Genomic DNA, 55,719 nt, shown 5'->3' with positions numbered 1-55,719 from the left:
ACGACGGCTTGATCGGAGGAAGTGCAGGCCGGCAGGTTACGATGACGGCGGTATAGCGCCCCTACAGCCAAATCAGAAGCCGTTCTTTGCCTTGCCATTTACGAGAACTGCTTGTTGCCATGGGCTCGGCGCCTTGTCAGTTCGGTGAATGCAGCCCACCCAGCAGCAGGGTCGCTTCATCCCTTCAAGAAGCTCCTAACAGGTTCGCACAATGCGGCGTTGCCTGTTTTGCGCTTTGGACCCAACAAATGAACTCATTTCGACCGAGGGGCGTCAGACTTCCCCATAAGCCCGGGACGATCGGATCCATGCGCACGGCTGCTTCAAGATCCTCACCGGCCTGGTGAACCGAGCCTTGGGGAAAGTCGTTCATGATACCTCCAGGCAATGCCATCCAATGCCCAGGTCCAATCGGCGACGGATCGGGCGGGTCTTTCGACGCTGGCCGCTTTTTTAAGGATTGTCCACCAATGGGCCAATTTTCGCTACTCGACGACAGAAACCGCCCGGCACGAAGGGGGTGGGGGGAGCAGATAGGCATCTCCAGCAATGCAGAAGAGCAAAGCTGCCATCACGGCATGGCCACGGCGTTAGGCAGACCCTGTGAGAGACTGGACTACCGGCCTGCCAACCATCGCGCTAAGCTACCGATATCAGGGAGGAGCTCATGGCTGATGCGATGAGGTTTAGCGACGGCGAAGGCTACGAGGCCATGATGGGCGTGTGGAGCGCGCTGATCGGAGCGGACTTCCTTGATTGGCTGGATGTCCCGGACGGTTCCAGGTGGGCGGACGTCGGATGCGGAAACGGTGCCTCCACCGAGTTAATTGTTCGGCGGACGAAGCCGACTTCAGTCGAAGCGATAGATCCATCACCGGCGCAGCTGGAGTTTGCCCGAAACCGCCACCACTCGGGTGTGGCCAACTTCACCTTGGGTTCCGCGATGCAACTCCCGTATCCCGCCGCCGCCTTCGACGCGGCCATTATGGCGCTTGTCATTTTCTTCGTTCTAGACCCTGCCAAAGGGGTCGCGGAACTGCGGCGAGTCGTTCGCCCAGGAGGCACCGTCGCCGCATATGCATGGGATATTGAGAAAGGCGGTTTCCCGTATGAGGATGTCCATGTTGTCATGCGCAGCGTGGGGGCAGAGCCCATCTTGCCGCCTCACTCCGAAGTTGCGCGCCTCGAGGCACTTGACCGCCTTTGGACCGATGCGGGTTTGATTGCCGTCGAAACCCGTGAAATCGTAGCGCACCGCATCTTCCCAAGTTTCGATGACTATTGGGCCATGGCCGTTTCGGCACCAGGCATCGGGCAGGTTCTTGCCAAGCTCAGTGCCCAGCAACTGGATCACATTCACAGTTCTGTCCGCGGCTCTCGCGGTCCGGGCGGGTTTATCGTCCAGGGTCGTGCTCACGCTGTTCGGGGACGCGTGGCTACCTAGGTAATTGACTGCAGCAAACGGCAGTCAACCAACAAAGAGCACTGCGCACCGGGCGCAGCAAACTACATGTCAAACGGCAGCTTTCGGGAATTCTCCTGACCTGTATCGATGGCCGATTTGGGATCGGTTTCCGACCGGCAGGATTGGGGTGGGAAGTTGTCGGTCCGTTTTTGACAGTCCCACAGGAATAGCAGACGTTGTTGGACTCACACTCACTACCGCTGTTTGGCTGCGCACGTCACCGCGCAGGACTGCTGGGCCCTGTCTCAAACAACCCCACCACGACCCTGGCCAGCCTCTGGGAACTTAGGGTTGATCTAGGCCCCCAATGATTTCTATTGCTGACCCGGTCTCAGCCAGGAGAGGATAAATGTTAGCCTGCGAACAAGATTTTGCGGCCGGATTGAAATCCGAGACAGCATCGAGCGCGATGGTGACATTTAGGCCCAGATCGTAGGCCTGACGCGCCGTCGACTCGACACCCACGCTTGCAGCCGTGCCGCAAAGCACGACCTGGGTAACGCCTTTGCCGAGCAACAGCGTTTGTAAATCTGACCCGCTGAAAGCTCCCCAAGCTCCACGCCGGATTACTATGTCTGAGTCGGCCTGTTCGATTTCGGGAACCGGCTGCTGGGCCTCTGGAGGAAACACGAAGTCGCTGCCTTCAGGCGAGCTGTCGGTGCGACCCATTCTACCGCCTTCTGTTATGATCAGCACGACCGGTAGGCCACGCTTACGAAAGGCCCGCGCGAGTAAAGCTGCCGCGCTGTACACCTGCGGCCCGACCATGCCAACGAAGCGTCGTGTTCCCTCCTGGAAGTCGATCACGAGTAGCGCCGTGGCAGGGTCAATTTTACGGATAGGCATGTGAACTTACCTGAAGGGATTACTGTAGACCATGTATCCCGTCGGAGCGGGGCCAGTCCATTGCGGCACATCAAGTTAGAATGATGAACTTGCTGACCTGTTATGTCATTCAGTACGGCAGCTGGTACGCGCGCCTCTCGCCATTGATGAGATACAACGTGCTTTGGAGTAACAATAAATGATCAATGCATAGCCACGCCTTGACCTGATCGAACAGCCAGTCCCTGGCGGCTTTGATGTAGAAAAATTTTCGTGCCGAACCCATGTGGTCGACGCCGTCAAAGGTCAGGAAGGTGATGTGGCTGCCCTCGGCAAGATAGCCATTCACCTGTTCGGTCAGCTGCTGCTGATCGCTGATCGGGAATATGAGATCAGGGTCCAAAAACTCAGCGGGACGGGTTACCGTGCCCCCCGCTTGCCCAGGGGCTCCTGGCCACGGGATCCATGCTCGATCGACATTGTCCGCCGTCAGCACCCATGGCACAGATTCAGGGTTGAGCTTTAAGGAGTGTTTTGGTCTCGTCGGATGACGAAGGAACCAGGATGACTGCCAAATCCTCGAACACCAAAAAGCCCGCCGAGCAGGTGGTGAAGGACATTCGCCGGGCGACCCGGCGGCACTTTTCAGCCGAAGACAAGATCCGGATCATGCTGGACGGCCTGCGTGGCGAAGATAGCATTGCCGAGCTGTGCCGCGAGGAAGGTATCGCGCAGAGCCTGTATTACACCTGGTCCAAGGAGTTCATGGAGGCCAGCAAGCGCCGCCTGGCGGGTGATACGGCGCGCGCTGCTACCAGTGATGAAGTCAAGGATCTGCGCCGTGAGGCTGGTGCGCTCAAGGAATGCGTCGCCGACCTGACGCTAGAAAACCGTCTGCTTAAAAAAAAGCATGATCGCGGATGGGGACGACCAGCAATGAGATATCCCGCATCCGAAAAGCTCGAGATCATCAGAATGGTCGAGCAGTCGCACCTGCCAACCCGCAAAACGCTGGACCGGCGTGGGAATCCCACGCCGGACCTTTTATCGCTGGTATGACCGTTATCTCGGTGGTGGTCCTGAGGCACTGCAAGATCGGCCATCGGCGCCGAACCGGGTGTGGAACCGGATCCCGGCTGCCATCCATGACCAGATCATCGAGTTGGCACTGGAGCAGTCCGAACGCTCGCCTCGGGAACTGGCGGTACAGTTCACCGACGAGAAGAGCTACTTCGTCTCCGAGGCCAGCGTTTACCGGCTTCTCAAAGCCCACGACCTCATCACCAGCCCGGCCTATGTGGTGATCAAGGCGGTAAACCAGTTCCACACGAGGACGGCGCGGCCGAACCAGATGTGGCAGACCGACTTCACTTGACTTCAAGATCATCGGCTGGGGCTGGATCTATCTGTCCACCGAAGCTCGCCGCATAACATCAACCCCAAGACCAGGCCGACACTCCGCTAATCGGCGACCCAAGCTGAGCCAAATGATCTGACGACGGGACACTGGATATCCTCAACCGGCCGTTTGGCAGCGACTGGGACTTTGAAGAGGGTCTTGTTGCTGAGGAGATCGAGACATCAGATACGCCAAGCTTTATGTAACGGCCCATTTGCCAAGGCCCTGAGACATCCAATCTAAGCCGCCTGAACAGTTTCGGTATCACTCAGCGACTGATGCCACAGGTTCCCTCTGATCAAACATCGGCGCCAACTCGACGACTATCAGCACAGCCATGGCATCTCAAGTTTTACAGTTCGAAGGCCAAGAACTCATTCCTTGCTGCGACCTCTGCATAGGATTGAGCAAAACACGGCGCGATGAGGTCGACCTGTTCTTTAGGCAACCCAACCTTCCTCATCTGGCTAACCCAGGCAAATGGCGAATGGCCATGTTTGGACCAGCAGAAAATTATGAGTTGGTCAGAACAGGTTTTATGGCCATCTTCTGAAAAAATGTCCGTTAGATATCAGCGCGTCTGAAGAAAATTATGTTAGCCGAACCACAAGATGTTGGCCCCGCCTGCATGGCGAGGCCGGGTGCGTCATAGCGGCATGACGTCGTTGATGAAGGTGACGATGCGAGCCTGCACCGCCGGTCCTTCCTTGCGGGCGAACATAGACATGGCGTGGGCGCTGCCAGGATATACCTCCAGCGTCTTCGGCTCGGATGCGACATCGAACATGTGCTGGGTGTCGGGCAGGTATTGATCGCCTTCGCTGTTGATGAACAGCTTGGCAGCGGGCGAGGTCAGCAGCGATGCGTCGTCCGCAGCAAGACCGGCAAAGCCAAGGGGGGCCGAAAGGGTAATATAGCCCACGGGCTTGGCAGTGACGGCGGCGGGTACGGTGACGATTCCGCCCATGCTGGCGCCCGCAAGGATCAACTGCGTGGCGCCCTGTGCTTGCGCAAAGGCGATGGCGCCCGCCAGGTCATGGCCGATCTCGCCAATGTCGTGCTTGCCGCCCGAGGGCGGATAGCCGCGGAAATTATAGGTCAAGACACCATAGCCCTGCCCGGCCAGCGTATCGGCCACCTTGGCCCAGGCCGACTGATCGAGATCATATTGGTGCGACAGGATCACCACCTCATCGCCCTCGCCATACCAGAGGCCTGACAGGGCAACGCCGTCGTCGCTGTTGAAGCTGACGATCCTGGCTTCGGCGGCACCGGCGGGCAGCGTCAGCAGCGCCACGCCGATAGCGGTCGCCAGGGTCATGATTTGCTTGTTCATCGTATCCTCCATGGCGACCATTATCGCCAGACCCAAATTCGCTGACGCTAGGCTTCGCAACCATGCCGGGATGGCGTAGAGATCATGCGTAATGGAAATCATGTCAGCTTTGGCGCAGGCTCCGATCCGTTCGAATTTTATTGGACGGCAGTTCTTTGCCGGCTATCAATTGCCTATCGTCATGCTGCGCTTCGACAGCGCAGGCCCGATCCGCGGTCCGGACGGCTATTTCGGCCTGTTGCATGTGACCATGGGCACGGCTTTGCTCGACGGTGCTGCCGGCCCGATCATGGTGTCGGCGCCCAGCGTTATCTTGCTCGATGAGAACAGCGCACCAACGATCCTGCGCACCCAAAATCTTTGCATCGAATCTGTGTATTTTGATCCAATCATGATCAACTCGGTTTTCACCCCGGCGCTGTTGCGCGCTGTGCCAGTGCTTGAGGGAACCGTCGAGCAGGATGCTTACCTGTTGCGCCGCTTCATCGACCTAGGCGTAACCGCACAACCGCTGCTGATCTCTGCGACGATGCATCGGCGCATCGGCGAGGCGATACAGCGGGTGCGCGACGAGGCCAGCGTGCAAGGTGACGAACACTGGCCCTGCCGCACCCGGTCATGGCTGATCGAAATGCTGTTTCAACTGCGCGTCGCCAACCCGCAAGTCGAGCATCTGGCAGCGCCTGAAACGGCGCTGGATCGGCTCGATCAAGTGCTGCTTTACGTGCACGAGCGGTTCAATACGGAATTCACTCTCGACGACGTCGCGCGCTGGTGCGCCAGCAATCGAACACAGGTCAATCGCCGGTTTCGGGAGCTGACCGGACAAAGCCTGCGCCAATATGTGATCAACCTGCGCATGCGCGTGGCCTCGTCGCTACTCCGCGATACGGGGCTGCCGATCACGGAAATCATGACGCGAGTGGGCTATGAGAATGGCTCCAACTTCACCCGCACCTTCCGCGCTGCCTTTGCGCAGACGCCACGCGAACATCGGCGCGGCATCTAGCTGATCTGGCCGCCCAGTTCATCCTCGATATAGATGCGAATGATCTCATCGAAACTGCTCTCACCGACAAAACCCAGCGACTTGGCCAGGGTTGCTTCGAAGGCCTGTGGCCAGCCGGCGACAATTCCCGCGATGGTCTCGTCGGGATGGCGGCGGATCAAGGCGACGGCTTTTGGCCCTGCCACCCGCTCCAGCGCTGCGATCTGCTCGCCCACGGTGGCGGCCAGCCCCGGCATGGTGAGGTTGCGCTGATTGCCCAACTGGCCCGTGTCCAGTGCCGCTGCATGCAGCAGGAAGCCGACGGCGGCGCGGGGGCTGGCGAACCAGTGGCGGACGGCGTCCGCAACCGGCAGCAGGGCTTCCTGTCCGGCCAGCGGTTCGCGGATAATGCCGGAGAAAAAACCCGACGCGGCCTTGTTCGGCCCGCCCGGCCGTACGGCAATAGTGGGCAGACGAATACCGATGCCATCGACGAAACCTCGGCGTGAATAGTCGGCCAGCAGCAGTTCGCAGATCGCCTTCTGCGTGCCGTAGCTGGTCAGCGGCGTATGTTCATGCGTATCGCCAATCACCGCCGGCAGCGGCTCGCCGAACACCGCGATGGACGAGGTGAAGACCAGCCTCGGGCAATAGGACGAGGCTCGCCCGGCCAGGCGACATGCCTCCAGCAGGTGTCGGGTGCCGTCGAGATTGATGGAATAGCCCTTCTCGAAATCGGCTTCGGCCTCTCCGGAAACGATGGCGGCCAAATGGAAGATGAGATCGGGCCGATCCGCCACTAATTGCGCCGCCACTTCGGGCACTGACAGATCCACGGCGAGGCTGGCGACGGGAATCGATGTCTCCGGCGCGACGGGAATAACCACATCGGCAAGTGCCAGGCTGGTTATCGTCTGTTCGCCGACCCGTCCCGTCGCCAACAGCTCCGCGACGAGTTTGCGGCCCACCATCCCGGCTGCGCCGATCACCAGAACCTTCATCCGAACTTTCCTCCACACTTTTCGATCAGCTTAGCGGGAATGAAGAGCGGGGAAATAGAAATCGGCGCCCTTTTCGGAGCGCCGATGAAATTGAGGGTCGCGGCAGGCATGACCCGCTGGCCGCAGATTAGTTGAAGCGGTAGCGCAGGCTGCCGCGCACTTCATGCAGGAAGGCGTGATCGGCATAGATCAATTCAGTGCCGGGCTGGCTGTTGCTCAGCTTGTTGATGTAGACGCCGCGATAGCCGACATCGGCAACAACTGCACCGAAGTCATAGCCAACACCGACCATGCCGGCAGCGGCGAAGCTGGTGTTATTGCCCGACAGCGCAGGAGCCGTGCTACCGACTGGCGATGTGATATCGGAGCGGTTGAAAGCCGCACCCGCACCGGCGCCGACATAGGCGAACGCGCCGCCAGCAGCACCGTATTGCTGGTTGCCGAACGAGAAGTCATAATAGACGTTGGCGAGCGCCAGGGTCGAACGTAGACGAGTGGTGTAAGTGCCGGCGCGGGTGCCGAAGGTCGATCCCTTGACCAGGGCAAGGCCGTCGTTGTCGATATAATCGAGGGTGGCATCGAAGCGCAGGCCGGTGCCCGTTTCGTAGCCGAAGCCGGCGCCGACGCTATAGCCGTAACCCATTGCAGTGAACGGGAAGGCAGTCAAAACTGGCGGCGCGCCACAAGCGGGAGGGCACTCGTAAGCGTAAGCTTCCTTGCTCCACAGCGCGTTACCTGCAGCGCTGCCGCGCAGGTAGAACGAGCCTTGCACGCCGTAATCGACGTCCGGAATTTCGATAACTGGAGGATAGTAGGGAAAATCAGCGGCTAGTGCCGAGCCGGCGACCAGCGTGGCTCCTGCCACCATAATCGCTGCGATGAGCTTGCGCATGAAAAAAGTCCTTGGGATTGCCACGACACTAGTCGATTGAGCCCAATATCGAACATTTTCCTTAAATCTCACTTAACCTAACGACTTAACCCTATCAATATCTCGAAGCCGCTTGATCAGTTAATACTTGGTAAACCCCAAGCTGACACCAGTGTACCTAGGCGACGTCTCGAATGGCAGCTTCGACTTGCGATACAACTGTGGCGACCAGCGCTGCATCGTCGGCTTCGCCCATGACGCGGATCACCGGCTCGGTGCCCGAAGCGCGCACCACAAGCCGTCCGCCAATGCCCAGCATTGCCTCGCCATCGGCAATTGCCTGGATGACCTGCTTGTGTTCCAGCGGCTTGCCCGACTTGAACTTGACGCTGCGCAACAGCTGAGGAACCTTTGTGAAACGCGCGCAGATTTCAGAGACGGTGCGCTCTTCATTCTTCAGCACGGCCAGCAATTGCAGGGCGGCCACCAGGCCATCGCCCGTAGTCGTGAAATCCGAGAGAATGATGTGGCCCGACTGCTCGCCGCCAACGTTGAAGCCCTTGGCGCGCATCGCCTCGAGCACATAGCGATCGCCTACCTTGGTCCGCTCAAGCGTCAGCCCAAGCGATGCCAGATAGCGCTCAAGTCCGAGATTGGACATGACGGTCGCGACGATACCGCCGCCCAGCAGCATCTCGCGTTTGAGCCAGCTCTGGGCGATGACCGCCATGAACTGATCCCCATCGATCACTTCGCCCTTTTCATCGACGATGATCACGCGGTCGGCGTCGCCATCCAGGGCAATGCCGATATCGGCGCGCACTTCCTTGACCTTTGCCGACACGGCTTCCGGCGCCGTGGAGCCGACTTTGTCGTTGATATTGAAGCCGTCCGGCTTGTCGCCGATGGTGAACACCTCGGCGCCGAGTTCCCACAGCGCAATCGGGGCGACCTTGTAGGCCGCGCCATTGGCGCAATCGAGCACAACGCGCAGGCCAGCTAAATCCGTGCCGCGCGGCAGCGTGCGCTTGGCATATTCGATATAGCGCGTGCGGGCTTCCTCGTCGCGATAGGCACGGCCAATCTCGCGACCATGCGCCAGCGAGCTGGACATATCGCTGTCGATCAGCGCCTCGATCTCCTTTTCCAACTCGTCGCTGAGCTTGTAGCCATCAGGGCGGAACAGCTTGATGCCATTGTCCTCGAAGGGATTGTGCGACGCCGATATCATAACGCCCAGATCAGCCCGCAGTGAGCGGGTCAGCATGGCAACGGCGGGCGTGGGCATCGGGCCGAGGAAATATACGTCCATGCCAACCGCGGTGAAGCCGGCGCCCAGCGCGCTCTCGATCATGTAGCCGGAGCGTCGGGTATCCTTGCCGATCACCACGCGATTGCGATGGTCGCCGCGCACGAACTTTTGTCCGGCAGCCATGCCGATCTTGAGCGCCAGTTCGGGGGTCAGCTTGTCGCCATTGGCGAGACCACGAATACCATCCGTGCCGAAATACTTGCGTACCATTTGGTCCCGTCCCTCGCCGTGCCGGCTTTGCCGGATAATACCACTTCTGCGCGGCATAACGGAAATTACCGATAGGCAAAAGGGCCGCCTCGCGGCGGCCCTTCAATTCTTGTGCCGGCTTCAGCTATTGGGCTGCGGCTCGAGGCCAGCCTCGGGCGGCGCATCGGGCCGTTTCTTGCCGGATTTGCCGGCAGAGGGCACACCGGTCGCCTTGTTGGACGGCCCGCTCTCATCGGGACGGGTCGGCTGGATACCATCCATCAAGGCGCGAAGTTCATCGCCGGTCAGCGTCTCGAATTCGAGCAGTGCCTGGGCAATCGACTCCCACTGGTCGTGGTAGGTGGTGAGGATTTCCTTGGCCGAAGCCTCGCCATCCTCGATCAGCTTGCGCACTTCCTGGTCGATTATACGGGCCGTATCATCGCTCATATTGGTCGACTGCGTCACCGAATGACCGAGGAACACTTCCTGGTCGCTCGACTTGTAGCGAACCCGACCCAGCTTTTCGCTCATGCCCCATTCCATCACCATCGAGCGGGCAAGGCTGGTTGCCATCTGAATGTCGCCGGAAGCACCGCTCGTTACCTTTTCAGGGCCGAACTTGATGATCTCGGCTTCGCGACCACCGAACAGCATGGTCAGGCGAGCAAGTGCCTTCTCACGGCTGAACGAATAGGTGTCGTTTTCAGGCAGGGTCATCACCATGCCCAGGGCACGGCCGCGCGGAATGATCGTCGCCTTGTGGATCGGGTCGATACCGGCAACCTTGAGCGCGATGATGGCATGGCCAGCTTCGTGATAGGCGGTCAGCTTCTTTTCGTCTTGCGACATGGCCATGGTGCGGCGCTCGGCGCCCATCATGATCTTGTCCTTGGCGTCTTCGAACTCGGCATGAGTGACGAAACGCTTGTTGCGTCGTGCCGCCATCAGGGCCGCTTCGTTGACGAGGTTCATCAAGTCGGCGCCGGAGAAACCGGGCGTACCGCGAGCCAGAACCTTCAAATCCACATCAGGTGCCAAAGGCACCTTGCGAACGTGAACCTTGAGAACCTTCTCGCGGCCCGAAACGTCGGGGTTGGGCACCACGACCTGGCGGTCAAAACGGCCAGGACGCAGCAGCGCAGGATCGAGAACGTCAGGACGGTTGGTCGCGGCTATCAGAATGATGCCTTCATTGGCTTCAAAGCCATCCATCTCGACGAGGAGCTGGTTAAGGGTCTGTTCGCGCTCGTCGTTACCGCCGCCCAGACCGGCGCCACGCTGGCGACCGACGGCGTCGATTTCGTCGATGAAGATAATGCAGGGCGCGTTCTTCTTGGCCTGCTCGAACATGTCGCGAACGCGCGATGCGCCCACGCCGACGAACATTTCAACGAAGTCCGAACCCGAAATGGTGAAGAACGGCACACTGGCTTCGCCGGCAACCGAACGGGCGAGCAGCGTCTTACCGGTGCCCGGAGGACCGACGAGCAGAACGCCGCGCGGGATACGACCGCCGAGGCGCTGGAACTTTCCCGGGTCGCGCAGGAATTCGACGATTTCCTCGAGATCCTGCTTGGCTTCATCCACGCCGGCCACGTCCTCGAACGTTACCTTGCCATGCGACTCGGTCAGCAGCTTGGCTCGCGATTTGCCAAAGCCCATTGCGCCGCCACGGCCGCCGCCCTGCATCTGGCGGATGAAGAAGAACCATACGCCGATGATGACGATGAAGGGCAGCCAGGAGCTCAGCAGCACCGACCAGAACGGGCTGGTTTCCGGCGCCTGGGCCGTGATCGACACGCCCTTGTCTTCAAGGCGCGAAATGATATCGGCATTGGCTGGCAGCACGGTTTCAAACCGAGTGCTGTCGCGCATCGTGCCCGAAACGACATCGTCGGTAATGATCACGCTGGTGACACTGCCGGCTTCGACATCACTGACGAACTGGCTGTAGCTCTTTTCGGCTACTGAAATCGAACGGGTCGATGACTGGAAGACCTGGAACAGGCCCATCAGCATAAATAGTATGACCAGCCAAATGGCGAAGTTGCGGAAATTTCCGTTCATCAATCCTGTCCCGGAGAAGGCGGCGCAAGCAGGCGCGGCGCGTGTGCCGAATGTATGTCCGGCATTGGGGCGTTACAAGGGCATGACCTGCGGTGGTTCGGCCGCCCCGTAAAGTCATATTGTCGCGATTGGGTTAATACGCCGTAGCGAGTCGGAAGGTTCCGTGCCCACTCAATCGATCAGCAATTGCACCGTGATGCGTTCGTCGAACGACCAGCCGCCGAGCGACAGCACACCGCCCGCCGCGTCGCGGACGATGGGGGCTGTGCGGATGGCTTCGGCCGGTGCGGTGACCTTGAAGCCGAGGAATTCTTCGAGCCGGTGGCGCGGCAGATAGTCAGCGACGCTGGCGGTCAGGTCGGCCTGGTCCGAGCCATTGACGATGCGGAAGCGCTCGTCCCAGACCAGTTCGCCATGCGGCAGCAGCATCGCATCGGGCGGCAGGGCCCTACCCGGCTCCCGCGCTACGGCCACGGCGCCATCCTTGAGACGGATGACGCAGCCCAGCACGGTCGTCGCCTTGGCGAGAGAATTATCGGCGATGGACTGGCGCAGTCGCTCGACCTGACCCAGCGCACGCGGCTTTTGTCGTCCGCCCACAATTTTGAGCACCCGCCCCAGCACTCGCGTAGAAATGGCGGGACTGAGCCCGACGAAGGGCACCAGCTCGATCCGCGCCGCACCAAAGCCATCGAGCCGTACGATCTCGGCAAAACAACCGTCGGCCATCTGCGCAATGGCGGCATCGGCATCGGCCGCGCGCTCGGCAAATTGCGCAATTGCCGCAGCATCGAGACCCAACACCGCCAGCATTGGCATAGTTTGACGCCAGCGCACGCGCTCGTAATGGGTATCGTGGTTGGAAGGGTCTTCGGCCGGGACAAGACCTGCGGCCAGTACGAACTCGCGCAGGGTTGCCGGATCGGTACCAAGTAGCGGGCGGTGCACCATTGCCCCCTCGATTTCCGTCATTGCCGTCATTCCCTTGAGGCCTTCCAGGCCGCTGCCATGCGCCATGCGCATCAGCACAGTCTCGGCCTGATCTTGCCGGTGGTGCGCCGTCAGCAAAACGCTGGCTCCGTCATCGCCCATGGCGGCTGCCATCAGACGATAGCGGGCAATTCGCGCCGCCTCCTGAAGACCGCTGACGGGCTTTGGTCCGCTCCAGGCAAGGCCGCGCGCCGGCAGGCCTAGTGCGGCTGCGGCCTCAAGCACCATTGCAACCTCGTCGGCAGCCTCAGGCCGCAACCCGTGATCGACCGAATAGACGTGGATTGTGGGAGGATTGGCGAGGCCGGCCGCCCAGCGCTGCGCCAACAGCATTAGCGCCAGGCTATCTGCGCCACCGGAGATGGCGAGGGCGATGGCGGGTTGATCCGCCACCGCGGCGAACAGAGCTTGCAGCTCTGCCGGCGTTTCAAGACCAGGCGTCATGCCGGCGGGCACTCGGCCTTGATCTTTTCGGCCGCCAGACGCGCCGCCACTTCCGGAGTAAGGTTAGGATAGTTGGTCGCGACCTGATCGAAGGTGCGACAAGCCACTTCCCGCTCGCCGGCACCGGAAATCGACGCCCCGAGCTTGACCAGGAATTCTGGCGCACGTGGCCCCTGCGGTGCCTTCTGATAGGCATCCAGCAAAACATCCGCCGCCTCGTTATAGGCGCCGCGCTGCAACAGCGCATCGCCGAGGAAATTGGCAGCGTCGGTCGCCTGCGGATTGTCGGGGTAAAGCTCGATGAACTGGCTGAACTGATCTTCGGCAAAGCCGTAGTCGCCCGAAGCCAAGGCATCGTAGCCCGCCTTGAACTGCGCGTCGGCATCCGGATTGCCGGTATCGGCATTCGCGGGATCATAGGCGAGGTTGAGCGGCTGGCCGGTGGTGAGATCGACGCCACCAGTCGCGCCGGTGCCCAATAGCGGATCGGCAGAACTGCCCACACCTTCCATCGGCCCGGCACTACCGTCATCGAAGGTTGGATCGAACTCCACCTCGCCGGGCAAAGGCTGCACGCCCTGCGCGGGAATATCGGTCATCGGGGCCGCGCCGGCACTGGGGTCCTGCGGCAACGCCTCGGGCTGCGTCACGCCGCCAGGTTGGGTTGCCGCATCAGTTTTTCCCGCGGCACCGCCTTCGAGCGCCTTGAACCGAAGCTCATTGTCTTCGGTCAATCGAGTGAGGATTTCCTGCATCTGGGTGAGCTGGAACACTAGGCCTTCGATCTGGCCATTCTGCGAGCGCAGCTGTTCCTCGAGCTGCTGGATGCGAACCATCAGCTGGGCCGAATCCTGCGCCTGGGCGACATGGATACGCACAGGCTGAGTATTGGTGAAGGTCAGCCCGCCAAGCTCGGCGGGCGGCAGCACGCTCTGGGCCGCCATGCTTGGAACAGTGATCCCGAGTGCAACGGCAAAAGTGCATAAAGCAACCCTTCCCCCTCGTGCAATGGACGATAGTTTCAAAACCCGGCCTCCGGTGCGCATGCCTGCATCGCCCCAACATGGTGCCGATAACGCTGCCGATAAAGGGCAATTCAGTCAAAAAGAAAGCGCCCGGGCCAAATAATGGCTCCGGGCGCTCTTGCCTCCAGTTTGCACTGGATCGCTTCGGTGCCGCCGCCAGGGCGAAACCGGTTTTTCTTTACTGAACGACCGTGACAGCGCGGCGGTTCTGGCTCCAGCAGGAAATGTCGTTGCAGATCGCCACCGGGCGTTCCTTGCCGAACGACTGGCTGGTGATGCGCTGCTGGTTGACGCCCTTGGAGACGAGGTAGTTGACCACGATCGAGGAGCGCCGTGCGCCCAGCGCGATATTATATTCGCGGGTACCGCGCTCGTCAGCATGGCCTTCGACCATGATGCGATAGTTCTGGTACTGGTTCAGCCATGCGGCCTGCTTATCGAGAGTAGCCGAGGCTTCGGAGGTTAGCGAGCTGGAGTCGGTCTCAAAGAACACACGGTCACCGACCGAAACCAGGAATTCCTGCTGGCTGCCCGGCGAGCCGCCACCAGGGCCGACATTGCCAACGCCGGTCAGGCCGACATTGTCATTTGGGTTGCGAGCACAGGCCGCAATGACCACGACGAAGAACAGCATGGCAGCAGCGCGCAATGCGGTGTTGAGGGGTGCGGTAATGACCACGGGGAGCTCCTGAAAGGCATCAATCTTAAGCACGGCATTTACCGCGCTTAGTCTTAAGGCCGGGTTTGCCAGGATGGTTAATGTTGTTCTATCACGGCGCCAATGTGGCGGAAATCCGGGCTTTTTCATGATGATGCAGATTGGCCACAGAATGCGCTGCGATCACGTTAAGGTTAAGTGCGGTCGCCCGGAAAGTGGAATTTGCCACACCCACCGCTTTTCCCTCGGGCTTGACCCGAGGGTCACTCACCATACGGCACAGGCGGCCTGAGGCCCTCGGGTCAAGCCCGAGGGAAACAAGTATAGGTGTGGATGCGCGACGGTGAAATGCCCGAGCTGATTACGCCCGCAGGCCCGACCAGGCCGGATCGGACGCATAGCTCTCGGTCGGGATGGTCAGCAGGTTGCGGCCCCAGATATCGACGCTCATCAGCTTGGGACCGTCATTGCCGCCGGGATCCTGGAAGAACATGATGACACGGCCATTCGGCGCCCAGGTCGGGCCCTCGGCGTGGAAGCTGGTGTAGAGCATGCGCTCGCCGGTGCCGTCGGGGTTCATGATGCCGATGTTGAACTGGCCGCCAGACGCGCGCGTGAAGGCGATGAGGTCGCCCTTGGGTGACCAGACCGGCGTTGAATAGCTACCCTGGCCGAAGCTGATGCGCTGGGCGTTGCCGCCGCCTGAACCCATCATATAGATCTGCGGCGAGCCGCCACGATCGCTTTCGAACACGATGCGGCTGCCATCGGGCGAGAAGGACGGGCCGGTGTCGATGGCCGCGCCAGAGGTCAGTTGGGCCGGGGTGCCGCCATTGGTGCCCACCGAATAGATATTGGTCGCGCCGCTCTGCTCGACCGAGAACACCACCGTGCCGCCATCCGGCGAGAACCGCGGGGCGAAGGTCATGGCGCCCACATTGGCCAGGCGTTGCTGCTGACCGGTCGAGAGCTGCAGCAGGTAAACCTGTGGATTGCCGTCGGCAAAGTTCATGTAGACCACCATGTCGCCGTTGGGCGAGAATCGCGGCGTCAACGCCATGGTCGAACCATCGGTCAGGTACTGCGCATTGGCGCCGTCCTGGTCCATGATGGCGAGACGGCGCACGCGGTTGGCCTTGGGACCGCTTTCGGCGGTGTAGATGACACGGGTATCGAAATAACCCGTGCCGCCGGCCAGTGACGCATAAATGGCGTCCGAAATGATGTGGCCAACGCGGCGCGAAGAGCCTGGATCGGTGTTATAGCTCTGCCCGACCACCTGCGCTGCCTGGCGGGTATCCCAGACGCGGACCGACGAAGAAATGGTGCCGCCGCGCTCGACGCCGCCCATCACCAGCGCATCGACATTAGCGGTGCGCCAGACGTTGAAATCGGGCGTATTGTTGACGTCACCGACCTGGATCGGCAGCGACGCAGGATCGAGCGGCAGGAACAGACCAGACCGGCGCAGGTTGTTGCGCACGATATCGGCGATTTCCTTTCCGAAAGCCGGATCGGACGAGGCAAAATCTGGAATGGCGATCGGCAATGGCTGGAAGTTGGCGCCTTCCACCGTGATATTGAGCTGGGCGCTGGCCCGCGATGCGGCGGCAAGGGCCAGCCCACCGGCAAGGCCGAGCTTGAGGGCGTTGCGCCGGGTGACAAAAGTCATTTCAATCTCCATTCTGCCATTCGCTCGCCATTCTGGCTGAGGAAGGCGCTTTCAATAAGTCACGGACGCAACGTGACGTTGATATTTTGCCATTGATCATAGCTGGCCGCCGACAACATACTATAGGGACCACAGCCCGCGACGGCGCTGACCGCCTTTTGGGCCACAGTGATAGCTTCAACTTGCTGGCTGACCGAAACGATCCGTGGCACGTCGGCCAAACTGCCATCCTGGTTGAGACGCATGTTGACGACCACCTCTACGCCGCTGGTCTGCTCGTTGGGCAGCAGGTTCCAGCATTGCTTTATCTTGGCTACCAGAGCGCCGATTTCCGTCGTGCTGAGGGTAGCCGAGGTGCCGGCAGTGTCACCCAATGTGGGGGAGCCGCCCTGCCCTGTCGTCGCGCCCGTAGTGCTGTCGCGGTTGATGATCGCATTGATATCGTCAGCCAGCGACGCATCGAGTTGCGGCGTTGGCTGGGGCCGCGTCGTGGGCGTCGGTGTCGGCGTTGTCTGCTGGGCGGCAGCCGCCTGACGCTCGCGCTCTTCTTCCTCACGCTTCTTGCGCTCGGCTTCCGCAGCGGCGAACTGCTGTCGCAGCTGTGTCAGATTGCTCGGACGAGACGCCGGCACTGGCGCTGCGACCGTGGGTTCAGCCGGCTCTGGCGTCGGCGTTGGAGTTGGCACAGGCGGAGGTGTCGGCGTGGGCTCGGGGACCGGCTCAGGTTCGGGGGCAGGTTCAGGCTCGGGTGTCGGAACAAGCGTCGGGCGAGCAACGGGCGTCGGGGCGACAACGGGCTCTGGCGCTGGGGCCGGCTCGGGTGCAGGCTCGGGTTCCGGCTCTACCACCGGCTCGGGCTGCGGCTCTGGAATGGCTTCCGGCTCAGGCGCCGCATTGGTGACCGGCGCTGGCGTTACAATATCGGCCGGCGACGGTGTCGGCTGATCCGTTTCGGTATTGCCGGTCGGCTGCGCGATCTCGGCAGGCTGTTCGTCCTCGACGATCGAGGGCGTTTCGGTCTCCACAATCTCACTGTCAAGCTGGCCGGCCCGCAAGCTGGCAAGGTCACTGATGGGCACGAGATCAACCGAGATGGACTCAACGACAGGCGCCAGCGGCTCGGCAAACCCCAGATTAATGAGGCCGATGGTCAAAATCGCGATGTGGGCAACGATCGAGACGGCTAAGCCGGTACGCATCGGTTTGGACTACTGTTCCGGCTGCGTTATGAGGCCGATCTTGGTATAGCCTCCGGCCGACAGCAGCCCCATGACGCGCATCACCGCACCGTAATTGGCGCTGGTATCGCCGCGCAGGAAAATGCGGTCTTCGGCACCATTGACGCCGCGTGCGGTCAATTCAGCAGTTAGTTGGGCCTCGGTCACCGGGTCTTCATCAATAAAGATCGCGCCGTCAGGCGTGACACCAACGGTGATAGGATCAGCCTGGTTGGGCAACGCCGCAGCTGCCGAGCTTGGCAGATCGAGCGGTATGCCGGCCGTCATCATCGGCGCGGCGACCATGAAAATGATCAGCAGCACCAGCATCACGTCCACCATCGGCGTGATGTTGATTTCGCTCATCACCGCTTTCTTGCGGCCACGGCGGCGACGTCCGCCGCCGCCGCCCGATGCGACACCCATGCCCATATCAGTGGCTCCGGGCTTCGAGCTGGCGGCTCAAGATGGTCGAAAACTCGTCGGCAAAGCCTTCGAGACGCCCGGTTAGCTTGCCAGCATCGGCGCTCAGCTTGTTATAGGCGATAACCGCCGGAATAGCGGCCACAAGGCCAATAGCCGTAGCAAACAGCGCCTCGGCGATTGGGCCGGCCACCACCGCAAGGCTGGTATTGGACGAGGCGGCAATGGCGGTAAAGGCGTTCATGATGCCCCACACCGTACCAAACAACCCGATGAACGGACCCGCTGAGCCGACGGTGGCCAGGAAGCCCAGTCGCTTTTCAAGCTGTTCGCTTTCGCGCGAAATCGCCACATCCAGCACCTTGTCGAGGCGTTGCTGCATGCCGGCAAAGCTGGAGGCGTTCTGCTCGTGGCTGCGCTTCCATTCCTTCATGGCGGCGACGAACACGGCGCCGAGGCCACCCGACGGTTTTTCCGCCTGCTGCTGATACAGCTCTTCCAGCGACTGACCGGACCAGAAGGTGCGCTCGAACTTGTTCATCTCGCTGGTGGCCCGGCGATAGGTGATGGACTTGTCGATGATGATGGCCCAGCACCAGATCGAGGCGCCCAACAGGCCCAGCATGACCGTCTTGACGATCCAGTCGGCGGCCCAGAACAGGCCCCAGATGGACAAGTCGGCATGAGGGGCGGCTGCCACCGCAGCATCCATGGCTTCCATGTAATGATCCTTTTCGGCCCGGTTCCTGTACCCGACCCCAAGATCAGGCGATGGGGTCGAAATCTGTCAAAATTAAGAGAAATGCCCGGCTTACCGGCCCATTGAGGACTGACTGACAGACACGTGTTCGCTTTGCCGCAATTATGGTCAAGGAGAGGTTAACAAAGAGAGTCGGCGGCGAGAGGCGAGTGAGAACCAGCCATGCGTCGCAGGGACTATTTCACACGCACTGGCGTTGGGCGGACAGCACCGTGGTCAATCCAGCTTGAACCGATCCACGATAGTCTTGGGCATCCGCGCAGGCCCGCCGCTGGTCTTGATCGCTACCACGATAACCGTTGCACGCGTCAGCACGGCTTCGCCACGCAGTATGGTCTGATCCAGCGTCAGCCGGGCGCCACTTATCGCTGCAACGACCGTCCTGACAGTCAGCAGATCGTCGATATGCGCCGCTCTGTCGTAAGCAATTTCCATTGAGCGTACGGCGAAGGCAATGCCCTGTTCGGCCAGCTCGGAATGATGGATGCCCTCTTCGCGCAGGAATTCGGTACGGCCACGCTCGAAGAATTTCAGATAGGCCGCGTGATAGACGTTCCCCGAAAAATCGGTGTCCTCGTAATAGATACGGATAGGGAAATGGTGCCCGGTCATGCCCGGCCTCCAAGCTCGAGCAAAACGATCTCGGGTTTCGTGGCAAACCGGATCGGCAGGCCGGAATACCCCAGGCCCGCGCTGACCAGCAGGTGACGGCCATCCTCGACGATGTGGCCGTAGACATAGCGGCTGCGGAATTTTGACGGCACCACAGGCGTCCGGCCGAATAGTTTGATCTGCCCACCATGAGTATGGCCAGACAGCGTCAGCGCCACCCGCGCCGGCACGTCCGGAAAGATATCGGGTTCATGCGCCATCAACAGGATCGGCTCATCGTTGGTCACCTGCCCAAGCGTCGCGGCAATATCCTCAAGGCCCAGATCGGGCTCGTCATAGGACTGACCATGGTGGAAAGCCCGCTGCGAACCGAGGCCCGCCAGCCAGAAACCCCGGCCTTCAAAAGTTATCCGCACGGCGCTGTTGATATAGACGGCAACGCCCGCGTCGCGCAGTGCACGTTCGGCCGGAACAGCCCCCCGGCTCACATCAGCGCGAGAATAATTGTCATAATCGTGATTGCCGAGCACGGCATGGACCCCCAGCGGCGCGGAAAGGGTGGCAAGGGCGCCGGCCCATTCAGCCGGTGCCAGTTCGCGGCTGAAGCGCGGCCCGCTGGCGTAGTCGCCGAGCAGCAGCACGATATCGGGCTGCAGCGCATTGGCCCGGGCGCAGATGGCGCGGATGGCCGCCGCGTCCATGAACGGGTGGCAGGCGTGGAAATCGCTGAGCACGACGACGCGCAAAACCATATCGCCGGGCCATCCCGGCAGCTCTGGCGCGTAGCGCGTGAAAGCGATCATGGATTGCGGCCCAAGCGATCCTCACGGAAGATCACATGGGCCGAAATACCGGAAAGCGTCCGCAAGCGATCGGGGAGCCAGGGCGGCAGCAGACGCGCCTTGGTCAACGCCGATCCTTCGACCGGCAGCCAGGAGAACTGCAACAGGTGCCCCTCATCCTCGCGCACGAGAAATGGCTGGGTGCCGCCGGGTCGCACATTTTCCGGCAGTTCGATGGCGTAAATGAACCCCATCTCGTGAAAGCGGTCACCTGCGCGGCCATAAAAGCTTTCCGAAGTGAAAAGCAGCGGCCCGACCGCCACATCCATCACCAGTTCTTCGGCCATTTCGCGGACCAGCGCCACATCGCTGGGCTCGCCCATCTCGACGCGTCCGCCCGGCAGCATGCAATAATCGTCGTCGTCCTCGCGGCAGACCAGCAAATTCCCGTCGCGAATAGCCGCGCCGGCAACGCGATAGTTGAAGCGGGTGCCACCAACGGGAAAGCTCAGGATGATGCGCTCAGTCACTCTCGGGCTCCTCGAACAGGCTGGCCTGCAAGCCAACAAACCCCTGCGGCACGACGCGGCCCAGATGCTGGAAGGCTCCGCCGGTCAGCATGCGCCCGCGCGGCGTCCTTTGGATAAAGCCCTGCTGGATAAGATACGGCTCGACGATTTCCTCGATGGCGTCGCGTGGCTCGCTCAGCGCTGCGGCAATAGTTTCGATGCCCACCGGTCCGCCATTGTAGAAATCGGCAATCGTGGTGAGATAGCGCCGATCCAGTTGATCGAGCCCGCGCGCATCGACATCGAGCCGTAGCAGGGCTTTATCGGCGATGGCGCGAGTGATCTCGCCTGCGTTTTCCACCAGCGCAAAATCGGTGACCCGGCGCAATAGCCGTCCCGCAATACGCGGCGTGCCGCGTGAACGACGAGCAATCTCCATTGCCCCATCGGGTGCCATCGGCATGCCCAGCAGCCGCGCGCCGCGCTGCACGATCAGCACCAGCTCTTCAGGAGTATAGAAATTGAGCCGCACCGGAATGCCGAAACGATCGCGCAATGGCGTGGTTAGCAGGCCCGCGCGCGTGGTGGCACCAACCAGCGTGAACCGCGCCAGGTCGATCCGCACCGAACGCGCGGCCGGGCCTTCGCCGATGATCAGGTCGAGCTGGAAATCCTCCATCGCAGGATAGAGCACTTCTTCGATCGCCGGATTGAGTCGATGAATTTCGTCGATGAACAGCACGTCGCGGTCTTCGAGATTGGTCAGCAGCGCGGCCAGATCGCCCGCCTTGGCGATCACCGGGCCGGATGTTGCCCGAAAGCCGACCCCCAGCTCGCGCGAAATGATCTGCGCCAAGGTGGTCTTGCCCAAACCCGGCGGGCCGACGAACAGCACGTGGTCGAGCGCCGCGCCACGCTGCTTGGCGGCCTTGATGAAGACTTCAAGATTGGCGCGCGCTGCAGCCTGCCCGACGAATTCTGAGAACCCGGAAGGCCGCATCGAAACATCAAGCGGCTCATTGCGTCCGGCAACGGGGGATGTCAGGTCAGTCACGCGAAACTCTCCGCCGCGGTCATGTAGCTCAGCTTCTGCGCTTCACGGTCAAAAGTTACGGTCGTTGTGCAGCCAGCACGGGCGTTCATAACCCCGATCAGTGCATCTGCTAAGTCGCAGCCAGCAAGTTGTGCATCGCTTAAACACTCTTCGACCGTTTCTCCTTGTTCCACGAAAAAATCGCTGCTTCGAAGCAGCCCGCGACAGGCTTCAAAAACATCTTTTGACGGCCAGCGCTTCACCTTCGTCAGAACCCAGACAAGTTCAACAAGGACTACCAGGGACACGCGAATGGGCTGGTTCTGCGGGGTAGTGATGATCCGAAGAGCGTGTTCCGCTTGCGTTTCATCGTCCCGCGTCAGAAAGCGGACGAGCACATTGGTATCAACCCCCAGCACGAATGCGCTCATCATCAGCAGCTAATGTCGCGGCAAAAGCGTCTGCTTCTTCTTCCGCCGTCAACTTGCGGTCATCGGCCCGGTGCAGGATTCCATACAAAGCACCTGCCCGTATATTGCGCGGTCGCAGCACGTATCGATCGCCTTCCTTTAAAATGTCGATTTTGTCGCCCGGCTTAAGACCGAGCTCATCTCGGATATCCTTCGGCAAGGTCATCTGGCCCTTGCTAGTCAACGTCGCTGTCGACATTTCAAATCCTCTTTCCTTACCCGATGAACATAGTAAGGAAGAGCAGAAAAACAAGGAGTTCTTTACTGACTCAACTCACGCAGTCCCAACCGGATCAGTTTCTCCGTCGGCACGCCGTCACCTTCCCGCGCGACGATGCGGGCCAGGGCAGACGAAGCCTGGACGCTGGAATAGCCGAGATTGGTGAGAGCGGAGACGGCGTCGGTAATAGCGGTTGGGGCGAGGCCGTCGCCCAATGCCGCTTGTAGGCCTAACGCGCCAGCGTCGATGCCCGGGCCAGCCGGCACCTTGCCCTTGAGTTCGGTAACGAGGCGAACCGCCAGCTTGGGTCCGACGCCGTTGGCGCGACCGAGCATCGCCTTGTCTTGCAGCGCAATGGCGCTCGAAAGTTCGGCTGGCGACAGCACCGACAGGATCGACAGTGCCACACGCGCCCCGACGCCCTGCACGGTCGACAGCAGGTTGAACCAACCCTTTTCGCCCTCGTTGGAAAAGCCGTACAGCCGGATCATGTCCTCGCGAACGATGGTCTCGATGAATACGACCGCTGACTCTCCGACGCGCGGCAAGGCCTGCAGCGTACGACTGGAGCAAAACGCCTCGTAGCAGACGCCACCGCAGTCGATCAGCACGAAATCGTCGCCGAAGCTGTCCACCAGCCCCCTGAGTTTGCCGATCATGCCAAGGCTTTCAAACGTTGACTAGCGACTCGGTGGTGGGCGTGGCAAATGGCGATAGCCAGCGCATCGGCCGCATCTGGACCCTTGAAATCGGCTGCCGGCATCAATGTCTTGACCATCAAGGCGACCTGTCCCTTATCTGCGTGGCCGGTTCCGACCAAGGATTTCTTGACCAGATTGGCCGCGTATTCCGCCACCGGCAAGCCACGTGCCGCCGGGGTTAGCAACGCGACACCGCGCGCCTGCCCCAGGATCAGCGCTGAGCGCACGCCGGCATTGACGAAAGTTTCCTCCACCGCCGCCTCATGCGGCGCAAAGCGATCGAGCACTTCGCCGAGCCCTGCGAACAGGATCGCCAGCCGTTCAGCCAGCGAGCCGTCGGTTGACGGTGTCACGGTCCCGGACGCCACGAATGTCAGCCGACTGCCCTGGGTCTCGATAACGCCCCAGCCGCAGCGACGCAGGCCTGGATCGATGCCAATGATTCTCGTTGCAGCATTCATGGGATCATCCTTACCGAATCGCGGCCACACTACCAAGTCCGATGTGAACAAACAGGCAACAACGACCTAGGATAAACGCCTGTCGATAAATTTTTAGCCGCTCCGGAAACACCTTCTTCAGGCCCTGACCCCTACGTTGAGCGCCGGGAATGCAGGGGCGATCATGACATCTAAATGCCGGGAATCTGGGTTTGCCGCTGCTGGTTCCTGCGTCGGCGAAAGGCCTGCATGGCCACCGCTATCTCGTTCGTATCGATCAATAAACCATAGTTTGGCGCGACCCGCTCGCCGACCGCAACTGCACCACGCCCCTACGGGTTTATCCATGGTCTGCAGCGCCGCGGGCCGGAAAAGTCGCGTCGTGCCAGCAGCATGGTTGCGACTGACAGGACCAGCCACGCGGCATGTTCGATCCGAACCGCGCGTTTCCTGCACTTGGGATACGCAAGACATGCCACGCGTGAGAACCGCCCGATGATGCCGTCCAAGACGATGACCGCCCTGCAAAGCTGGTCCAGCGTTGGTCGCTGGACAGTGTTCGGGACCTTGGCCTGTGTCCTCGTGTCAGTGGCGTTCAATGCGGTGTTCTTTGGCGATCTTGGAGGCCAGCCTCTGCGACGTTCCCTGATTAGCGCCACTGTGCTGCCTATTCTGCTGGGCGTGCCCTTCTTTGTGTATACCGGCCTGCGGGTGCGTGGCCTGACCATCACCAACCTGCGCCTCGGCCTCGTGGCTCGCACCGACAGCCTGACCGCCTGCCTCAACCGCGGCGCTTTTACCGCCAGGGTGACGACCCAACTGGCTCGTCGCCCGCGCGGTGCCCTGCTCATGATCGACGCCGACAATTTCAAGTCGATCAACGACGTCTATGGCCATGATGCCGGCGACGAGGCGCTGACCATCATTGCCCGCGCTATTCGAACCATCCTGCGGGCCGGCGATCTGGTCGGTCGCATGGGCGGCGAGGAATTCGGTGTTTATCTACCCGAGGTGGATCAGAAATCCGCCGAAGCCATAGCCGAACGCATCCGCCGTTCGGTCAACCTTGCTGGCTTCTCGCCCGATGGTGTGCTGCGTCCCCTGGCTGTGAGCATTGGCGGCGTCGCCTTCGATAGTCCCGCCAGCTTTTCCGAACTGTTCCGCATTGCCGACCAGCGCCTCTATGGCGCCAAGCAAAACGGCCGCAATCGCGTCACCGTCGTGCATCGCGACGATCACCCCAACCTGGCGTTGAAACGCAGCGCATAAAAAAAGGCGGTGCCGCAGCACCGCCCTGATCAATTCGGTTCGCTTGACCTCAGGCGTCGAGCTTGGCCGCGTCTTCGTCGCTCATCTCGAAGTTCGTATAAACGTTCTGCACGTCATCATCTTCTTCGAGCGTCGCGATCAGCTTCATCAGCGAAGCGCCCTTCTCGGCGTCGATCGGCGTATTGGTCTGCGGCCGCCAAATTGCCTTGACCGATTCGGCTTCGCCCAGCACCTTTTCTAGCGCCGCTGCGACCTCAACCATCGCCTCGAAGCTGGTGGTTATGTAGTGACCTTCTTCGTCGCTCTCAACGTCGTCGGCACCAGCTTCGATCGCTGCTTCCATCACCTTGTCTTCGGTGCCGGCCTTGGCCGGATAGGTAATCTCGCCGACCTTGTCGAACATGAAGCCGACCGAGTTGGTTTCGCCCATGGCGCCACCGCTCTTGGAGAAATGCGACCGCACGTTGGACGCAGTGCGATTGCGATTGTCGGTCAGCGTCTCGACGATGATGGCGACGCCGCCCGGGCCGTAGCCTTCGTAACGGATTTCGTCATAATTCTCGCCGTCAGAGCCCATGGCCTTCTTGATAGCGCGCTCGATATTGTCGCGCGGCATCGAAAGTGCACGGGCGTTGGTCACCGCGAGGCGCAGCCGCGAGTTGAATGCCGGATCGGGCATCCCGAGCTTGGCAGCGACGGTAATTTCGCGCGCCAGCTTGGAGAAAACCTTGGAACGCACCGCGTCGGACTTACCCTTGCGGTGCATGATGTTTTTGGCATGTGAATGGCCGGCCATTGGTCACTCCCCCTGATCTAAGAACGCTGCTTTGGTGGCGCGTTATAGGCAAGCCCGCGGCAATTGTGAAGCGGGACTGGTGAGCCAGTCGTCACCATGCCACAACGGCGTCATTATCGGAGGCTGCCGTGCTCGAACTCAGACCCAATTGCGAATGCTGTGACATGGACTTGGGCCCGGCCGCCACCAATACCCGCATCTGTAGCTATGAATGCACCTTCTGCGCCGATTGCGTGGACAATGTGCTGCACAATGTCTGCCCCAATTGCGGCGGCGGCTTCGTGCCGCGCCCGGTTCGTCCCGTTGGTGAATATCGCCCAGGCGACAGCCTGGCCATCAGCCCGGCCAGCACCAGGCGGCGCCACCTCCGCTTCACCCTCGACGAGGTCGCAGCCTTTAGCGCCACGCTATGCAATACGCTGCCGGAAAACCGCTAGTCGAAAATCGGCTCGGCCTGGGCCAGCGAACCACCGATGCGCAGCGGCAGCACCCTGACCGCGAGCCCCGTGCGCGGATCTGTTTCGACCGCAACGCCGCATAGCGTCGCTTCGCCTTCGGCCGGGGTGAAGCGGCCAATGGGGATGCCGGTAAGAAAGCGGTTCAACGGCTCGTCGCTTTCGGTGCCAATAATCGATTCGAAATCGCCGCACATGCCAGCATCCGCCATCAAGGCCGTGCCGCCGCGCAGCACGCGATGATCGGCGGTCGGTATATGGGTATGGGTACCGACGACGAGGCTCACCTTGCCATCGAGAAAAACGCCCATGGCCTGGATTTCAGACGTCGCCTCGGTATGAAAATCCACGATGATGGCATCGGCCTGCTCGCCCAGCGGACAGGCCGCCACCGCCGCCTCGACCGCACGGAACGGATCGTCGATCGGCGGCATGAACACGCGGCCCTGCGCGTTGATCACCAGCACGCGATGGCCATTGCGGCCCTCGACGAACATGGCGCCGCGCCCCGGCGTGCCGGGTGCCATGTTGATGGGGCGGATCAGCGTGGTTTCGCGCTCGATATAGCTCAGGGCCTCGCGCTGGTCGAAAGCATGGTCGCCCAGCGTCACGATATCGGCGCCGGCATTGCGAATGGCGTTGAAATGGGCCTCCGTCAGGCCCTTGCCATGGCTGGCATTCTCGCCGTTGACCACGACGAAATCGAACTTGTAGCGCTCGATGATGCCCGGCAGGCGCTCGTTGATCGCGTCACGGCCGGAGCGGCCCATGACGTCGCCCAGAAACAGAAACCTCATGCAGCAGCGCCGAAATGCACGATACCGGCTTCGGTGACCACGGCGTCGAGCGGCACGTCATGAGCGTCACGCGGAAGCCGCTCAAATTCCTGCGCCGAATAGGCAAGCCCGATCAATTTTGGTCTTTTCTTCATGCTGGCAAGGGTCCGGTCATAATAGCCGCCGCCATAACCCAGCCGTGTCCCGCGATTGTCAAAGGCTAATAGTGGCATCAGGACAATGTCGGGCTCGGCCCTGGGCGCAAGATCGGAGGGAGCAAGCGTGCCGAAGCCCGCCTCATAAAGAGAAGCACCCTGCTCCCAGACGCGCAGATCGAGCGGCTCATCGGGACCGAGTACCACCGGCAGCACGACGGTCTGGTTGCTGTCCATCAGCTTGATCAGGATCGGCTGGCAATCCAGCTCGTCGCGGATCCGCCAGTAGGCAGCAACGACGTCTGACTTTTGCAGCGCGATTGACTCGAAGAAATGGCGGGCTGCGGCCTCTGCCGCCTCGGCGCGTTCGCCGCAATCGAGCGCTGCGCGAGCTGCGCGGGCCGTGACGCGCAATGTCGCCTTGGCCGCCTCGATCGTCTCGTCAACCATGCGCGCCGCTTGCCTGCTCAAAAATTAGGGCCACCCTGGCCGTGGGATATGCGATCCCGGGAACCTACTTTACGTAGGTGGGCGCCGTATGTCTGAACCCACGGGTCCAGTCAGGGACAGCTCCCTAGAGATCGTTAAGGCCCCGGGGATATTGTTATCCTCACGCGCCGGGCAGCCAGCAATATATAGGCGCTTTGATCGGCTCTGCAAAGGGGCTCTCAAAACAGTTCGAACCAGTTTTGTAACCCGTGCAAAACCCGCAGCACCACGAGGTCCTCGTTGTCGACGATGTAGAGAATATTATGGCCCCATAGGGCATCAGGCGTACCACCTGCTGGGACGCTTGGCGTTCGGCAGCAAGATAGCGCATGGCCGCCAGAGTATCGAGCATCGCCACCAATTCTTGCTCATAGATTTCCGATTGCGCAAATCCGAATTGCCGCGCCCCTTCCGCCGCTACGTGATCAGGGTCCAAAATCGCCGTAGAGGTAAGAAGCCGTGCCAACGTCAGGCGCGCTTTTTTTGCTCGACGGCTTCTTTTGCCTTGAGACGCATGCGAGCCAGCAATTCATCCCGGCTCATTTCCACGATGCCGCTGGCCAATGCCTCATCCACCATCTGCTGCAGCTTTTCGCGCGCCTCCGCCCGTTTCTGGTCCTTGCGTACCAGGTCGCGCACATAGTCGCTGCTGTTGCCATAGCGCCCCGTCTGCACCTGGTCTTCCACCCACTGCTTCATCGCATCGGGCAGCGAAATATTCATCGTGGCCATGGCGGATCCCCTTGGGCGCCAATCTAGCCTCATTGGCAAACTTTGCCAATGAGGCCGAAATATCACCTGTGCTGCACCATATAGCGCAGGTGGATGACATCGCCATCGAGCCGATCCATCCCTTGCAGCACCAGAGCCGCGGCCGGAAGTCCCTCCTTGCGATCGAACACGCTCGGTCCTGCGATGCCGTCGGCCACCGGGCAGATCAGCAGGCTGATTTCATCGACCAGTCCCGCAGCCAGGAAACTGCCATTGATGCCGCCGCCACCCTCGAGCAGCAGGCGCTCGATGCCGAATTCGGCATTCAACACCTCCAGCGCCTGCGCCAGGTCGACATCGTCCCTGCCGGCAAAAATGTAGGAAATACCATCGCGGTGCAGCTCCGCCAGATGGTCATCGCTGACCGCCTCGGTCAGCACGACGACGATAGGGTCGTCATTGGCCCGGCTGATGTTGAGATGCAGCTTGCCGCTTCGATCCACAGCCACGGCAAACGGCCCGTGCTCGCTACCCGGCGCACGCCAGGTCTGGCGTGGCAGCGGTTCAGGCGCCGTCGCGAGCACAGGCTCGCCCTTGCCGAATTCGGCCATGGTCACCCGGCCAACGATCCAGGCATCGCCCTTTAGTTCGCGATGGATACGTTCATAGGTGTCATCGAGAACGTTGGCAGCGCTCTCCGGCCAGTTGCTGGACAGGATACGCCCGTCAATGCTGCTGGCCATATGCAGGATTACATGCGGCTTCATTGCAAATCTCCAATTGCTGTTCGTGCAGGAACTACCGGCGCGATCTCTTAGTTGCCGGGCAGGCCAAACAACTTCCGTCCGATCGGTACGGGATGGATCGGCATAAAGCCGCGTTGCGCCAGATCGAGAGTGCGGCGGTTAGCCTTGCGGCATCGGTGCGGCTTCGTCCAAGGCGTTGGCAACGCCTTCCAGCGCCTTGGCGGCGTCGCGGAGCTTGGCGGCGAATTTTTCTTCCAACGTTTCGATCTCGGCCGCCACTTCCTGGCCAGCTCTGGTCAGCACGACAATCTCGGTCTGCAACTCTTTGATGCGGCGTTCGGCTTCGGCCAATTCGTCCACCACGGCAATCCCGGCCATCACCGTCAGTCTTGTGTCGCCGATTTCGCCGACGGCGCCCTTGAGGTTCTCGACCTGCGCGTTGAAGCGCTCGGCCAGGCCGATCAGATGCTTCTGCTGGCCTTCTTCGCAGGCCATACGATACTTGCGGCCATTGATCTCGACATTGACTTCGGGCACTGCGCTACTCCGCCTTGGCCAGGACGGAACGGACGGTTTCCATCGCCTCGACAAGCCGGCGCGATACGTCATGCGCGCTGTCGTCGAGCCGCTTGGCGCGCGCCGCGGTCTTGTCCAGCTCGGTTGCCAGCCGCGAGCGCTCATGCACCAGCCGCTGGGTGTCGACCTCGATGCGATTGTGCTGGCGCAGGCGCGTGCCCAAATTCTTCGCGCTCTGGTCAAGCCGCAGCAGGGCACGATCAAATCGCGCGTTGGCCGCGCCCAGTCCGTCCTGAAGTTCCGTCTCACTCATAGCTACTACGGTCCTCAATCTGCGGCGATTCCGCCTTTCTCAGGGTGCCCCACAGCCACGCAGTTTGCAACCGGCCGTCCAACCGCCAACCGGGCCACTGTCCGGCCGCGAAGCGGGGGCACCGTCATTGACACGTTAGGCGAACCTGTTATGCCTCGAACCCGCCTTTGGGAGGAGGCTTGTGGCGCCTCTTCTCCCCAGATTTCAGCCCTGATGAAAGCGCGAAACCAATGACGAACACCGCCCAGCAGAACGATTTGGCCAATGCGATCCGCTCCCTCTCCATGGACGCAGTCGAAAAAGCCAACTCCGGTCATCCCGGTCTGCCCATGGGCTGCGCCGATATTGCGACGGTGCTGTTCACCAAGGTGATGAAGTTCGATCCCGCAGACAGCAAATGGGCTGACCGCGACCGTTTCATTCTGTCGGCCGGCCATGGCTCGATGCTGCTTTACTCCTCGCTTTATCTGCTGGGCTATGAGGACATGACCATCGAGCAGGTCAAGAATTTCCGCCAGCTCGGCTCCAAGACCGCCGGCCATCCCGAATATCACTTCGCCCAGGGCATCGAGACCACCACCGGCCCGCTCGGCCAGGGCCTTGGCAATTCGGTCGGCTTTGCCGTCGCTGAAGCCAAGCTCGCCGCCGAGTTCGGCGCTGACATCGTCGATCACCACACCTGGGTGCTGGCCGGTGACGGCTGCCTGATGGAAGGCATCTCCCAGGAAGCCATTGCGCTGGCCGGCCACCTCAAGCTCAACAAGCTGACTGTGATCTGGGACAATAACTCGATCACCATCGACGGCGCCGTGTCCAACTCGGACTCGACCGACCAGATTGCCCGCTTCCACGCGGTGCAGTGGAACACTATCGAGATCGACGGCCACGATCAGGACGCCATCGAAAAGGCACTGCTCGACGCCAAGAAGTCCGACAAGCCGACGCTCATCGCTGCCAAGACCACCATCGGTTTCGGCGCTCCCAAGAAGGCCGGTACCGAGAAGGTGCACGGCGCCCCGCTCGGCGCCGAAGAACTGGCCGGCGCCAAGGCAGCACTCGGCATCACCTATCCCGCCTTTGAAATCCCCTCGGAAATCCTCGCCACCTGGCGTGCCGCCGGCACCCGCAGCCAGAACATTCGTGGCGAATGGCAGTCGCGTCTGGCCGCTCATGCCGACAAGGCCGAGTTCGAGCGCCGCATGAAGGGCGACCTTCCTGCCGCTTTTGCGCCCGCCATGGACGCCTTCAAAAAGAAGCTGATCGAGGACAAGCCCAAGGTCGCGACCCGCAAGTCCAGCCAGATGGCATTGGACATCATCAATGCGGTTTTGCCCGAAACTCAGGGCGGCTCGGCCGACCTGACGCATTCGAACCTGACCAACACCAAGGAAATGATACCGTTCCAGGCCGATAATCATGCTGGCCGCTACATGATGTACGGCATCCGCGAGCACGAAATGGCTTCGGCCATGAACGGCATCGCGCTGCACGGCGGCCTGATCCCTTATAGCGGCACCTTCATGGTTTTCACCGACTATGCCCGCCCAGCCATCCGCCTCGCTGCCTTGATGGAGCTGCGCTCGATCTACGTCATGACCCATGACTCGATCGGCCTCGGCGAAGACGGCCCGACCCACCAGCCCGTGGAACACCTGACTGCCCTGCGCGCCATTCCAAACCTTCTGGTGTTCCGCCCGGCCGATGCCGTCGAAACCCTCGAATGCTGGCAACTGGCGCTTGAATCGACGTCGGCACCATCGATCCTGGCTCTCTCGCGCCAGAACCTGCCGACGGTGCGCACCGAATATACCGCCGAGAACAAGTCGGCCAAGGGCGCCTACATCCTGTCCGGCGATCGTGACTCCGATGCCGTGATCTTCGCCACCGGCTCGGAAGTCGCCATCGCGCTCGAAGCCCAGACGATGCTGGACGAATTGCACATCAAGTCGCGTGTGGTGTCAGTGCCATCGATGGAACTGTTCGCCCAGCAGAGCCAGGAATATCAGGACGAGATCATCGGCAAGGGCCACGCCCGTGTCGCCATCGAAGCCGGCATCAAGATGAGCTGGGATCATATCTTGGGCCGCAAGGGCCGTTTCGTCGGCATGCACTCGTTTGGCGCCTCCGGTCCGATCGACGCGCTCTATGAACACTTTGGTATTACGGCCAAGGCCGTTGTTGAAGCCGTCACCGCACAGCTGTAAGAGGGCGCTGCCCTCCCTTTCCTAACTCCCTCCCTCCCTAGGAGCGTCTACTATGGCAATCCGCGTCGCCATCAACGGCTTTGGCCGCATCGGCCGCAACGTCCTGCGCGCCATCATCGAATCCGGTCGCACCGATATCGAAGTCGTGGCTATCAACGATCTCGGCCCGGTCGAGACCAATGCCCACCTGTTCCGCTTCGACAGCGTGCACGGCCGCTTCGCCGGCACCGTGACTGTCGATGGCGACACCATCGATGTGGGCCGCGGCCCGATCAAGGTGACCGCCGTACGCGATCCGGCCGAGCTGCCGCATGCCGCCATGAACATCGACATCGCGCTCGAATGCACCGGCATTTTCACCAGCAAGGAAAAGGCCTCGGCCCATCTCAAGGCTGGTGCCAAGAAGGTGCTGATCTCGGCTCCCGGCGATGGCGCCGACCTGACGGTCGTCTATGGCATCAACCATGCCCTGCTGAACAAGGACCACGTCGTGGTCTCCAACGCCTCGTGCACCACCAACTGCCTGGCCCCGCTGGCCTATGTGCTGCACAAGGAATTCGGCATCGAGAAAGGAATGATGACCACCATCCATTCCTACACCGGTGACCAGCCGACGCTCGACACTATGCACAAGGATCTCTATCGCGGCCGCGCTGCAGCCCTGAGCCAGATCCCGACCTCGACCGGCGCTGCCAAGGCCATTGGCCTCGTGCTGCCCGAGCTCAAGGGCAAGCTGGACGGCATCTCGATCCGCGTCCCGACCCCCAACGTTTCCTGCGTCGATTTCAAGTTCATCGCCAAGCGCGACGTAACCGCCGACGAGATCAACCTGGCCGTCCGCAAATACGCCGATGGAGAACTCAAGGGCATCCTGGGCTACACCACCCAGCCAAACGTCTCGATCGACTTCAACCACGACGCCCACTCCTCCACCATGGCTCTCGATCAGACCAAGGTACTCGGCGGCAATTTCGTCTCGGTCCTGGCCTGGTACGACAACGAATGGGGCTTCTCCAACCGCATGGCCGACACCGCCGTCGCCCTGGGCAAGACGCTCTAGTTCACCGACTTTGAAGACTGCCGAATAAGCAGTCGACACCCTCCCACTCGCGTGGAGGGTCAGGGAGGGGGACGTTTGGCCCGGATACCGGGCCAACCGCACCCCCTCCTAGCCTCCCCCGTAAAGGAGGAGGTGCCACCCGGTGGATGTGGGCATGTCATTGAACAAATCAATCTGCTGGCGTGGCCTCGACCCCATCACCCTCGAACATTGCCACGTCGTATCGACCGACCGCGACACCCGCATCCGCGGCACCATAATCACCCCCGATTACGGCCTGTTCTACCGCATCAAGCTGGACGACACCGAGCGCGTCCGCACGGTAAAGCTCGAACGCACCGATGGCATGGTGCTTGAGCTGTTTTGCGATGGTGCGGGCAATTGGTCGGACGACCGGGCAGACCCTCTTTCCGCGCTCGAGGGCTGCATGGACATCGACATCTGGCCCACCCCGCTGACCAATTCCCTGCCGCTCTGGCGCTGCCAGTGGGCTATCGGTGAGCCGCAGCGTTTTGCGGTGGCCTGGATCGACGCCGACAAAATGACCGTCAAGCGCAGCGAACAGCTCTATACCAAGCTCGACGCCATCCATTTCCGCTTCCAGTCCGCCGATTTCGAACGCGTGCTGGAGGTCGATGGCGACAATCTGGTGGTAAGCTACCCAGGTTTGTTCGAGCGCAGCTGAGCTGTCACCTGTGAGTCACCAAATCAGTCTAGCTTCAGACGTGTTCATGCCGTCGGAAACCAATCATGTTCCACATCATGCGCCGTATCTTCGCGGGACTGCCAGTGGCGTCCGTCCTGATCGGCTTTGCCGGTCAACCCGCAGTGCTGGTCATTCCGCCCGCACTTACCGCCGCCTACGTCCTGCTGCGCGACCGGGTAATACGCCGCCGGGTCGGCCTCGCGGCCTGGCCCAGCGATGGCTTCGCATGCCACGTCCTCGTTGACGACATGGCGCGGCTGCTGTGTCTCACCATGCTCGGCCTGCCGCTGTTCTTTGCCGGCTATGCCCTGCGTGCCTTGCTGCCCGCAGCCTAGCCCACCAGCTTTTGTCGCTTCCCCCCTCTGCGTGGCTCTGCTACGCCACGGGCCAAGATTTTTGCCTTGGGAGCCCCGCCATGTCCGCAACCTTCAAGACCCTCGACGAGCTCGACCTCAACAACAAGCGCGTGCTGCTGCGGGCCGATCTCAACGTACCGGTCGCCGATGGCAAGGTCAGTGACGCCACCCGCATCGAGCGGCTGGTCCCGACCATCCGCGAGATCGTCAAGCACGACGGCAAGGCCATCCTGCTCAGCCATTTCGGCCGTCCCAAGGGCAAGGTCGATCCCGAGTTTTCGCTCGAACAGGTCTGCGAAGCTGTCGCCAATGAAACCGGTCACCCGGTCGGCTTCGTCTTCACCGACTGGAACGACGTTTCCGACGCCCAGAAGGCCATCGACTCGGCGCCCGCCGGCTCGGTGCTGATCCTCGAAAATACCCGCTTCCATCCCGGCGAAGAGGCCAACGATATCGATCTGGCCAAGCGCATGGCCAGCCTTGGCGACGTTTATGTCAACGACGCTTTCTCGGCCGCCCATCGCGCCCATGCCTCGACAGACGCCCTGGCGCGACTATTGCCGGCGGCTGCCGGCCTTGCCATGCAGGCTGAACTCGAAGCGCTCGAAGCCGGCCTCGGCAAACCCAAGAAGCCGGTCGTCGCCATCGTCGGCGGCGCTAAGGTTTCCTCCAAGATCGACCTGCTGGAAAACCTTGTGGCCAAGGTCGATGGGCTGGTCATCGGTGGCGGCATGGCCAATACTTTCCTCCACGCCCAAGGTTATGCCGTTGGTAAGTCGCTCTGCGAAAAGGACCTGGCCGAAACCGCGCTGCGCATCATGGACAAGGCCGACAAATCCGGCTGCGCCATCATCCTGCCGATCGACGCAGTCGTCGCATGGCACTTCAAGGCTAATACCCCCACCCGCCTCTATGGCGTCGATGCCATCGACAACGACGGCATGATCCTCGATATTGGCCCCTCCTCGATCGAGCGTATCCTGGGCGCCATCGACGACGCCCACACCGTGGTCTGGAACGGCCCGATGGGCGCCTTCGAGATGAACCCCTTTGACGCCGCAACGGTAGCGATCGCCAAGCATGTCGCCAAGCGCACCCACGACGGCAAGCTTGTCTCGGTAGCCGGCGGCGGCGACACCGTCGCAGCTCTCGCCCATGCCGGCGTCAAAGACGCTTTCACCTACGTCTCCACCGCCGGCGGCGCCTTCCTCGAATGGATGGAAGGCAAGCCCCTGCCCGGCGTCGAGGCACTGAAGAAGTAGCCGCAGCGCGGTTCAGGCTGCAGTAACATTGCTTTGCTAGAATTGCCGCACACGCATCGCAGTTCGAGGTTGCCAATGGACACTGTTGCCCAGACCCAAGATGCGCAGGGGGCCTCCCTCAGTTCCTGGCGGCAATACTGGCCCGAGCTGGTCGCCGCTCTGGTCTGGCTCGTCGCCTTTGCCCTGCTGAACGGCATGCCGGTCTGGCACGACGTAACCTGGCAACTCTGGGTTGCGCGGCATCTCAACGCCGGTGTGCCGCTCTACGACTACATCATGGAGACCAATCCGCCGCTCTGGTTCTGGATGGCGCAACCGTTGGATCTGCTGTCGGCGGCCACTGGGTTGCAGCCGGAACAGGTTCTGGTATCGGCCATTTTCCTGCTGATCGGGATAAGTCTGGCACTATCGGCAGCACTGGCCTCGCGCTGGAGCCAACGGGAACGCGCCCTCACCTATGCCGGCATCCTGGTTGCGACCATCCTCATCTGCATCGGCGACTTCGCCCAACGCGAACCGCTGGTTCTGATTGGCACAATTCCCTATGCCCTGATTATCGCCCGCCGTGTGGAAGGCGAGGTAACACCGTGGCCGCTGACGCTGGCTATCGCCTTGCTGGCAACGCCCTTGCTGGCCCTCAAGCACTACTTCGTGCTGATCCCCATCCTGCTCGAAGCCTGGTTGATCTGGGAGCGGCGGCGCAAGTGGCGGCCGCTGCGGATCGAGACCGTCGTCCTGATCGCCGGTGCCCTCGGCTACGCTTTGGCAATACTGGTATTTACCCCGCACTACCTGACCAGAATGGTGCCAGCGCTGTCGATCGCTTTTGGCGGCCTGCGTGCGCCGCTCCGGGCAATCCTGATCAACCAGATGAACCTGATGTTGATCACCAGCGCTTTCTATTTCTGGCATTTCCGCCGTGAACTGAGGCCGCAGGCCAAGGCCATGCTGCTGCTCGCATCGGCCTTTGCGCTGTCATACTACATGCAGTTCCGAGGCTGGGGCTATCACGCCAGCCCCGTCGTCGCCTGCCTGTTGCTGGCTATTCTCATGCACCTCGCATTTCGCCCCGCAATTCCGCGTCTGCGCTGGTCGGAGTATCTGTTTGCGACCTTGATGATCGTCTTGGCCACCCTGCCCCAGGTGTTGGGAGGTCCATACCGCAACGACTTCACTGCCGCTGCCGAAAGGCTGTTGCAGCGAACGCAACCCGGTCAAAACTTCGCGATGCTAACCACAAGAGCCGTTCGCCCTTGGCCGGCTGTGGAAGACAAACGGCTGAACTGGTCCCTTCGCTACTTCCAATACTGGATGCTGCCCAGCGTCGCTAATCTCGAAGCAGCCGGCATTCCAATCGATTCCGAATTCGAAGCCTATCTATCCACTGTGCGTCTCGAAACGGTCCAAGACTTCAAATGCAACCCGCCCGACACGCTGATCATCGACTACGAGGGCATCGAGCCAACCGTCGGCTTTGACCAGGCCCGGTTCGACATCCTTGGCTTCTTTGAAAAAGAACCGCAATTCGCAGCCCTGATGGAGTCGTATGAATTGATCGAACAATTGGGGCCATTCGCCATCTATGAGCCGGCTAGCGAACTGCCGCCACCGACCGGGACCTGCCACACGCTCGTGCCACGGAGGGACTAGTTCCTTCAGTCTTTCGTCGTATAACCACAGGTCTAATCGCGGTGGAAAAAACGAAAGTCTAATCTCGCGCGAATTCCATTGCGAGGTTGGCCGATGACGAAGTCGCTGAATGCTGTTGCCCAGAAACTGATGGAGCCCGGCAAGGGCATTCTGGCCGCCGACGAGTCCGAAGGCACCATCGCCAAGCGCTTTGCCAAGATCAACCTGCCCAATTCGCTCGACCTGCGTCGCGACTATCGCGAGATGCTGTTCCGTTCGACCGATGCGATGATCAACTGTATCTCGGGCGTCATCCTTACCGAAGAGACGCTGGAACAGTCTGCGGCAGACGGAACCGCTTTCCGCTCGATCCTGGCTGACGCCGATGTCATCCCCGGCATCAAGGTTGACCGCGGCGCGTTCCCCATGCCGGGCGACAATGGCGAAAAAATCACCGAGGGTCTCGATGGCCTGCGCCAGCGGCTAGAGCGCTATGCGGCACTTGGCGCCGGTTTCGCCAAGTGGCGCGCCGTCATCACCATCAATGACGTGGCGCCCACCCGTAACAATATCCGCGCCAATGCCCATGCTCTGGCTCGCTATGCCATTCTCTGCCAGGAAGCCGGCATCGTCCCCGTGGTCGAGCCCGAAGTCGTCGGCGACGGCGATCCGGGCAATCACTCGATGGAGCGTTGCGCGCAGGTCACCGGCGACGTGCTGGAAAACACCTTCAAGGAATTGCGCCTTGCCGGTGTCGATCTGGCAGGCATGCTGCTGAAACCAAACATGATCATGCCCGGCATCAATTCGCGCGACCGCCCCACCTTCGAGGAGGTTGCCAAGCGCACCGTTGCCGTATTGCGCGAGCATGTTCCGGCCGCCGTACCCGGCATTGCCTTCCTGTCCGGTGGGCAGACCGACGAGGAAGCTACCGCGCACCTCTCGGCCATGAACCTGATTGGCGGCAAGCCCTGGCCGATGACCTTCTCCTATGGCCGCGCCTTGCAGAACGTTGCCCTGCGCACCTGGGCTGGCCGACGCGAGAACTTCCCGCAGGCGCAGGCCGCCTTCAGCCATCGTGCCCACATGAACTCGCTGGCCGCTCTTGGCACCTGGACCGGCGAAGTCGATCGCGCCGCCTGATCTGCCGACGCCGAACGTTCTTCCGATGCGCATCCTCCTCGCGAGGGTGCGCATTTTCTTTGCGCCGGTCCCACCCATCGCTTATTGGAAAAGGCCACCTCTTTGTCGCCAAAATGCGCAGACAGAAGGGGCATGTTGCTTTGAGTACCCGGACGCCATGGCCCCCCAGCTTTATTTGATCACTCCCGCCACTGCCGACCCGGAGGGCTTTCCCGACACCTTGATGTCCGTGCTGAGCGAGGCCGAGTTTTCGGCCCTGCTGGTCAGCCGTGGCTCGATGGATGCCGCAACCTATGCCGAGCTGGCAACCAAGATCGTCAATATCGGCCAGGGCGCCGGCTGCGCCGTGTTGCTCGAAGACGATGTGGCCCTGGTCAAGAAGATCGGCGCAGATGGCGTCCATATCACCACGGGACCCGAAGACCTCGCCGACGCCGTTGCAGCGCTTAAGCCCTCGATGATCGTTGGTGCTGGCAATATCGCTTCCCGGCACGACGCTATGACGGCGGGCGAAATGGATGTCGACTATGTGTTTTTCGGTCCCCTTGACGGCTCCGATGACACCCAGGCGACCGATCTCGCCCAGTGGTGGTCGGAGACCTTTGAAGTCCCCGGCGTGTTGAGCCTGCCTGATGCCGCCCCCCGCAGCGATGCCAGGGGTTCCGAATTTCTCGCTCTCTCGACCAGCATCTGGTCGGCCGCATCGCCTGCCGCCGCCATGCGCGAAATCGTCGCCGCGCTGGAGGAAACCGCATGATGCGGCGCCTGCTGCTTGCGGCCCTCATCGCCACGGCGCCTCTCGTTGCGACAGCGCAGGACACCGCGCCCGAGGCACCTGCCAATCCGGCCGATACGATCTCGGATCAGATTTTCGGGCCGCGCGTGCCGACGGATTACGCTTTTGGCGCTTTCCAGCGCGGCTATTTCCTGACCGCGCTAGAGCTGGCTTTGCCGCGCGCCGAGCAGGGCGATGCGGCTGCACAAACGCTGATCGCCGAGCTTTATGCAAAGGGTCTGGGCGTGGCGCAGAACGACCAGCGAGCCGCCGGCTGGTATCAACTGGCAGCAGATAATGGTGATCGCCTCGCCCTGTTCGAACTGGCGCTGTTTTACCAGGACGGCATCGGCGTGCCGCGCAATCGGGCCCGCGCCGCCGACCTGTTCCGCCAGTCAGCCGAGGCTGGCTATATTCCGGCCAAGTACAACATGGCCCTGCTGCATGTCGAAGGCACCTATGCCTCGCCCAGCCTTGTCACCGCTGCCGGGCTGATGAAGGAGGCGGCCGATGCCGAGCTTCCGGAGGCGCAATATGACTATGGCAGCATGCTCATCGAAGGCGCCGGCATGGCACCGGATGCAAAGGAGGGCGCGCGCTATCTCGCGCTGGCCGCCGAGCAGAACCTGATCGCCGCCCAGATCGACTATGCCACCATGCTCTATCTCGGTCAGGGGGTGGAAAAGAACGCCACCGAAGCGGCACGCTGGTATGGCATAGCTGCCGAGTCCGGCAATGCCGTGGCCCAGAACCGTTATGCCAAGCTGCTCGCTGTCGGCGAAGGCATAGCCATCAACCTTGAAGAAGCCGCCATGTGGCGGGCACTGTCGCGTCGCCAGGGACTCTCCGATCCGTCGCTCGACCGCCTGCTGGTCTCTATTCCCGAGGGCGAACTGGCGAGCGCCGAGGAGCGCGCCCGCTTCTGGCCATCGACGCCGCCGCGAATCGAAACCGTGCTGGAAATCCCCAGCACCACGACCCCGCCGGCCGACGGAGCACTCCTGCCTGCACCGACAGACGCGAGCGAAGCCCCGGCGTCCGCGCCTGCCCAACCGCAAGACCCTTGAACCCAAGGGCGTTCTGGGGCAATAAGCCCGCCACGCCCATAAAGCCCCATCAACCTTCGGCCAGCCGCATCCGGCGCGCGTGGCCTTAGCAGATAATTTGCGCAAAGAGCACTCATGGCCAAGATCAACGGCAACGAAATCCGCCCCGGCAATGTCGTCAATCATCAGGACCGCCTCTGGGTCGCGGTCAAGGTCGACCACGTCAAGCCCGGCAAGGGCGGCGCCTATGCCCAGGTCGAGCTCAAGGCCATCCTCGGCGGCACCAAGCTCAACGAACGTTTCCGCTCGGCAGAAACCGTCGAAATCGTCTCGCTCGAATTCCGCGATTTCACCTTTCTCTATGAGCAGGGCGATAGCCTGGTGTTCATGAACCAGGAAAACTACGAGCAAGTCGAACTGCCCAAGGACTTCGTTGGCGAGCGCGCCGCGTTCCTGCAGGACGGCATGAAGATCACCCTCGAAATGCACGAAGACACCCCGCTGGGCATCAAGTTCCCGGCCAACGTCATCCTCGAAGTCATGGAAGTCGATCCGGTGCAGAAGGGCCAGAGCGTTTCCAGCCAGTTCAAGCCGGCGATCATGTCCAATGGCCTCAAGGTCATGGTGCCGCCCTTTATCGCTGTCGGCGAGCGCATCGTGGTCGATACCACCGAAGCCACCTACATGCGCCGGGCTGACTGACCCATGGCACGCTCAGCAATCCTCAATGTCATGGTCTCCGCCGCCATCAAGGCCGGCAAGTCGCTGACCAAGGACTTCAACGAGGTCGAAAACCTGCAGGTCTCCCGCAAGGGACCAGCCGATTTCGTCTCGAAGGCCGATCTTCGCGCCGAGCAGATCGTCTATGACGAACTGCTCAAGGCCCGCCCGACCTATGCCTTCCTGATGGAAGAGGGCGGCGAGGTGAAGGGCACCGACGGACAGCACCGCTGGCTGGTCGATCCGCTCGATGGCACCACCAATTTCCTGCACTCGATCCCGCTGTTTGCTGTGGCGATTGCCCTTGAGCGCGCCAATGAAATTGTCGCCTCGGTGATCTACAATCCGATCCTCGACGAACTCTACACCGCCGAAAAGGGCGGCGGCGCCTGGCTCAATGATCGCAAGCGCCTGCGTGTCGCCGGTCGTCGCTCGCTGGCCGACGCCGTGATCTGCACCGGCATCAAGACCCAGGGCACAGCCAACGACAGCCTGCAGTTGCGCCAGCTGGCCCATATCAATCCCGCCGTTGCCGGCATCCGCCGCTCGGGCTCGATTTCCATGGATATGGCATGGCTGGCAAGTGGCCGCTATGACGCCATCTGGGAAGCCGGCCTATCCCCTTGGGACGTTGCCCCGGGCCTGTTGATGGTCAAGGAAGCCGGCGGCGTGGTCACCGACTTTGCCGGCACCGTCGGCTCGATCTGGAACGGCCAGATCATCGCCGGCAACGAACAGATCCAGGCCGCCATGTTCAAGGAACTCAAGGGCATCCAGTAGGCCCGGCCGGCGGCAATCAGTCGCCGCCAAAGACCATCCGCTCTTCGAACCAGTTCATGTCGGCAAAGCTGCAGAACGCCGGCGCTCGCAATTCCGGCACCGGGACCGCAGCGCGAATCTCGGCAGCGACGTCGTTGAGCATCGCCGTCCAGGCCGGGATCGCCGCGTCTTCGAGCCAGTCGATCATATAGGCCATGGTGATGTGGAATTCGTAGCTGTCGTGGTCTGGATGGCGGTAGCCGAACGCGTCGGCGAAACGGTTGCGCCACTCGCCCATCTCATGCCGATCGGCCGCCGTTGCTCCGGCGACAATGAGCCCGGTCGGCAAGGCTTCGATCAATTCAACTGCAAACGGCGCAGCCGGCTTGAACCCGGACAGCCTCTTGAGATCCGGACAGCCTCTTGAGATAATGCGCGGTCATCGCCTCGATCGGCGCATCCGGCGCCATGTCGCTCGGCCAATAAGGCAGCTTGCGGCGCCCCTCGATGATGCCCTGGAACAGCGTCATGTGATAACTATTCACCGGCGTGAAGGCGAGCTTGCCCGCATCCGGCATGGCCTGGTATCGCGCCCGCGCACTGGCCAAAGCCCGCTCGGTGGCCGAGCCGGATACCAGGTGGCACACAACGGTATTGCCGGGCTCCGGCAGGAAATTACCCGCCGCGTCATAACGCGTGCCCAGATGCCATGGCAGCGTATTTTTGTGGCTAAGGCCGTAATGGGCTGCAAGCTTGGCGGGATCGACGGACATGGCAGGCCTCCGGTAGGTTAGATGCGACTGCCCTTACTGCCTTCGCGCGAAAGTTCCGTGACGGGCGCCCCATCACACCTGCTCTAGTCATTAACCTTTCCGATTGCCCCGCCCGCTCGCGCTGACTAGTCTGGCATTTGGTGATTTGCGCGTAAGGGGCAAGGTTCAGGCAGATGACGCAAGGCTACGATCCCTACCACCTCGCCAGTCCGACTGTTTACCTCATCAAGATTGTGATTTTTCTGGTTCTGGTCGCCCTCGTCGGCGCGATCCTGGCCGGTCAGATCGTCACTTTCTTCTGGGCAAACCCCTTCATTAATTCGCTGATCTTCTTCTCGCTGGCAGTTGGTATTTTTCTGAGCTTCCGCCAAGTCATTCGCCTGTTCCCCGAGGTCAAGTGGGTCAACTCGCTGCAGGACGGCACCACCACAAACGTGCGCCCGCCCATCCTGCTGGCGCCGGTTGCCGGCATCCTGCGCGAACGCATCGGCGAGGCAGTCATTACCCCATCCTCGATGCGCTCTATCCTCGACTCGGTGGGCAACCGCCTCGACGAGGCCAAGGATACCTCGCGCTACCTGACTGGCCTGCTGGTCTTCCTCGGCCTGATGGGTACCTTTTACGGCCTGCTCGAAACCGTTAGTTCGGTGGCTGGCGTCATCAATGCGCTCGACGTCAGCGCGGGTGACTCGGCCTCCCAGTTCGCCACCCTGCGTGAAGGCCTTGCGGCGCCACTGGGCGGCATGGGCACGGCTTTCTCGTCCTCGCTGTTCGGCCTTGCCGGCTCACTTGTGCTGGGCTTTCTCGATCTCCAGACCAGCCAGGCGCAGAACGCCTTCTATACCGACCTAGAGGACTGGATGACCTCGATGACCGAGCTGGATCATCCGGTCAGCGCCATGCAGGCCAATGCCGGCGGCCCGGAAATGCAGGCCATGTTCGACAAGCTGGGCGACAGCATGCAGAACCAGAATTCTTCCCAGAATGCCATTCGAGCCATGGCCGAACTGGCGCGCGGCATCGACGGGCTGGTCAAGCATATCCGCGTCGAGCAGGACGACCTGCGCAAGCATATCAACGAGCAGGGCGAGACCAACAAGAAGCTGCGCGAACTGATCGACGCCGTGCTGACGCAGGCCGATACTGAGCGGCGGAACTGAGACATGCCGGGAGCTCGTTCCCGTCGCAGGCAGGAGGCCAATTATTGGCCCGGCTTCGTCGATGCCCTGTCGAGCCTGCTGCTCGTCATCATTTTCATGCTCAGCTTGTTCATGCTGACCCAGTTTTTCCTAGGGCAGGAACTGCAAGGCCGTGACACTGCGCTTGCCCGCCTCAATAGCCAGATCGCCGAACTGACCGACCTGCTGCAGCTCGAGCGCGCCGACTCCGACGACCTCGGCAGCCAGATCGCCACGCTGACCGCGACGCTTGGCAGCGCCCAAGCCGACAACGCCAGCCTCACCAGTCAACTCGCGGGCATCGGCACCGGGCTGGGCGACAAGGACGCCACCATTGCCGCCATCCAGGATGACTTGCTGAATGCTCAGGAGCTGTCCGACGAGGCCAATGCGCAAGTCGCCCTGCTCAACCAGCAACTGGCTGCCCTTCGCGTCCAGGTCGGCGCGCTGGAAGCCGCGCTCAACGCCTCGGAGAGCCGCGACACCGAGAGCCGAACCCAGATCGCCGATCTTGGCCGTCGCCTCAATGTGGCCCTCGCCCAGCGCGTTCAGGATCTCGCCAGGTATCGCTCGGATTTCTTCGGCCGCCTGCGCCAGATCCTAGAAGGCCGCGCCGATGTCCGCGTGGTCGGCGATCGTTTCGTGTTCCAGTCCGAAGTGCTGTTCGCTCCGGGCCAGGCCGACATTTCGACCGCAGGCACGCCCGATCTCGACGCGCTTGCCGATGCCATACTGCAGCTGGAACAAGAAATCCCGCCCGATATCAACTGGGTCATGCGCATCGACGGCCACACCGATAGCCGCCCTATTTCCAATGCCCGCTTCCCCTCGAACTGGGAGCTTTCGGCAGCCCGCGCCATTTCGGTCGCGCGCTATCTGGTCACCAAGGGCGTCTCGCCCAACCGCCTGGTAGCAGCCGGTTTCGGCGAATTCACACCGCTGGACCCCGCGGAAAACGATGACGCCTACCGCCGGAACAGGCGCATAGAGTTCAAGCTGACAGAGGGGTGATCGGCGACGGCGCGTCGCGTCGTCAAATCGCTCCAGTGGAGCGATTTGAGCCGATCACGGGTCGAGCCTCGCGAGACCCCGGGGAGTTTTTCCCACCCGCCGCCTTCTCCCTCGGGCTTGACCCGAGGGCCACTCACAACACGGCAACACAGTTCGAATAGTCCTCGGCTAAGCTTAACTACGAAAAAACCCGACCAAGGTCACGGCACCCGACCTCGTCCTTCGACAAGCTCAGGATGAGGTCTACTGCCGAGCTGGTTCAGAACTAGTCGTCATTGCGAGCCCCCTGGCGTGGCACTCAATGCACAGCATCATCCATGCGGAACTGCAATTTCGCCAGATCCGCATAGCGGCCGCCCTTGACCACCAGCTCGTCATGCGTGCCCTGGTCTATGATCTGCCCGCCATCAAGCACCAGGATTTTGTCGGCATCGCGGATGGTGGCGAGGCGATGGGCGATGACCAGCGTGGTACGGCCTTCCATCAGATGCGCCAGCGCCACCTGCACCAGCCGCTCGCTCTGCGCGTCAAGCGCCGAAGTGGCCTCGTCGAGCAGCAGGATTGGCGCGTTCTTGAGTATGGCGCGGGCAATGGCGAGGCGCTGCTTCTGGCCGCCGGACAAGGTAACGCCCCGCTCGCCGACCAGCGTGTCGTATCCCAGCGGCATCTCAGCGACAAAGCTATGCACCAATGCCGCCGTGGCCGCAGCCTCGACTTCCTGCTGGCTCGCACCGGGTTTCCCAAACCGGATATTGTCGCCAATGGTCCCGGCAAAAATCGTCGGTTCCTGCTCGACGTAGGCAAAACGTTGCCGAAGTTGGATCAAGCCGACTTCGCGGATATCAACGCCATCGACACGGATCGACCCGCTGGTCACGTCATAGAAGCGCTGCAACAGCGACAGCATGGTTGACTTGCCTGAGCCCGAAGGCCCCACCAGAGCCACGGTCTCGCCATGCGCCACCGAGAAGCTCACGTTGTTGAGCACGCTCTCAAGCCCAGCGCGATCATAGCTGAAGGCGACCTTGTCAAACTGCACTGTGCCAAGCGGCGGGGTGGGTAGCAGTTTGGGAACGACGGGATCGGTAATTGTTGCTTCCGTATCCAATATCTCGGTCAGACGCTCGGTAGCACCGGACACCTGATGCAGCGTGCCCAGCACATCGCTGATATTGGTCAGGGCGCCCGAGGCCATCAGCGCATAGATCATGAACTGGGCCAGCTCGCCGGCACTGACCGTGCCATCGAACACGGCGCGAGCGCCCCACCAGACCAGCGCAACAATGGCCGTCGTACCGAGGAAAATAGCCATGCCGACCAGCACCGCACGCGCGCCAAGCCGATGCACTTCGGCCCGGTAGCTATCGCGGCTGTGGCTGTTGTAGATGCCGGATTGGGTGACTTCCTGGGTAAACGCCTTGACCGTCCGCGTCGCCCCAAGCATTTCGGTCGCCATCGCGGATAGGTCGGCCAATGCGTCCTGTGTCTTGCGGGACATGCCACGCAACCGGCGGGAATAGATGATCAGCGGGAAAAGGATACAGGGCACCAGCACCACGACGGCAATCGTCATCACCGGGCTGGTCAACATCATCATCACCAGCGCACCGATGATCGTGACGAGCGAGCGCAGCGCCAGCGAGAAGCTCGATCCAACCGCAAAGCGGATCACGCCGACATCGCCATTGAGACGGCTGGTGAGCTCGCCGACGCGGTTGGTATCGAAATACCGGCTGTCGAGCCTCAGCAGATGGCCGAATACAGCCTCGCGCAGATCAGCGAGCACTTTTTCGCCCAGGCTGGAAATGAAGTAGAACCGGGCGCCGCTTGCCAGGCCCATGACCGCGGCAATACCGACAATCAGCCAGCCATAGCGCGTCACATTATCGAGGTTCTGGGCGAGGAAGCCCTCATCGATGGCGCCGCCCATCACATAGGGAATAGACAGCGAGGAGAGTGCCGATACCAGCAGGAACAGCACGGTCAACACCAGCCGCACCGGATAGCGCAGCATAAAGGGCAGCAGCTTACGCAGCGGTTGCAGCTTGCGCGGATTCACAATGGGGTTAGCTGCGAGCTTTTCAGGGTCAGCCTGAACCGGGAGGGCCTGATCTGTCATCGCAGGATACGCCATGTGCTTTGAGGGCCGCAGAAGAGCTGGACCGCAGTGAGGCTTCGATATAGGCACTCGCTGCCAGAGCGGCAACCGCTTTGTCCGGTGCGAAATTGCCGCGCCCATGCCCTTGCGGATTAGGCGCGCCTTCTGTATGAAGCCGCGAACACCAGTTTTAGATGCTCTCCGGGCGCTGCGGCGCCCGTTTGATTTGAGGCGATACCGATGAAGGCTGATACCCATCCGGACTACCACCTGATTAACGTGGTAATGACCGACGGCACCAAGTACGAGACGCGTTCGACCTACGGCAAGGCCGGCGATACGCTGCAGCTCGATATCGACTCCAAGACCCACCCGGCCTGGACCGGCGGCACCGGCCAGCTGCTCGACCGCGGCGGCCGTGTCTCGCGCTTCAAGGAGCGCTTCAAGGGCCTCGGCCTCTAGGGCTAGTCTCCCCAAGAATTCGAAAAATCCGGCCCCGTGCCGGGTTTTTTGTTTTGTGGCGGGCGGTAGTGAGCTGATTACCATCTGCGCAGCAAGGATACCCCCACCCAACCTCCCCCTGCAAAGGGGGAGGAGTAGAACGTGCTTGCGGCACCATCGAGCCGAACTCACCAGCCAGATTCCTCCCCCTTTGCAGGGGGAAGTTAGGTGGGGTATTCTTTCTTGCTGTCTAGAAACTACCGCCCAAACGCCGCCTTCAGCCGCGCCAACTGATCCGCAATGCCATTAGCGGTCCCCGGATCAAGCTCCGGCATCTTGCCGCGTTCGAGCGTATCGAACTGCATCACCCGGTCAAACAGGCGGTCACCCTTGTCGACATAGTCGCGCAGGGCATGGGGAAGCTGGTCAAAGCCAGGCCCGCCCCGTTCCGACGGCGTCGCCGAGAATTTCACCTTCTCCTTTTCGGAGCGGGCATTTTCCTTGGTGATTTCGCCTTCATTGACCGCACGCTGCAGCAGCAGCCATGAGGCCAGCTGCATCAGCCGCGTCGTCAAGCGCATCGATTCCGTGGCGTAGAGGAAGGATGCTTCCCGGCTGAGGATCCGGCTGTCACCGCGCCCGTCGCCGTCGAGATATGTGGCAACGTCTTCGATCAGCCCCATGCCTTCGCGATAAAGCATGTCAAAACCACCGGCGGCCACGATACGGGGACCGAGTGCGATAGCCGGTGCTGTCTCGTTCAAGTCGCTCAAGCGGTCCCTCCTCTTGCCGCGCCAATCCTAGGCACAAACCGGCGAGCCGTCATCCCCGGCTCTCAAGCTATCTGAAAGAGCTTTAAGATCAGGGCCATACGAAGGCAATGCAAACGCCTGAAGAAAAAAAAGAGCGGTAAAGAACCGCTCTCGAAGTCAACAGGGAGGCGTCAAACAGAGGGAGAAACCACTTCGAAAAATTCAGAACAACTGAATAATCAAAGACTACCGCGCAAAGATTAATTGCACGTTAACAGGAGTCGAATTTTTAACCTTGCTGGTTCTCGATCTGTTGACTGTGTCTGTCGGCACGCGACCCAAGCCCCGCGCGCGCGATGGCGCTAAAGCTTGAACGCCGACTCGGCGGCCTTGCGCGTGGCATTGCGCGCTTTGATCGCAGTCTTGAGGCGGATGATTTCCCCCTCAAGCAGGCCAATACGATGCGTCAATTCCTCCACCGACATGGCGTCGATGGGCATGCCGGTCTCATGGCCCCTGGGCTCTTTGATTTCCTCGTCAAACATCAAGAGCCTCCTTTGCCAGCTGGAGCGAGCAGTCTAGCCCCATGGGCTTGCAGAGCAAGTGCGCATCGGCCAGCATGTGGCCATGACTTTCCCCACGCAGATGAACGTCGTTGCCATAGCCCGTCCCGGTGGTCCGGAAGGGCTTGAACTGCAAAGCTGGCCAATGCCGGTCCTCGCACCAGGCGAGGTGTTGATCCGCGTCGCTGCCGCCGGCGTCAACGGGCCCGATCTGGCACAGCGCCGCGGTCATTACGACCCGCCAGCCGGCGCCTCCCCCCTGCCCGGCCTGGAAGTTGCCGGCGAAATCGCCGCTGTCGGTTCGGGCGTAACGCAATGGCACGTCGGCGACCGCGTCATGGCGCTGGCCAATGGCGGCGGCTATGGCGAATACGTGGCGATCGCGGCCGGTCAGGTGCTCCCCGTGCCGGACGGCTGGTCACTGACCGAAGCCGCCGCCCTGCCCGAGACCTGGTTCACCATTACCCAAACCCTGGTCATGCGCGCTGGGCTCGAAGCGGGCATGACCGTGCTGGTGCATGGCGCATCCGGCGGCATTGGCGGCGCGGCGATCCAGATCGCGGGCGTTCTTGGCGCCCGCTCCATCGCAGTGGTCTCCTCAGCCGCCAAGGCAGACTATGCCGCAAGCCTCGGCGCCTTTGCCTGTATCGATCACACAAAGGAGGACGTCGCGGCCCGCGCGCTTGAGCTGACCGACGGCAAGGGCGTGGACCGCGTCATGGACATCATCGGTGGCGCCATGACCGAAAAGAACATCGCAGCCAGCGCCCGCGGCGGCCATATCGTTCAGGTCTCCACCCTCGATGGCACGAGCGCCAATATCTCGCTGCGCACCATCATGGCCAAGCAATTGACGCTGTCCGGTTCGACCCTCCGCCCGCAGAGCCCTCAGACCAAGGCCTCTATCGCCACCCGCATCCGCACCGACCTGCTGCCGGCATTATCCAAGCCCGGCTTCATCAAGCCGAGAGTCACCACCTTTTCCCTCGCCCAGGGGGCCGATGCCCATCGCGCCATGGAAGCGCGGGGCCATTTGGGCAAGATCGTGCTGCTGACGGCCTTCGGCTCGGAAGCCTGACCGGCTCACATCTCCGCGTTTGCGGTGAGTGTGACCCACATTGTCATTGCGGATCAGCCTCCAAACCCATATATTGCGGTCAGTTCCCCCTCAGCATGAAGCAAAGAGGCGGAGCGGTTCGGCAGAAAGCCGGCCGCGCCTGCAGGAGAGATTTATCATGAGCCAGCCCTTGTTGATGCCCAAGGCAACCGCCGTCTGGCTTGTCGACAACACTGCGCTGTCGTTCGAGCAGATCGCTGCCTTCTGCACGCTGCATCCGCTTGAGGTTCAGGGTATTGCCGATGGCGACGTCGCTGGCGGCATCATGGGTGCCAGCCCGATCCAGAACGGTCAGCTGACCAAGGAAGAGATCGAAAAGGCCGAGGCCGATCCAAGCTATCGCCTGAAGCTGAGCGATCCCAAGGTCCACGTGCCCGCCAGCAAGCGCAAGGGTCCGCGCTACACCCCGATTTCGCGCCGCAACGAGCGTCCCAACGCCATCAAGTGGCTGGTTCGCAACCATCCCGAACTCAAGGACGCCCAGATCATGCGTCTCGTCGGCACCACCAAGTCGACCATCGATTCGGTGCGTGAATCGACCCACTGGAACGCTGCCAACCTGGCCGCGATGGACCCGGTGACGCTGGGCCTCTGCAGCCAGATTGACCTCGATATGGAAGTGAAGCGCGCTTCCAAGGGCTCAACTGGTCCGGATGAGGCCGAAGAAGGCACAATGCTGATGACCGCCGAGGAAGCGCTGGCCCGTTCCGGCTCGCGCGGCCACGTCCAAGGCGAAGACAACGAGTTTGCCGCCAACGATCATCGTCCTGAGCATGCGCAGGATGACTTCAACGCTGACTCGGTGTTTGCCAAGCTCAAGTCGCCCAAGAACGATAGCGACAACTAGGGCTTTGGCCGGCAGGAGCGTTCGTTGGAAAACAACATCCTGCTGGCCATTTTCGTTCTGCTGGCAGCCAGCGTCGCGCTGGTGCCGCTTGCCAAAGCCGCTGGCCTGGGCACCGTTCTCGGCTATCTGGCCGCGGGCATCCTGATTGGCCCCTTCGGCCTGGGCTTGGTCTCCGATACAGAACTGATCCACCAGATCGCTGATTTCGGCATCGTCATGATGCTGTTCCTGATCGGGCTCGACCTGCAGCCCTCCGAACTCTGGCGCATGCGCCACAAAGTACTCGGCTTGGGCGTTACCCAGATGGTGCTCAGCTCAGGCATCATCGCTTTTGTCCTGCTGGTTTCCGGTTTTGCGCCCGGCATTTCCGTCATCATCGGCCTCGCCCTTTCGATGTCGTCCACCGCCATTGCCATGCAATCGGCTCAGCAACGCGATATCACCCGGACCGACGCTGGTCGTGCGAGCCTCGCCGTTCTGCTGGTGCAGGACGTTTCGGTCATTCCCATTCTCGCCGCCGTGCCGCTGCTCGCTATTTCCTCCGGCGCACTTGATGTCGATGTGACCGAGGCGGTCGAAGCCATCGCCAATCCGCGCGACTGGATCACCCCGCTGATCCTGATCGGTGCGTTCATTGTCGCCATCCTCGCCGGTCGCTACCTGGTGCGTCCGCTGCTGGGTTACATCGCCCGCACCGGCGTCCGCGAAGCCTTCACCGCACTGGGCCTCGCCATGGTGTTCGGCGCAGCCCTCCTGGCCCAGGCACAGGGGTTCTCGCCCGCACTGGGCGCCTTCATTGGTGGCGTACTACTCGCCGACAGCGAGTACCGGCACGAGCTCGAAAGCAACCTCGAACCCTTCAAGGGGCTGCTGCTCGGGCTGTTTTTTATCTCCGTCGGCATGTCCATCGCCTTCGACGTGCTGTGGTCCGAACCGTTGCAGCTGGCGACCCTGGTGCTCGGCTTCGTCGGCATCAAGATCGCGGTGCTATTCGCCCTCACCAGCATGTTCCGCATGCATCTGGCCGACCGCCTCCTGATCGCCATCCTGCTCAGCCAGGCGGGCGAGTTTGCCTTCGTCATTTTCCAGTTCGCCCACGACGCCGGGGCCATGAGCAGCGCGGATCACGCTATGCTGGCCGTTGCGGTGGCGCTGTCGATGGCGACGACGCCACTATTGCTACTGGCCTTCGACCGGCTGGTAGCGCCACGTCTTGATGCCCGCAAGCAGAAGCGCTCGCACGACCCAATCGACGAGCAGCGCAATATCGTCGTGCTCGGCTATGGCCGCTTCGGGCAGATCATCACCCGCATGCTGCGCGCCCAGGGCTTCGAGATGACGCTGATCGATGACGATCCGGCCCAGATCGACCTCGTGCGCAAGTTTGGCGTGAAGGTGTTCTACGGCGATGCATCGCGCCTCGGCCTGCTCCATGCGGCGGGCGTCGAACGCGCCGACCTGGTGGTCATCGCCGTCGGTGGAGCCACCCGTATTCTGGACGTCGCCCGTACCGTTCGAAAACACTTCCCCGATGTGCCGATCGCCTCGCGCGCCATCGACCGCGGCCATGCGCACGAGCTGATGGCGATGGGCGTCGAGATTTTCGAGCGCGAAACCTTCCTCTCGGCGGTAAACCTCGGCGCCAAGGTGCTCACCGAGCTCGGCATTGCGCCCATTGACGCCATGCACATGGCCCAAGCCTTCGAGCGGCACGACAACGAACTGCTCGAAAACAGCTTTGCCGTTCGCCACGACGAGGAAGCCTATCTCGGCATGGTGCGCAGTTCCATCAGCCTGCTAGACCACGCCATGAGCAGCGACACGCCATCTGCCATTCCAGTTGACAAGTCCGCGCCAAAGCGTACCGAGTAGTTCTCCCGTTAGACCTCATGGTGAGCTTGTCGAAGTTCGAACCGGCCGTTACCGCAAAATCGATCCACTGGATCGATTTTAGGCAAGAATTGATCCGCTTTGCGGTCAGGCTTCGGGGGCGGGCACGCAGCCCGTGTCACGACCTTGTCCTTCGAAAGGCTCAGGATGAGGTCCGTTAAAAGCTCCCGCCACCTGAACCACCCATGCCCATTTTCGATCCCTATTTCGTCACCATCGCCGTGATCGCGGTGCTCATCGTCGGCCTGTCCAAGGCCGGCCTGCTGGGTAGTCTGGGCATGGTCGGCGTGCCGCTGCTCAGTCTCGTCATGCCCGCCCGCGACGCCGCCGGCATGATGTTGCCAGTGCTCCTGGCCATGGATGCCTTCGCCGTCTGGACCTACCGCAAGGAAGTCGACTGGCGCATTCTGCGGATCATGCTGCCGGGCGCCGCCGTCGGCACAATCATCGGATGGGTGCTCTGGGCCTTCGTGTCCGACGATGCCGTGCTGCTGTTTGTCGGCGTGGTGACGCTGCTGTTCATCCTCGACGCCATCCTGCCCCTGCGCAAGAAGCTCGAAGGCCTGCCACCGTCCAAACTCTGGGGCACATTCTGGGGTGGCTTTGCCGGCTTCACCAGCTTCATCAGCCATACCGGCGGCCCGCCATTCCAGATTTACGTCCTGCCGCAACGCCTGCCGCCCGCTGTCTATGCCGGCACCACGGCGGTGTTCTTTGCCATCGTCAACACCGCCAAGCTGGTGCCCTATTTCTTCCTGGGCCAGCTCAACGTCCACAATCTGCAACTCTCGGCATCGCTGATCCCGGTCGGCATCGTCGGCGTGCTCGGCGGCATTTTCCTCGTCCGCCGCATCTCGATGAAATGGTTCTACCACATCGCCTATTGGCTGGTTTTCATCCTGTCGCTCTACCTGATCTACAAAGGCTCGAGCGGACTGTTCTTTGGATAGCGTCAATATTGCAGTCGACACCCTCCCCCTTGGGGGCTTGAGAGCGACCCGAAGGGGCAAACCGCTCTGGTGGAGCGATTTGAGCGAACAAGGCCGCGAGAGCTACGCTAGAGTGGCTGGTCAGGGAGGGGGGCGGCGGCTAGCCCCAATATTAGGGCTAAACGAACGCCCCTCCTAGCCTCCCCCGTCAAGGGGGAGGTACAGCCCGGTGGATGGGTAGCATTAGCGCCCAAGACAACAAAAAAGGGCCGCAGCGCTTGCTGTGACCCTTCACTCCGCTTGGAGTACTACGCCGCTTACTGGGTGGTTGCGTTGAACCGGTAGATTTCGTCCTTCACTTCGAGTTTTTTCCGCTTGAGTGCAGCGACCGTAAGATTATCGAACCGAGTGCTTTGCATTTCGGTCTGGATCTTGCGGTCCAACTCCTGGTGGCGCCGTTCGAGCGCCGCGATATGCCCTTCAGTCGTCATAACAACTCCTTGAAGCCTATGTGGACGAATCCATCGTCACAAATAATTCACGTGATGTCGACCGCCTTTTGCCCACCACTGGAAATCTGGTGCAAAAGTCCGCGTGATCGGTTAATCAAAGCTGACGGTTGAGGCGTGAGGTTAGGTCAGATTCTATGCTTTCGCTCAACAGGGAACACGAAGCCGCTCTCGGGCTCGAACTGGCAACAAAACGCCAGGAACACAGCGATCTCAACGCTGCCATCGATACTCTGACCGAGAGCAAGGTCGCCGATCCCATGCTGCTGCAGCGTCTCAAGAAACGGAAGCTGGGGCTCAAGGACCGCATCGTCCAGCTCGAGAATATTTTGCTGCCCGATATCATCGCCTGAGGCCTCCGAGGGCTTGAGATGTGGCGAAATCTGGGCTAATTCCGCGTTTTGTGGAGCTTGAGGATGCAGACCGGTCGCCCTTCAACTCAGGATGAGCCGAAAATGTCGGTTTTTGAGAACCGGACCGGAACGTACATTCTGGTACGTGAAGACCGGAAGCGCAGGAAACTGGCATTTGCACGCCAGCATCAGTTGAATGGCGATCGGTCTGGGGCTCTATGTTGATCAAACCACCCGTCGCCATCGTCATGGGTAGCCAGTCTGATTGGCCGACCATGCGCCTCGCCGCCGAAACGCTCGAAGTGCTCGAGGTGGAGTATGAGGCCCGTATCGTCTCGGCCCATCGTACGCCCGAGCGCCTAGTCGAATTCGCCACCAATGCCCGCGCCGATGGCTTCAAGGTCATCATCGCCGGGGCTGGCGGCGCAGCACACCTGCCCGGCATGATTGCCGCGATGACCCCCCTCCCGGTGTTTGGCGTGCCGGTAAAATCCAAGGCACTCAACGGCCAGGACAGTCTCCTCTCCATCGTCCAGATGCCCGGGGGCATTCCGGTCGGCACGCTGGCTATCGGCGAACCCGGCGCCATCAATGCCGCACTGATCGCCGCAGCCGTCCTCGCGCTGTCCGACGATGAACTGGCTGACCGCCTCGATGCCTACCGCGCCCGCCAGACCGCCTCCGTCCCGCTTTTCCCCGCAGATACCGAGTAAGCCTTGACGCAAGACCTCCCTGCGCTGCCGCCCGGCAGCATGATCGGCATTCTGGGGGGTGGCCAGCTCGGCCGCATGCTGTCGCTCGCCGCCAGCAAACTCGGCATGCGGACCCATATCTTCTGCCCCGATCCCAACAGTCCGGCTTTCGAGGTCACCCCGCACAGAACCGTCGCCGCCTATGATGACGAGGCAGCGCTCGCGGCCTTCGCCGACGCCGTCGACGTCATCACCTACGAATTCGAGAACGTCCCTTCGGCAACCGCCGAATTCCTCGCCGCCCGCAAGCCGCTGCGCCCCGGCGCCAACGCGCTGGCGGTGTCACAGGACCGCCTCGCCGAAAAGGGTTTCCTCGCCTCCAAGAACATCCCCGTCGCGCCGCACCGCACCGTCGAGACCTTGGCCGGCCTTGAAGCTGCCATCGACGCGCTGGGCCTGCCCGCCGTGCTCAAGACCACGCGGCTCGGCTACGACGGCAAGGGCCAACGCGTTCTACGCGACCGCGCCGATGCCGCTGCGGCATTCGCCGAGCTGGAACCCAAGCCGTTGGTGCTTGAAGCCTTCGTGCCCTTTGACAAGGAAATCTCGGTCGTCGTGGCCCGCAACCTGTCCGGCGAAGTGCGTGCCTTCGACGCCGCCGAAAATGTTCACCGCCACCACATCCTGTTCACCAGCACCGTGCCCGCCGACATCCCTCCCGGCGTCGAAAAGCACGCCGCCATGCTGGCAAAGGTCATCGTCGTGGCGCTCGATTATGTCGGCGTGCTCGGCGTCGAATTCTTCGTCATCCCCGGCGATCGCCCGTCATTGATGGTCAACGAGATCGCGCCGCGCGTGCACAATTCCGGCCACTGGACCGAGGCCGTCTGCCTCACCGACCAGTTCGAACAACACATCCGCGCCGTCCTCGGCTGGCCCCTCGGCGACCCCACCCGCATGGCCGACGTCGTCATGGAAAACCTCGTCGGCGACGAAGTGCTCATCGTGCCCGGCGAGCTCGACGGCAACACCCAGCCCCACCTCTACGGCAAAACCGAAATCCGCCCCGGCCGCAAGATGGGCCACATCAACCGCATCACGCGGCGGTAAGACAAAGTCTATCCCCATCCACCGCGCCGAACCTCCCCCTCGACGGGGGAGGCTGGGTGGGGGTGGAGTTTAGTCCCAATATTTGGGCCAAACGTCCCCTTCCTTTGATCCCTCCCCGCAAGGGGGAGGGTATCCACTGAAACATCTACCTCCCCAAC

Annotated in this window: 61 protein-coding genes, 1 other RNA gene and 1 pseudogene; 26 read left to right on the top strand and 37 right to left on the bottom strand. The window is 61.5% G+C overall.

The genetic code is table 11. The features are described from left to right. Positions 1-184: 184 nt before the first annotated feature. On the bottom strand, positions 185-310 hold the full coding sequence (locus WH91_RS25695) for a YdeI/OmpD-associated family protein (RefSeq protein WP_244542404.1): 126 nt from the start codon (positions 308-310) through the stop codon (positions 185-187). Between the two features lie 357 nt (positions 311-667). Between WH91_RS25695 and WH91_RS21970 the strand changes: the two genes are divergently transcribed. Beyond that, positions 668-1,444 carry a class I SAM-dependent methyltransferase gene (locus tag WH91_RS21970; RefSeq protein ID WP_046173139.1) on the top strand — a complete coding sequence of 259 codons (777 nt, stop codon included), beginning with the start codon at positions 668-670 and terminating at the stop codon, positions 1,442-1,444. Between the two features lie 306 nt (positions 1,445-1,750). Here WH91_RS21970 and WH91_RS21965 read toward each other — a convergent pair whose 3' ends face one another. Next, positions 1,751-2,311, bottom strand: coding sequence for an isochorismatase family protein (locus WH91_RS21965; RefSeq protein WP_046173138.1), 561 nt, complete (start codon positions 2,309-2,311; stop codon positions 1,751-1,753). Positions 2,312-2,420: 109 nt separating this feature from the next. Further along, positions 2,421-2,786, bottom strand: coding sequence for a hypothetical protein (locus WH91_RS25055; RefSeq protein WP_199533571.1), 366 nt, complete (start codon positions 2,784-2,786; stop codon positions 2,421-2,423). Positions 2,787-2,854: 68 nt separating this feature from the next. Here WH91_RS25055 and WH91_RS23935 point away from each other — a divergent pair. Then, a pseudogene (locus WH91_RS23935) lies at positions 2,855-3,705 on the top strand (helix-turn-helix domain-containing protein); the annotation flags it as partial. Between the two features lie 630 nt (positions 3,706-4,335). Here the strand turns inward: WH91_RS23935 and WH91_RS22920 are convergent. Next, complete coding sequence (locus WH91_RS22920; protein ID WP_158409624.1) at positions 4,336-5,025, bottom strand: alpha/beta fold hydrolase; 690 nt, start codon at positions 5,023-5,025, stop codon at positions 4,336-4,338. Between the two features lie 91 nt (positions 5,026-5,116). Between WH91_RS22920 and WH91_RS22915 the strand changes: the two genes are divergently transcribed. Beyond that, positions 5,117-6,034 carry a helix-turn-helix domain-containing protein gene (locus WH91_RS22915; protein WP_052953050.1) on the top strand — a complete coding sequence of 306 codons (918 nt, stop codon included), beginning with the start codon at positions 5,117-5,119 and terminating at the stop codon, positions 6,032-6,034. Here WH91_RS22915 and denD read toward each other — a convergent pair. The 19 genes from denD to ruvC form a co-directional block, all read right to left on the bottom strand. Then, on the bottom strand, positions 6,031-7,014 hold the full coding sequence (gene denD, locus WH91_RS21935) for a D-erythronate dehydrogenase (RefSeq protein WP_046173135.1): 984 nt from the start codon (positions 7,012-7,014) through the stop codon (positions 6,031-6,033). The two genes, WH91_RS22915 and denD, sit on opposite strands and share 4 nt — an antisense overlap. Positions 7,015-7,141: 127 nt before the next feature. After that, a complete protein-coding gene (locus WH91_RS21930; protein ID WP_046173134.1) occupies positions 7,142-7,906 on the bottom strand; it encodes a hypothetical protein in 765 nt (254 codons plus the stop codon). Between the two features lie 157 nt (positions 7,907-8,063). Then, a complete protein-coding gene (glmM, locus tag WH91_RS21925; protein ID WP_046173133.1) occupies positions 8,064-9,407 on the bottom strand; it encodes a phosphoglucosamine mutase in 1,344 nt (447 codons plus the stop codon). A 120-nt stretch (positions 9,408-9,527) separates the two neighbouring features. Then, positions 9,528-11,456, bottom strand: coding sequence for an ATP-dependent zinc metalloprotease FtsH (gene ftsH, locus WH91_RS21920; protein ID WP_046173132.1), 1,929 nt, complete (start codon positions 11,454-11,456; stop codon positions 9,528-9,530). Between the two features lie 171 nt (positions 11,457-11,627). Further along, complete coding sequence (tilS, locus tag WH91_RS21915) at positions 11,628-12,890, bottom strand: tRNA lysidine(34) synthetase TilS (protein WP_143078179.1); 1,263 nt, start codon at positions 12,888-12,890, stop codon at positions 11,628-11,630. Continuing rightward, complete coding sequence (ybgF, locus tag WH91_RS21910) at positions 12,887-13,834, bottom strand: tol-pal system protein YbgF (protein ID WP_046173131.1); 948 nt, start codon at positions 13,832-13,834, stop codon at positions 12,887-12,889. Before ybgF ends, tilS begins: the two co-directional genes overlap by 4 nt. Positions 13,835-14,093: 259 nt before the next feature. Beyond that, positions 14,094-14,549 carry a peptidoglycan-associated lipoprotein Pal gene (gene pal, locus WH91_RS21905; protein ID WP_046173156.1) on the bottom strand — a complete coding sequence of 152 codons (456 nt, stop codon included), beginning with the start codon at positions 14,547-14,549 and terminating at the stop codon, positions 14,094-14,096. A 385-nt stretch (positions 14,550-14,934) separates the two neighbouring features. Beyond that, complete coding sequence (gene tolB / locus WH91_RS21900; RefSeq protein WP_046173130.1) at positions 14,935-16,245, bottom strand: Tol-Pal system beta propeller repeat protein TolB; 1,311 nt, start codon at positions 16,243-16,245, stop codon at positions 14,935-14,937. A gap of 59 nt (positions 16,246-16,304) precedes the next feature. Beyond that, complete coding sequence (locus tag WH91_RS21895) at positions 16,305-17,444, bottom strand: hypothetical protein (protein WP_046173129.1); 1,140 nt, start codon at positions 17,442-17,444, stop codon at positions 16,305-16,307. A 9-nt stretch (positions 17,445-17,453) separates the two neighbouring features. After that, positions 17,454-17,894, bottom strand: a complete 441-nt coding sequence (locus WH91_RS21890) for an ExbD/TolR family protein (RefSeq protein ID WP_046173128.1) — start codon at positions 17,892-17,894, stop codon at positions 17,454-17,456. 1 nt (position 17,895) lies between these two features. After that, on the bottom strand, positions 17,896-18,597 hold the full coding sequence (gene tolQ / locus WH91_RS21885) for a protein TolQ (protein ID WP_046173155.1): 702 nt from the start codon (positions 18,595-18,597) through the stop codon (positions 17,896-17,898). Between the two features lie 264 nt (positions 18,598-18,861). Continuing rightward, on the bottom strand, positions 18,862-19,257 hold the full coding sequence (ybgC, locus tag WH91_RS21880) for a tol-pal system-associated acyl-CoA thioesterase (RefSeq protein WP_046173127.1): 396 nt from the start codon (positions 19,255-19,257) through the stop codon (positions 18,862-18,864). Then, positions 19,254-20,060 carry a metallophosphoesterase gene (locus tag WH91_RS21875; RefSeq protein WP_052953048.1) on the bottom strand — a complete coding sequence of 269 codons (807 nt, stop codon included), beginning with the start codon at positions 20,058-20,060 and terminating at the stop codon, positions 19,254-19,256. The genes ybgC and WH91_RS21875 overlap by 4 nt, the downstream gene beginning before the upstream one ends. Continuing rightward, a complete protein-coding gene (locus WH91_RS21870) occupies positions 20,057-20,569 on the bottom strand; it encodes an NUDIX hydrolase (RefSeq protein WP_052953047.1) in 513 nt (170 codons plus the stop codon). Before WH91_RS21870 ends, WH91_RS21875 begins: the two co-directional genes overlap by 4 nt. Beyond that, positions 20,562-21,548 (bottom strand): Holliday junction branch migration DNA helicase RuvB, encoded by a 987-nt coding sequence (gene ruvB, locus WH91_RS21865; protein WP_244542403.1) that lies wholly within the window; start codon positions 21,546-21,548, stop codon positions 20,562-20,564. Before ruvB ends, WH91_RS21870 begins: the two co-directional genes overlap by 8 nt. 50 nt (positions 21,549-21,598) lie before the next feature. Further along, on the bottom strand, positions 21,599-22,012 hold the full coding sequence (locus tag WH91_RS21860; protein ID WP_158409623.1) for a type II toxin-antitoxin system VapC family toxin: 414 nt from the start codon (positions 22,010-22,012) through the stop codon (positions 21,599-21,601). Beyond that, positions 21,987-22,250, bottom strand: a complete 264-nt coding sequence (locus tag WH91_RS21855) for an AbrB/MazE/SpoVT family DNA-binding domain-containing protein (protein ID WP_046173124.1) — start codon at positions 22,248-22,250, stop codon at positions 21,987-21,989. Before WH91_RS21855 ends, WH91_RS21860 begins: the two co-directional genes overlap by 26 nt. Positions 22,251-22,312: 62 nt before the next feature. Continuing rightward, a complete protein-coding gene (gene ruvA / locus WH91_RS21850) occupies positions 22,313-22,930 on the bottom strand; it encodes a Holliday junction branch migration protein RuvA (protein WP_046173123.1) in 618 nt (205 codons plus the stop codon). Continuing rightward, positions 22,927-23,433, bottom strand: a complete 507-nt coding sequence (gene ruvC / locus WH91_RS21845) for a crossover junction endodeoxyribonuclease RuvC (RefSeq protein WP_046173122.1) — start codon at positions 23,431-23,433, stop codon at positions 22,927-22,929. Before ruvC ends, ruvA begins: the two co-directional genes overlap by 4 nt. 474 nt (positions 23,434-23,907) lie before the next feature. On the opposite strand from ruvC, the gene WH91_RS21840 reads away from it, so the two are divergent. After that, positions 23,908-24,681, top strand: a complete 774-nt coding sequence (locus WH91_RS21840; protein ID WP_158409622.1) for a GGDEF domain-containing protein — start codon at positions 23,908-23,910, stop codon at positions 24,679-24,681. A gap of 49 nt (positions 24,682-24,730) precedes the next feature. On the opposite strand, the gene WH91_RS21835 is transcribed toward WH91_RS21840, so the two are convergent. After that, the gene (locus tag WH91_RS21835; RefSeq protein WP_046173121.1) at positions 24,731-25,477 is read right to left on the bottom strand and encodes a YebC/PmpR family DNA-binding transcriptional regulator; all 747 of its coding nucleotides are present in this window, start codon (positions 25,475-25,477) and stop codon (positions 24,731-24,733) included. 128 nt (positions 25,478-25,605) lie between these two features. Between WH91_RS21835 and WH91_RS21830 the strand changes: the two genes are divergently transcribed. Further along, complete coding sequence (locus WH91_RS21830) at positions 25,606-25,914, top strand: DUF1272 domain-containing protein (RefSeq protein WP_074797586.1); 309 nt, start codon at positions 25,606-25,608, stop codon at positions 25,912-25,914. Here the strand turns inward: WH91_RS21830 and WH91_RS21825 are convergent. The 7 genes from WH91_RS21825 to WH91_RS21795 form a co-directional block, all read right to left on the bottom strand. Next, a complete protein-coding gene (locus tag WH91_RS21825; RefSeq protein WP_046173119.1) occupies positions 25,911-26,729 on the bottom strand; it encodes a TIGR00282 family metallophosphoesterase in 819 nt (272 codons plus the stop codon). The genes WH91_RS21830 and WH91_RS21825 overlap by 4 nt on opposite strands. After that, positions 26,726-27,313: a 5-formyltetrahydrofolate cyclo-ligase gene (locus tag WH91_RS21820; protein ID WP_046173118.1), complete on the bottom strand. Its 588-nt coding sequence runs from the start codon at positions 27,311-27,313 to the stop codon at positions 26,726-26,728. Before WH91_RS21820 ends, WH91_RS21825 begins: the two co-directional genes overlap by 4 nt. A gap of 23 nt (positions 27,314-27,336) precedes the next feature. Continuing rightward, positions 27,337-27,494: non-coding RNA, 6S RNA (ssrS, locus tag WH91_RS23930), on the bottom strand. A 326-nt stretch (positions 27,495-27,820) separates the two neighbouring features. Next, entirely contained in the window at positions 27,821-28,084 is a 264-nt protein-coding gene (locus WH91_RS21810; RefSeq protein WP_046173116.1) for a type II toxin-antitoxin system ParD family antitoxin, read from the bottom strand. A 62-nt stretch (positions 28,085-28,146) separates the two neighbouring features. Continuing rightward, on the bottom strand, positions 28,147-28,830 hold the full coding sequence (locus WH91_RS21805; RefSeq protein WP_046173115.1) for a dihydrofolate reductase family protein: 684 nt from the start codon (positions 28,828-28,830) through the stop codon (positions 28,147-28,149). A gap of 138 nt (positions 28,831-28,968) precedes the next feature. Continuing rightward, on the bottom strand, positions 28,969-29,346 hold the full coding sequence (locus tag WH91_RS21800; protein WP_046173114.1) for a cell division protein ZapA: 378 nt from the start codon (positions 29,344-29,346) through the stop codon (positions 28,969-28,971). A 4-nt stretch (positions 29,347-29,350) separates the two neighbouring features. Then, on the bottom strand, positions 29,351-29,638 hold the full coding sequence (locus WH91_RS21795) for a DUF4164 family protein (protein ID WP_046173113.1): 288 nt from the start codon (positions 29,636-29,638) through the stop codon (positions 29,351-29,353). Between the two features lie 230 nt (positions 29,639-29,868). Between WH91_RS21795 and tkt the strand changes: the two genes are divergently transcribed. The 11 genes from tkt to WH91_RS21740 all read left to right on the top strand — a co-directional run bounded on the left by tkt (position 29,869) and on the right by WH91_RS21740 (position 41,319). Then, positions 29,869-31,842: a transketolase gene (tkt, locus tag WH91_RS21790; RefSeq protein ID WP_046173112.1), complete on the top strand. Its 1,974-nt coding sequence runs from the start codon at positions 29,869-29,871 to the stop codon at positions 31,840-31,842. Positions 31,843-31,894: 52 nt separating this feature from the next. Then, positions 31,895-32,902 (top strand): type I glyceraldehyde-3-phosphate dehydrogenase, encoded by a 1,008-nt coding sequence (gene gap / locus WH91_RS21785; protein ID WP_046173111.1) that lies wholly within the window; start codon positions 31,895-31,897, stop codon positions 32,900-32,902. A gap of 154 nt (positions 32,903-33,056) precedes the next feature. Next, positions 33,057-33,587 (top strand): putative glycolipid-binding domain-containing protein, encoded by a 531-nt coding sequence (locus WH91_RS21780; protein WP_052953046.1) that lies wholly within the window; start codon positions 33,057-33,059, stop codon positions 33,585-33,587. 65 nt (positions 33,588-33,652) lie between these two features. After that, entirely contained in the window at positions 33,653-33,943 is a 291-nt protein-coding gene (locus WH91_RS21775) for a hypothetical protein (protein ID WP_046173110.1), read from the top strand. 80 nt (positions 33,944-34,023) lie between these two features. Then, on the top strand, positions 34,024-35,226 hold the full coding sequence (locus tag WH91_RS21770; RefSeq protein WP_046173109.1) for a phosphoglycerate kinase: 1,203 nt from the start codon (positions 34,024-34,026) through the stop codon (positions 35,224-35,226). Between the two features lie 75 nt (positions 35,227-35,301). Continuing rightward, on the top strand, positions 35,302-36,876 hold the full coding sequence (locus WH91_RS21765) for a hypothetical protein (RefSeq protein WP_046173108.1): 1,575 nt from the start codon (positions 35,302-35,304) through the stop codon (positions 36,874-36,876). Between the two features lie 93 nt (positions 36,877-36,969). Next, positions 36,970-37,998 (top strand): class I fructose-bisphosphate aldolase, encoded by a 1,029-nt coding sequence (locus WH91_RS21760; RefSeq protein ID WP_046173107.1) that lies wholly within the window; start codon positions 36,970-36,972, stop codon positions 37,996-37,998. A 157-nt stretch (positions 37,999-38,155) separates the two neighbouring features. Continuing rightward, positions 38,156-38,755 (top strand): thiamine phosphate synthase, encoded by a 600-nt coding sequence (locus WH91_RS21755; protein ID WP_052953045.1) that lies wholly within the window; start codon positions 38,156-38,158, stop codon positions 38,753-38,755. After that, positions 38,752-39,840, top strand: coding sequence for a tetratricopeptide repeat protein (locus WH91_RS21750; protein WP_052953044.1), 1,089 nt, complete (start codon positions 38,752-38,754; stop codon positions 39,838-39,840). The genes WH91_RS21755 and WH91_RS21750 overlap by 4 nt, the downstream gene beginning before the upstream one ends. A gap of 114 nt (positions 39,841-39,954) precedes the next feature. After that, entirely contained in the window at positions 39,955-40,521 is a 567-nt protein-coding gene (gene efp, locus WH91_RS21745; protein ID WP_046173106.1) for an elongation factor P, read from the top strand. A 3-nt stretch (positions 40,522-40,524) separates the two neighbouring features. Next, positions 40,525-41,319 (top strand): inositol monophosphatase family protein, encoded by a 795-nt coding sequence (locus WH91_RS21740; protein ID WP_046173105.1) that lies wholly within the window; start codon positions 40,525-40,527, stop codon positions 41,317-41,319. A gap of 16 nt (positions 41,320-41,335) precedes the next feature. On the opposite strand, the gene WH91_RS26000 is transcribed toward WH91_RS21740, so the two are convergent. Next, entirely contained in the window at positions 41,336-41,659 is a 324-nt protein-coding gene (locus tag WH91_RS26000) for a hypothetical protein (protein WP_342028119.1), read from the bottom strand. Between the two features lies 1 nt (position 41,660). Then, the gene (locus WH91_RS25995) at positions 41,661-42,071 is read right to left on the bottom strand and encodes a DUF1868 domain-containing protein (RefSeq protein ID WP_342028118.1); all 411 of its coding nucleotides are present in this window, start codon (positions 42,069-42,071) and stop codon (positions 41,661-41,663) included. A gap of 173 nt (positions 42,072-42,244) precedes the next feature. Between WH91_RS25995 and WH91_RS21730 the strand changes: the two genes are divergently transcribed. Both WH91_RS21730 and WH91_RS21725 read left to right on the top strand, forming a co-directional pair. Then, positions 42,245-43,231: a hypothetical protein gene (locus WH91_RS21730; RefSeq protein ID WP_046173104.1), complete on the top strand. Its 987-nt coding sequence runs from the start codon at positions 42,245-42,247 to the stop codon at positions 43,229-43,231. A 3-nt stretch (positions 43,232-43,234) separates the two neighbouring features. Next, the gene (locus WH91_RS21725; RefSeq protein WP_046173103.1) at positions 43,235-44,260 is read left to right on the top strand and encodes a peptidoglycan -binding protein; all 1,026 of its coding nucleotides are present in this window, start codon (positions 43,235-43,237) and stop codon (positions 44,258-44,260) included. 298 nt (positions 44,261-44,558) lie between these two features. Here WH91_RS21725 and WH91_RS21720 read toward each other — a convergent pair whose 3' ends face one another. Then, on the bottom strand, positions 44,559-46,379 hold the full coding sequence (locus WH91_RS21720) for an ABC transporter transmembrane domain-containing protein (protein ID WP_082102331.1): 1,821 nt from the start codon (positions 46,377-46,379) through the stop codon (positions 44,559-44,561). Positions 46,380-46,598: 219 nt separating this feature from the next. Here WH91_RS21720 and rpmE point away from each other — a divergent pair, with 219 nt between their 5' ends. Continuing rightward, complete coding sequence (rpmE, locus tag WH91_RS21715; RefSeq protein ID WP_046173102.1) at positions 46,599-46,820, top strand: 50S ribosomal protein L31; 222 nt, start codon at positions 46,599-46,601, stop codon at positions 46,818-46,820. A gap of 236 nt (positions 46,821-47,056) precedes the next feature. Here rpmE and rcdA read toward each other — a convergent pair whose 3' ends face one another. Together rcdA and WH91_RS21705 are read right to left on the bottom strand one after the other, a co-directional pair. Further along, entirely contained in the window at positions 47,057-47,572 is a 516-nt protein-coding gene (rcdA, locus tag WH91_RS21710; RefSeq protein ID WP_052953043.1) for a protease adaptor protein RcdA, read from the bottom strand. Positions 47,573-47,913: 341 nt separating this feature from the next. Continuing rightward, positions 47,914-48,096 (bottom strand): DUF1192 domain-containing protein, encoded by a 183-nt coding sequence (locus WH91_RS21705; protein ID WP_046173101.1) that lies wholly within the window; start codon positions 48,094-48,096, stop codon positions 47,914-47,916. An 82-nt stretch (positions 48,097-48,178) separates the two neighbouring features. Here WH91_RS21705 and WH91_RS21700 point away from each other — a divergent pair, with 82 nt between their 5' ends. The 4 genes from WH91_RS21700 (at position 48,179) to WH91_RS21685 (ending at position 52,918) form a co-directional block, all read left to right on the top strand. Next, entirely contained in the window at positions 48,179-49,192 is a 1,014-nt protein-coding gene (locus WH91_RS21700) for an NAD(P)H-quinone oxidoreductase (RefSeq protein WP_046173146.1), read from the top strand. Between the two features lie 157 nt (positions 49,193-49,349). Then, a complete protein-coding gene (locus tag WH91_RS21695; RefSeq protein WP_046173100.1) occupies positions 49,350-50,078 on the top strand; it encodes a DUF1013 domain-containing protein in 729 nt (242 codons plus the stop codon). Between the two features lie 24 nt (positions 50,079-50,102). Beyond that, positions 50,103-51,950: a monovalent cation:proton antiporter-2 (CPA2) family protein gene (locus tag WH91_RS21690; RefSeq protein ID WP_046173099.1), complete on the top strand. Its 1,848-nt coding sequence runs from the start codon at positions 50,103-50,105 to the stop codon at positions 51,948-51,950. A 203-nt stretch (positions 51,951-52,153) separates the two neighbouring features. Then, positions 52,154-52,918, top strand: coding sequence for a sulfite exporter TauE/SafE family protein (locus WH91_RS21685; RefSeq protein ID WP_046173098.1), 765 nt, complete (start codon positions 52,154-52,156; stop codon positions 52,916-52,918). Positions 52,919-53,214: 296 nt separating this feature from the next. Here the strand turns inward: WH91_RS21685 and WH91_RS23925 are convergent, their stop codons facing one another. Then, a complete protein-coding gene (locus tag WH91_RS23925) occupies positions 53,215-53,388 on the bottom strand; it encodes a YdcH family protein (RefSeq protein ID WP_074797582.1) in 174 nt (57 codons plus the stop codon). 155 nt (positions 53,389-53,543) lie between these two features. Here WH91_RS23925 and WH91_RS21680 point away from each other — a divergent pair, with 155 nt between their 5' ends. The 3 genes from WH91_RS21680 (at position 53,544) to WH91_RS21670 (ending at position 55,561) form a co-directional block, all read left to right on the top strand. Continuing rightward, positions 53,544-53,759 (top strand): YdcH family protein, encoded by a 216-nt coding sequence (locus tag WH91_RS21680; protein ID WP_046173097.1) that lies wholly within the window; start codon positions 53,544-53,546, stop codon positions 53,757-53,759. Positions 53,760-53,977: 218 nt separating this feature from the next. Continuing rightward, the gene (gene purE, locus WH91_RS21675; RefSeq protein ID WP_046173096.1) at positions 53,978-54,472 is read left to right on the top strand and encodes a 5-(carboxyamino)imidazole ribonucleotide mutase; all 495 of its coding nucleotides are present in this window, start codon (positions 53,978-53,980) and stop codon (positions 54,470-54,472) included. 3 nt (positions 54,473-54,475) lie between these two features. Further along, positions 54,476-55,561, top strand: coding sequence for a 5-(carboxyamino)imidazole ribonucleotide synthase (locus WH91_RS21670; RefSeq protein WP_074797580.1), 1,086 nt, complete (start codon positions 54,476-54,478; stop codon positions 55,559-55,561). Positions 55,562-55,719: the final 158 nt, after the last annotated feature.

The organism is Devosia psychrophila (assembly GCF_000971275.1).
GTDB lineage: Bacteria > Pseudomonadota > Alphaproteobacteria > Rhizobiales > Devosiaceae > Devosia > Devosia psychrophila.
This window is presented reverse-complemented; position numbering and strand designations above follow the sequence as displayed.

Bases quoted from the DNA above. Each gene is read 5' to 3' on its own strand.
- WH91_RS25695 (WP_244542404.1), bottom strand. From the start codon at position 310: ATGGATCCGATCGTCCCGGGCTTATGGGGAAGTCTGACGCCCCTCGGT.
- WH91_RS21970 (WP_046173139.1), top strand. From the start codon at position 668: ATGGCTGATGCGATGAGGTTTAGCGACGGCGAAGGCTACGAGGCCATG.
- WH91_RS21965 (WP_046173138.1), bottom strand. From the start codon at position 2,311: ATGCCTATCCGTAAAATTGACCCTGCCACGGCGCTACTCGTGATCGAC.
- WH91_RS22920 (WP_158409624.1), bottom strand. From the start codon at position 5,025: ATGAACAAGCAAATCATGACCCTGGCGACCGCTATCGGCGTGGCGCTG.
- WH91_RS22915 (WP_052953050.1), top strand. From the start codon at position 5,117: ATGGAAATCATGTCAGCTTTGGCGCAGGCTCCGATCCGTTCGAATTTT.
- denD (WP_046173135.1), bottom strand. From the start codon at position 7,014: ATGAAGGTTCTGGTGATCGGCGCAGCCGGGATGGTGGGCCGCAAACTC.
- WH91_RS21930 (WP_046173134.1), bottom strand. From the start codon at position 7,906: ATGCGCAAGCTCATCGCAGCGATTATGGTGGCAGGAGCCACGCTGGTC.
- glmM (WP_046173133.1), bottom strand. From the start codon at position 9,407: ATGGTACGCAAGTATTTCGGCACGGATGGTATTCGTGGTCTCGCCAAT.
- ftsH (WP_046173132.1), bottom strand. From the start codon at position 11,456: ATGAACGGAAATTTCCGCAACTTCGCCATTTGGCTGGTCATACTATTT.
- tilS (WP_143078179.1), bottom strand. From the start codon at position 12,890: ATGACGCCTGGTCTTGAAACGCCGGCAGAGCTGCAAGCTCTGTTCGCC.
- ybgF (WP_046173131.1), bottom strand. From the start codon at position 13,834: ATGGCGGCCCAGAGCGTGCTGCCGCCCGCCGAGCTTGGCGGGCTGACC.
- pal (WP_046173156.1), bottom strand. From the start codon at position 14,549: ATGCTGTTCTTCGTCGTGGTCATTGCGGCCTGTGCTCGCAACCCAAAT.
- tolB (WP_046173130.1), bottom strand. From the start codon at position 16,245: ATGACTTTTGTCACCCGGCGCAACGCCCTCAAGCTCGGCCTTGCCGGT.
- WH91_RS21895 (WP_046173129.1), bottom strand. From the start codon at position 17,444: ATGCGTACCGGCTTAGCCGTCTCGATCGTTGCCCACATCGCGATTTTG.
- WH91_RS21890 (WP_046173128.1), bottom strand. From the start codon at position 17,894: ATGGGCATGGGTGTCGCATCGGGCGGCGGCGGCGGACGTCGCCGCCGT.
- tolQ (WP_046173155.1), bottom strand. From the start codon at position 18,597: ATGGATGCTGCGGTGGCAGCCGCCCCTCATGCCGACTTGTCCATCTGG.
- ybgC (WP_046173127.1), bottom strand. From the start codon at position 19,257: ATGACCGGGCACCATTTCCCTATCCGTATCTATTACGAGGACACCGAT.
- WH91_RS21875 (WP_052953048.1), bottom strand. From the start codon at position 20,060: ATGATCGCTTTCACGCGCTACGCGCCAGAGCTGCCGGGATGGCCCGGC.
- ruvB (WP_244542403.1), bottom strand. From the start codon at position 21,548: ATGCGGCCTTCCGGGTTCTCAGAATTCGTCGGGCAGGCTGCAGCGCGC.
- WH91_RS21860 (WP_158409623.1), bottom strand. From the start codon at position 22,012: ATGAGCGCATTCGTGCTGGGGGTTGATACCAATGTGCTCGTCCGCTTT.
- WH91_RS21855 (WP_046173124.1), bottom strand. From the start codon at position 22,250: ATGTCGACAGCGACGTTGACTAGCAAGGGCCAGATGACCTTGCCGAAG.
- ruvA (WP_046173123.1), bottom strand. From the start codon at position 22,930: ATGATCGGCAAACTCAGGGGGCTGGTGGACAGCTTCGGCGACGATTTC.
- ruvC (WP_046173122.1), bottom strand. From the start codon at position 23,433: ATGAATGCTGCAACGAGAATCATTGGCATCGATCCAGGCCTGCGTCGC.
- WH91_RS21840 (WP_158409622.1), top strand. From the start codon at position 23,908: ATGATGCCGTCCAAGACGATGACCGCCCTGCAAAGCTGGTCCAGCGTT.
- WH91_RS21835 (WP_046173121.1), bottom strand. From the start codon at position 25,477: ATGGCCGGCCATTCACATGCCAAAAACATCATGCACCGCAAGGGTAAG.
- WH91_RS21825 (WP_046173119.1), bottom strand. From the start codon at position 26,729: ATGAGGTTTCTGTTTCTGGGCGACGTCATGGGCCGCTCCGGCCGTGAC.
- WH91_RS21820 (WP_046173118.1), bottom strand. From the start codon at position 27,313: ATGGTTGACGAGACGATCGAGGCGGCCAAGGCGACATTGCGCGTCACG.
- WH91_RS21810 (WP_046173116.1), bottom strand. From the start codon at position 28,084: ATGGCCACGATGAATATTTCGCTGCCCGATGCGATGAAGCAGTGGGTG.
- WH91_RS21805 (WP_046173115.1), bottom strand. From the start codon at position 28,830: ATGAAGCCGCATGTAATCCTGCATATGGCCAGCAGCATTGACGGGCGT.
- WH91_RS21795 (WP_046173113.1), bottom strand. From the start codon at position 29,638: ATGAGTGAGACGGAACTTCAGGACGGACTGGGCGCGGCCAACGCGCGA.
- tkt (WP_046173112.1), top strand. From the start codon at position 29,869: ATGACGAACACCGCCCAGCAGAACGATTTGGCCAATGCGATCCGCTCC.
- gap (WP_046173111.1), top strand. From the start codon at position 31,895: ATGGCAATCCGCGTCGCCATCAACGGCTTTGGCCGCATCGGCCGCAAC.
- WH91_RS21780 (WP_052953046.1), top strand. From the start codon at position 33,057: ATGTCATTGAACAAATCAATCTGCTGGCGTGGCCTCGACCCCATCACC.
- WH91_RS21775 (WP_046173110.1), top strand. From the start codon at position 33,653: ATGTTCCACATCATGCGCCGTATCTTCGCGGGACTGCCAGTGGCGTCC.
- WH91_RS21770 (WP_046173109.1), top strand. From the start codon at position 34,024: ATGTCCGCAACCTTCAAGACCCTCGACGAGCTCGACCTCAACAACAAG.
- WH91_RS21765 (WP_046173108.1), top strand. From the start codon at position 35,302: ATGGACACTGTTGCCCAGACCCAAGATGCGCAGGGGGCCTCCCTCAGT.
- WH91_RS21760 (WP_046173107.1), top strand. From the start codon at position 36,970: ATGACGAAGTCGCTGAATGCTGTTGCCCAGAAACTGATGGAGCCCGGC.
- WH91_RS21755 (WP_052953045.1), top strand. From the start codon at position 38,156: ATGGCCCCCCAGCTTTATTTGATCACTCCCGCCACTGCCGACCCGGAG.
- WH91_RS21750 (WP_052953044.1), top strand. From the start codon at position 38,752: ATGATGCGGCGCCTGCTGCTTGCGGCCCTCATCGCCACGGCGCCTCTC.
- efp (WP_046173106.1), top strand. From the start codon at position 39,955: ATGGCCAAGATCAACGGCAACGAAATCCGCCCCGGCAATGTCGTCAAT.
- WH91_RS21740 (WP_046173105.1), top strand. From the start codon at position 40,525: ATGGCACGCTCAGCAATCCTCAATGTCATGGTCTCCGCCGCCATCAAG.
- WH91_RS25995 (WP_342028118.1), bottom strand. From the start codon at position 42,071: ATGTCCGTCGATCCCGCCAAGCTTGCAGCCCATTACGGCCTTAGCCAC.
- WH91_RS21730 (WP_046173104.1), top strand. From the start codon at position 42,245: ATGACGCAAGGCTACGATCCCTACCACCTCGCCAGTCCGACTGTTTAC.
- WH91_RS21725 (WP_046173103.1), top strand. From the start codon at position 43,235: ATGCCGGGAGCTCGTTCCCGTCGCAGGCAGGAGGCCAATTATTGGCCC.
- WH91_RS21720 (WP_082102331.1), bottom strand. From the start codon at position 46,379: ATGACAGATCAGGCCCTCCCGGTTCAGGCTGACCCTGAAAAGCTCGCA.
- rpmE (WP_046173102.1), top strand. From the start codon at position 46,599: ATGAAGGCTGATACCCATCCGGACTACCACCTGATTAACGTGGTAATG.
- WH91_RS21705 (WP_046173101.1), bottom strand. From the start codon at position 48,096: ATGTTTGACGAGGAAATCAAAGAGCCCAGGGGCCATGAGACCGGCATG.
- WH91_RS21700 (WP_046173146.1), top strand. From the start codon at position 48,179: ATGACTTTCCCCACGCAGATGAACGTCGTTGCCATAGCCCGTCCCGGT.
- WH91_RS21695 (WP_046173100.1), top strand. From the start codon at position 49,350: ATGAGCCAGCCCTTGTTGATGCCCAAGGCAACCGCCGTCTGGCTTGTC.
- WH91_RS21685 (WP_046173098.1), top strand. From the start codon at position 52,154: ATGCCCATTTTCGATCCCTATTTCGTCACCATCGCCGTGATCGCGGTG.
- WH91_RS23925 (WP_074797582.1), bottom strand. From the start codon at position 53,388: ATGACGACTGAAGGGCATATCGCGGCGCTCGAACGGCGCCACCAGGAG.
- WH91_RS21680 (WP_046173097.1), top strand. From the start codon at position 53,544: ATGCTTTCGCTCAACAGGGAACACGAAGCCGCTCTCGGGCTCGAACTG.
- purE (WP_046173096.1), top strand. From the start codon at position 53,978: ATGTTGATCAAACCACCCGTCGCCATCGTCATGGGTAGCCAGTCTGAT.